Raw genomic sequence first — 54,180 nt, forward strand, 5'->3', positions numbered from 1 at the left:
GCCGTTGCCGACTCCGGCGAAAGCTCCAGCAGCGCCACCCGCAACTACGAACTCGACCGCACCATCAGCCATGTCAGCGACCCCGCGGGAAGGCTGTCCCGGCTGACCGTGGCGGTCGTGCTGGACGACAAGCTGGGCAATCCGGTGATCGACCCGGATACCGGCGTCGCCAAGCCCGCCAAGAGCGTGCCGTTCACGGCGCAGGAACTGCAGCACCTGACCGAACTGACCAAGAACGCGGTCGGCTTCGACGCTGCGCGCGGCGACAGCGTGAGTGTCGTCAACCAGGCATTTCACCGCGGTCCGGCCCCCGAGGAACTGCCCGAAACCCCGTTGTGGGAGCGGCCCGGCGCGATGGACCTGATCAAGCAGGGGCTCGGTGTGCTGATCGCGCTGCTGGTGGCCTTCGGCCTGCTGCGTCCCCTGTTGAAGGGGTTGCTGCGCGGCGAGGTCGCGGCGCGGGCACTGCCCTCGCCGATGCCGAAGATTTCCGTGCGCGTCGACGACGAGCCGGCAGCGAACGAGCCGGCTCGCCTCGGCGCCGTACCGACGCTTGCCTATGAACAACGCATCGGTCTGGCCAGGCGGATGGTCGGCGAAAACTCCAAACAGGTGGCGCAAGTCGTGAAGAACTGGGTGAGCGAAGATGGCAACTAACCGTTCCGACGCACCCGTCACTGGCGCACAGCGCGCGGCGATCCTGTTGCTGACGCTGGGCGAGCAGGATGCCGCCGAGGTGCTCAAGCACCTCAGTGCCCGCGACGTGCAGGCGGTCGGCACCGCGATGGCGGCGCTCTCCAGCGTATCGCGCGAGCACGTCGAGCACGCGCTGACCAAGCTCAACGAAGACATGGGCCGGCAAACCTCGCTCGGCGTGGGTACCGAGGAGTACATCCGCAAGATCCTGGTCAACGCGCTGGGCGAGAACAAGGCCGGCGGCCTGATCGATCGCATCCTGCTCGGGCGCAGCAGCAAGGGGCTGGAGTCGCTGAAGTGGATGGAAAGCCGCGCCATCGCCGAGATGATCAACCAGGAGCACCCGCAGATCATCGCGCTGGTATTGGCGCATCTGGAGCCGGACCAGGCGGCCGAAGTGATCGGCTACCTGCCGCCGCGCGTGCGCTCCGATGCGGTGATGCGCATCGCCACGCTCGATGGCGTGCAACCGCACGCGCTGAACGAACTGGACGAAATCATGGAGCGCCAGTTCTCCGGCACCAACAAGAAACTCAAGTCTGCCAACGTCGGTGGCCTCAAGGCCGCCGCCGACATCCTCAATGCGATGGAAACCAGCCGCGAGGCCGAGCTGATGACGGCGATACGCAGCCAGGACGATGCCCTGGGCGGGCGCATCGAGGATCTGATGTTCGTGTTCGAGGACCTGGCCGAGCTGGACGATCGCGGCATGCAGGTCCTGCTGCGCGAAGTGCCGTCCGGCACGCTGATCACGGCCTTGAAGGGCGCCGAGCCGGCGATCCGCGAAAAGATCTTCGCCAACATGTCCAAGCGCGCCGCCGACATGATGCGCGACGACCTCGAGGTGAAGGGGCCGGTACGCCTGAGCGACGTCGATGCGGCGCAGAAAGAGGTGCTTGGCATTGCCCGCAAACTTTCCGACGCGGGCCAGCTCAGCCTGGCCGCCAGCGGGGATGAGTTCGTCTGATGGCCGCCGCGATCCATCAAGCGACTTCGGATTTCCAGCGTTGGGAGCTGCCGAACGTGGGCACCCAGCCGCTCACGCCGAAGGCCGCCAACACGCCGCCGCAGCCGACCGTGCGCGAACTGGCGGCGCTGGAGGAACAGGCGCGTGCGGAGGGTTACGCCGCCGGTCGCGCCGAAGGCCTGGCAGCGGCGCAGCAGCAACTGCAGCAGCGCCTCGCGCAACTCGACGCGCTGTATGACGCGGCGGCGCGGCCGCTGCAGTCGCTCGACGAGCAGACCGGGCAGGAGCTGGCCCGATTGGCGACGATCGTGGCCAGTCGCGTGATCGCGCACGAGTTGCAGTTGTCACCCGGACTGATTGCGAACGCCGTGCGCCAGGCAGCCGGCATGTTGCCTGCCGCCACGCGCGAACTTCGCGTGCACGTGCATCCGGACGATCTGGCATTGCTGCAGGAACTCGGCGCGGCGGAAAGTCATTGGCAGTTGCTGGCCGATCCCGCGCTGGCGCGCGGCGACTGCCAACTGGAAAGCGCGCGTTCGCGGCTCGATGCGCGCGTGGAAACCCGCCTGGCAGCGGTCATCGACGCCGTGCTGGGCGACGACGGCAACGGGCCGGACGAATGAACGCCGAGGCGATACTTGCCGCGCGGCAGGCGAACTGGCAGCGCCAGTTCGCGCGTCAGGGCAGCCGCGCCGAAGCGGCACGCACGCTGATCGTGGAAGGCAGCTTGCGCCGCGTGGTCGGGCTGACGCTGGAGGCGGAAGGTTGCGAGGCGGCACTCGGCGCACGCTGCCTGGTCGACACGGCGGATGGCGCAAAACTCGAGACCGAAGTGGTCGGCTTTGCCGACGAGCGGCTGTTGTTGATGCCGGTCGGCGACATGCATGGCGTGCTGCCGAATGCGCGGGTACGCCCATGCGCGCACAGCGGCGGATTGCCGGTCGGGATGGGTCTGCTCGGCCGGGTGATCGGTGCCGATGGCGCGCCGCTGGACGGGCTCGGCCCGCTGGATGCGGACGAACACGCCGCGCTCAAGCGCGAGCCGATCAACCCGATGGCGCGCAAGCCGATCGATGCGCCGCTGGATGTCGGCGTGCGCGCGATCAATGCCCTGCTCACCGTGGGGCGCGGGCAGCGACTTGGCCTGTTCGCCGGCTCCGGCGTCGGCAAGTCGACCCTGCTCGGCATGATGACCCGCTATACCAATGCCGACGTGGTGGTGGTCGGCCTGATCGGCGAGCGCGGCCGCGAGGTGAAGGAGTTCGTCGAGCATACGCTGGGCGAGGAAGGCCGCCGCCGCGCCGTGATCGTGGCCGCGCCGGCCGACGCGCCACCGCTCAAGCGGCTGCGCGGCGCGCAGTACGCCACCGCGATCGCCGAGTGGTACCGCGACCGCGGCATGCGCGTGCTGCTGCTGATGGATTCGCTGACCCGCTACGCGCAGGCGCAGCGCGAGATTGCACTGGCCATCGGCGAGCCGCCCGCCACCAAGGGCTATCCGCCGTCGGTGTTCGCCATGATGCCGGCACTGGTCGAGCGTGCCGGCAACGACGAGGACGGGCGCGGCTCGATCACCGCGTTCTATACCGTGCTGACCGAAGGCGACGACTACCGCCACGACCCCATCGCCGATGCGGCACGCGCGATCCTCGACGGCCATATCGTGCTGTCGCGCGACCTCGCCGAAGCGGGCCATTACCCGGCCATCGACATCGAGGCATCGATCAGCCGCGTGATGCCGGCGGTGGTGACGCGCGAGCATTTGCGCGCGGCGCAGCGCTTCCGCCAGGTCTATTCCGCCTATCGACAGCAACGCGACCTGATTGCGGTGGGCGCTTACCAGAAGGGCTCCGATCCGCAGGTCGACCAGGCGATCGGGATGTGGCCACAACTGCGCGCATTCCTGCAGCAGGAGGTGGACGAGCCGATGACGATTGACGAGGCGATCGCGAAACTCGACGCGCTCGCCGAGCAGGTGACTACATGAATTCCCGCGCGAGACAACTTCTGCCTGCGGTGGAGCAGGCCAAGCAGCGCAGCGAGGAAGCGCTGGTGCAATTGGCGGCACAACAAAACGCGCTGGCCAAGGCGGAGCATCAGCTTGCCGAATTGCGGCGCTATCGCGAGGAGTACGCCGCCAGCGGCGACGGCGCGCTCAACGTGGCCACGCTGCTCAACCGCCAGCAATTCGTCGAACGCATCGATCAGGCGATCATGCAGCAGCAGGGCGAGATCGCGCGGCAGCAAAAGCTGCTGGCGCAGGTTCGCGATCATTGGCAGCGGACGCATGCGCGCGAGAGCGCGCTGGAGAGCGTCGTCGCGCAGCATCGCGAGCTGGAACGACAGGCGGAGGACCGCCACGAGCAGGCCGAGGTCGACGAACGCATGCAGTACCGGCGGCCGCGATGAGCGCCGCGTTCGCATGGCGCGGTTCGAGCTTGTCGCCGTTCCCTGCCGGCGCGCTGTCGGCAGCCGCCTGTCCATCATCTTTTTCCGGAGCGTCCATCACATGACTGCCGCCACCGTTGGTTCCACTTCCGTCACGACTGCCGCGCCTCGCGGCAGCTCCGCCGGCACGGCCCCCGGATCGGCCGCATCCTCGGCCGGATCGGATCATTTCGATCATCAACTGCATGTCGCGCGACAGCGGAATGCGTCGCGCGATCCCGATCGCTCATCCACGCAACCGCATGCTTTTGCGCCTGACACGAAACCGCATGAGGCGAGCAAGCCCGGCGCGGACGCGTCCCAGGCGAAAGATGCGCATGACGTGCCGGCAGCGCCGGCGAATGCGCCAGCCGCCGCGCCGCCGACCGCATCAACCACGCCGCCGGCATCCCCGGCACAGGAAGCCAACCTACCGGTGGCGAAGGCGCCGGCGGACACCAGCGAAGGGGATGATCGGGCAGCGTCCGCGCTGGCCGGCGCCATGCTGGCCTTGATTGCACCGTCGGTGGCCGGCGTGTTGCGGCCCGCGGCTGCCGCCGGCAAGTCGGCCGATGTGCTGGTCCAGGCCGGCAACGGCCCAGTGACCAATGCTGCGGCGGCAACCTTGTTGCAGCTCGATCCGGCCGCAGGCGCGGCCACGCCCATCACGGCAAATCCGGCGCCCGCCGCGATCGCCAGCATGCTGGGTGCAGCCGACGGCTTGTTGCCGATCGCTCCGGCGGGGAAGGACTCAGCCCCGGATGGCGCGGCGCCCGCGCTCGCGTTGTCGGTACCGCCGGCTACCGTGGCGCCGGCCCTGCCTCCCGTGCTGCAACTGCAATCGCCGGTGGGCAGTCAGGCCTTTGCGCAGGACCTCGGCCAGCAGGTGGCCTGGCTGGGCGGACAGGACATCAAGCAGGCGCGGATCCGGCTGCATCCCGAGGAGCTGGGTTCGCTCGACGTCAAGCTCAGCGTGACCCACGGGCGAGTCGACGTGGTGTTCAGCGCGCAGCACCCCGGCGCGGTATTGGCGGTGCAGCAAAGCCTGCCGCAGCTCGATCACATGCTCGCCCAGCACGGTCTTTCACTCGGCCATGCCGAGGTCGGGCAGCAGCATCGTGGCGACCGGCATGGCTCGGCCGCTGACACCGGCAGCGATGCGCTGGACGATGTCGGCGAGATCCACGGCGTCGCCCTGTCGGCAACGCCGGGTACGGTCAGCCTGCTCGACGCATTCGCCTGAGCGTCTGCAAGTCTCTTGAAGGAGTCTCGGAACCGCCTTTGTTCGCCATTCCCGCGAACGCGCGCTGCTGTCCGTAATGGTTTCGGGTGCGCACTCGGCACTCGGCACTCGGCATGAGTTGCGATGGCCTTCCCCGCTGTGGGAGCGACTTCAGTCGCGATGCTTTTGGAGTTCTGCGGCGGCTTGCGCAAAAAGCATCGCGACTGAAGTCGCTCCCACGAACGCCCACAAGCATCCGGCTCGCCCAAGCAGGCGCGCCGTCGTGAACGCGTCGCGACGACCGCCCGGCAGGCGTCAAGAAAACGCCGCCGCCCGCGACAGAAACTCCCATTTCGACTGAAAGGCGCGCGTATGCAAGCTCCGCAAACGATGGCACGCGGTTTGCTTTGATCGGATGACGCCGCCGTGCGGAGTCTTCCAATCCATTGCAGGTCGAGGTTTTCATGATCGAGGACGAACAATCCGAAGTGCTGGCAGAGGCTCCGGTGGAACGCAAGAGCCGCAAGCTGCTGGTGATCGTGGTGAGCGTGCTGTTGCTGGCGGCGCTGGGCGCGGGTGGCTATGCGTGGAAGGTGCGCTCCGGGCATGCGAAACCCGTTGCCGTGACCCTCAGCAAGACCGAGCTCTACCTGCCGCTGGAGCCTGCCTTCGTGGTGAATTTCCGCGACGACGAATCGCTGCGCTACCTGCAGGTCGGGGTGACGCTGATGTCGCACGACGCGGATGCGCTCAACACGGCCAAGAGCGCCGACCCGGTGATCCGCGATGCGCTGGTGGCGCTGTTCAGCGACCAGAAGTATTCGATCATCAGCGATGCGGCCGGTCGCGCCAACTTGCAGGCGCAGGCGCTGGCGGCGGTGCGCAAGATCGTCAAGGCGCGGATCGGCCGCCCCGGTATCGACGCGTTGTACTTCACCAGTTTCGTGATGCAGTGACCGAGACCATACGCGCATGAGCGATCTGCTTTCCCAGGACGAAATCGACGCGCTGCTGGATGGCGTGACCGGCGGCGCCGTCGCCACCGGCAACGACGAGCCGCTGCCGCCGGACGCGGTGATCTCCTACGACTTCACCCAGCAGGACCGCATCGTGCGCGGTCGCCTGCCGACGCTGGAGATGGTCAACGACCGCTTCGCGCGGTTCTTTCGCACGGCGATCTTCAGCGTGCTGCGCAAGACCTGCGAGGTCTCGGTGCTGGGCGTGAAGATGGTCAAGTTTGCCGAATACGTGCATGGCCTGGCGGTGCCGAGCAATTTGAACCTGGTGCGCATCAAGCCGCTGCGCGGCACCGCGCTGGTGTTGTTCGAGCCGCGCCTGGTGTTCACCGTGATCGACAATTTCTTCGGCGGCGATGGCCGCTACCACGCACGCATCGAGGGGCGCGATTTCACCGCCACCGAAAACCGCGTGATCCAGATCATGCTGGAGGCACTGTTCGGCGCGATGATCGAGGCATGGGCGCCGGTGCTCGATCTCCAGTTTGAATACCAGAGCTCGGAGATCAACCCGCAGTTCGCCAACATTGTCAGCCCGACCGAGACGGTGGTGGTGTCGCGCTTCCACGTCGAGCTCGACGGCGGCGGTGGCGATATCAACCTGACCCTGCCGTACGCGATGGTCGAGCCGATCCGCAACCTGCTCGACGCCGGCGTGCAGAGCGACCGCGTCGATCGCGACGACCGCTGGGCCGAGATGCTGCACGAGGAAATACTCGACGCGGAGGTGGATCTGAGCTCGCTGCTGCTGGAGGCTCAAATGAGTCTCGGCGAGTTCCTGCACCTGCGGCCGGGCGACGTGATCCCCGTGCAGTTGCCCGAGCTGGCCACTGTCTATGCCGAAGACGTGCCGGTGTTCCGCGGCCGCTACGGCCAGTCCAACGGCCGCAACGCCGTGCGTTTCCATGTCCATGCCGGGCGGCGCGAAAGGCGCACGTTCGGCGACCATTCCACAGAGAAGACCCCCGCATGAGCCAGTCCACCGATAGTGCCTTCGCCGAATCCGGCGAGCGTGTTCAATTCGATTCGTTGCAGGCTGCCGCCGGCGACGGCGGCGACGTCAACCTCGACATGATCCTGGATGTGCCGGTGACGCTGGCGATGGAAGTAGGGCGTACCCGCATCAGCATCCGCAACCTGCTGCAGTTGAACCAGGGCTCGGTGGTCGAGCTCGATCGTTCCGCCGGCGAGCCGCTGGACGTATTCGTCAACGGCACCCTGGTCGCGCATGGCGAGGTGGTGGTGATCAACGAGAAGTTCGGCATTCGCCTGACCGACGTGATCAGCCCGGCCGAACGCGTGCGCAAGCTGCGCTGATGGGCACGTTGGCGCTCATGCTTGCTGCGGCCCCGGCGGCGACGCCGGAGTTCAATGCTGCCGGCGAACTCGTTCGCGTGGTGCTGAGCCTGCTCGGCATCATCGGCCTGATCCTGGCCGCCGGCTGGCTCACTCGCCGGATGCAGCGCCGCCACGGCGCGGCCGGGCGGCGCATCCGCTGCGTCGAATCGTTTGCGGTGGGCGCGCGCGACCGGCTGCTGCTGCTGGATGCCGATGGCAAGCGTCTGCTGATCGGCATGGGTCCGAGCGGCATGCAGACCCTGCACGTCTACGACGGCACGCCCGAGCCTGTCGCGGCGGAACCGCCGGTCGCGCCGCCGATGCCGGCATTCGGCGACCTGCTGGCCCGCTGGAAGCGCGCCTCGTGAAGGCGCGCCACTGGATCATGGCCGGCGTGCTGCTGTTGCTGCCGCTGGCGTCACTGGCGGCGGTGCCGACGGTACCGGGCATTCCGCTGGTGAACGTGCAGCACACGCCCGATGGCGGGCAGAGCTGGACGATGTCGTTGCAGGTGCTTGCGTTGATGACGGCGTTGACGTTGTTGCCGGCGATCGCGCTGATGATGACCTCGTTCACCCGCATCATCATCGTGCTCGGTTTCCTGCGCCAGGCGCTGGGCACGCAATCGACGCCGCCGAACCAGGTATTGCTGGGCCTGGCCTTGTTCCTCACCCTGTTCGTCATGTCGCCGGTACTCAACCGCGCGTATGTCGATGGCGTGAAGCCGTACATGGACGGCCAGATCACTGCCGAGCAGGCGCTGCCGGCCGCCTCGGCGCCATTCAAGCGTTTCATGCTCGACCAGACGCGCGACGCCGACCTACAGTTGTTCACCCGGCTGGCCAGGGAGAAGCCGTACGCCAGCAAGGCCGACGTGCCGTTCAAGGTGGCGATGCCGGCGTTCCTCACCAGCGAATTGAAGACCGCGTTCCAGATGGGCTTCCTGCTGTTCATTCCGTTCCTGATCATCGACCTGGTGGTCGCCAGCGTGCTGATGTCGATGGGCATGATGATGGTCTCGCCGATGATCATCTCGTTGCCGTTCAAGATCATGCTGTTCGTGCTGGTCGATGGGTGGACGCTGTTGCTCGGCACACTGGCGGGGAGTTTCTACACGTGAGCGCGCATCGCCCGACGCAGGCTTCTGCGGGAGCGGTTTCAGCCGCGATTGCTGTTTGTTCTTGTTGTTTCAGAGCGAAGAGCTTTCGTGCTCCTGCGGAGCGCGAGTTACTTTCTCTTTGTGTGGCCAAAGAGAAAGTAACCAAAGAGAAAGGCCACCCCGCTTGGCGCTTGCCGCCCATCCATGGGCGGCAAGTCCGTGAGTCGGGGCCGGGCTTTTCGATCGGACTCCTGTCCGAGCGAAAAGGAGCCGACATCCTGTCGGCTCCCCCTTTGGGGCCTGTCGTCCCCGCCTCACCGCCGCACAGGGGCCCCGGTAGAGCAGCGGGCCATCCTGGCCCGCACTCGGTGCGCAGCGGCTGCGCCGCCGCCAATGCGGAAGAGCGTGTGGCTTTGTCGTTTCCCCAAACTCCCGTTCACCCTGAGCGCAGCTCGCGTCAGCGAGCGGAGTCGAAGGGCCATGCTGAGCGAACCCTTCGGCTCCGGCCTTGCGGACTACGCTCAGAGCCTGCCGCGGACTCGATCCGGGGGCGAACGATGGGAGTTGCGAGTGATTTTGTTATGCCTCGGCGTGCTCCTTGTAGGAGCCCGCTTGCGGGCGATGCCTTTGCTTTTGATCGCGCTCTTCCCGGAGTGCACGCAGGATGCGCGCCGCTCTACCGGGGCCCCTGTGCGGCGGTGAGGGACGGACGACAGGCCCGCAGGGTGATCGGCAGGGATGCCGATCATTTTTCGTCAGGGCAGGATGCCCTGTCGAAAAACCCGGCCGGCCCTCACGGACTTGCCGGGCATGGATGCCCGGCAAGCGCCAAGCGGGGTGGCCTTTCTCTTTGGTTATCTTTCTCTTTGGCCACGCAAAGAGAAAGTAACTCGCCCTCCGAAGGAGGACGAAAGCTCTTCGCCCTAAAACAGCAGGAACAAAGAGCAATCGCGACTGAAGTCGCTCCCACAAACGAGCGGTGCGCAAGCATCGCCGGAGCCGCCTCATGACCCCTGAATCCATCATGGAAATCGGCCAGCACGCGCTGTACGTGGCGATGCTGGTGGCCGCGCCGCTGCTGTTGACCGCGCTGGCGGTGGGTCTGCTGGTGGGCGTGATCCAGGCGGCCACGCAGATCAACGAAATGACGCTGAGCTTCATTCCGAAGCTGATTGCGATGGCACTGGTGGCGCTGGTCACCGGACCGTGGATGTTGCGCCTGCTGGTGCAGTACACCACGCATCTGATCGAGAGCCTGCCGGGGGCGGTCAGATGAACGGCGCGCCGCTCGCGCTGGACCTGGCGCAGTTGCCGATGTGGCTGGGCAGCCTGTTCTGGGCGATGGGGCGGGTCAGCGGCCTGTTCCTGATCGCGCCGGTGTTCAGTGCCACCGTGGTGTCGGCGCGGATCCGCATCGGCATGGTGGTGGTGCTGACGCTGGTGCTGGCGCCGCTGGCGCCGACCACGATCGACCTGCTCAGTGGCGAGGGCGTGGCGACGATGGCGGGGCAGGTGTTGATCGGCGCGGCGGTGGGTTTCGTGTTGAAGCTGGTGTTCGAGGCGGTGTCGTTCGGTGGCGAACTGGTGGCGCAGAGCATGAGCCTGGGTTTTGCCGAAGTGGTCAACCCGCAGGCCGGCGGCAGCTCTACCGTGCTCAGTCAGTTCTACCTGCTGCTGGTGACTTTGCTGTTCCTGGCGATGGACGGCCATTTGCGGCTGATCGCGCTGCTTGCCGACAGCTTCCACAGCCTGCCGCCGGGAACGAACGTGATCAATGCCAACGGCCTGCATGCGGTGGTCGCCTTTGGCGGCGAACTGTTTTCCGGCGCGGTGCGCGTCGCGCTGCCGGCGATGACCTCGTTGCTGGTGGTGAACATCGGCTTTGCCGCGATCAGCCGCGCGGCGCCGTCGATGAACCTGTTCGCGGTGGGTTTTCCGATCACGGTGTCGCTCGGCTTCATCGCGTTGTGGCTGGCGTTGCGCAGCCTGCCCGGCGCGTTCGAGGCGCTGCAGGGCGAGGCCTGGTCGTTGATGCGCAACCTCACGGGGAGCTAGGAGTCTGCCCATGTCGGACGACAGCGACCAGGAGAAAACCGAAGAACCTACCGAAAAACGCCTGCGCGAATCGCGCGAGAAAGGCGAGGTCGCGCGATCGCGTGACCTGTCCGGCGCGATCGTCGTGCTGGCCGGCGTGGCGGCGCTGATGAACGGCGGCGAGAGTGCGTTCCTGCATGCCCGCAACATCTTCAAGCTCGGCCTGGGTTACTCGCGCGAAGCGCTGTTCTCCGACGCCTTGCCGGGACGTGCCCTGCATGCGGCGATGCGCGAGGCGCTCGATCTGTTCGCTCCGGTGGCGCTGGCGACGATGCTTGCCACGCTTGCCGCACCGCTGCTGCTTGGCGGGCTGAATTTCAGTGCGCAGGCGTTGCAGCCGAAGTTCGAGCGGCTCGATCCGATCAAGGGGTTGGGCCGGATTTTCGCCATGCGTGGCCTGGTCGAGCTCGGCAAGGCGATGCTCAAGCTGATTTTCATCGGCGCGGTGCTGTTGCTGCTGCTGCGCCATTGGCAGAACGAACTTCAGGCGACCGGTCGTGGTTCGGTCACCGCCGGCATCGCGCTTTCGATCGGCCTGCTCGGCCGGGCGGCGTTGTGGTTCGGGTCGATGCTGGCCCTGATCGGCGGCATCGATGCCATCTACCAGAAGTTCGACCACGCCAAGACCCTGCGCATGACCAAGCAGGAGATCAAGGACGAGATGAAGGAGAGCGAGGGCAATCCCGAGATGAAGGGGCGCATTCGCCAAGTGCAGCAGGCGCAGTCGCGGCGCCGCATGATGGAGGAATTGCCCAAGGCCGACGTGGTGGTGGTCAATCCCACCCACTTCGCGGTGGCGCTGCGCTACGACGACGGGCGCATGGGCGCGCCGCGGGTAATCGCCAAGGGTGTCGACGTGCTGGCCCAGCAGATCCGGCTGGTGGCGGGCAGCCACCGCATCCCGATGGTCGAGTCGCCGCCGTTGGCACGGGCCTTGTATGCAACGACTGAACTGGGTCGGGAAATCCCCGCCGCGCTGTACGTGGCGGTGGCCCAGGTCCTGGCCTACGTGTACCAGCTGAAGCAAGCCGCGGCGCAGGGCGAGGCACCACCGGCAGCGCCAACCCCCGAGGTCGATCCCGACCTGATGGGGCCTTACCGCGAATAACGACGAGTCAAATCCATGACGGGCGCAGATGTACTAGGCAACTTCAAGCACTTCGCGCGACGGGGTATTGGCGCACCGGTGATGATGCTGGTGATGCTGGCGATGCTGATGTTGCCGCTGCCGCCGTTCCTGCTCGACATGCTGTTCAGCTTCAACATCGCGCTGTCCCTGGTGATCCTGCTGGCGGTGGTCTACGTGATGCGGCCGCTGGAATTCGCCGCGTTCCCCACCGTGGTGCTGATGGCGACGTTGCTGCGGCTGGCGCTGAACATCGCCTCCACCCGCGTGGTGCTGCTGCACGGGCACGACGGCCCCGGCGCGGCCGGCAAGGTGATCGAGGCGTTCGGCGAGTTCGTCATCGGCGGCAATTTCGCGGTCGGCCTGGTGGTGTTCGCGATCATCACCATCATCAACTTCGTGGTGGTCACCAAGGGCGCCACCCGCGTGTCGGAAGTGACCGCGCGCTTCACCCTCGATGCCATGCCCGGCAAGCAGATGGCGATCGACGCCGACCTCAACGCCGGCCTGCTGACCCAGGAGCAGGCGCGCGAGCGGCGCCAGGAAGTACGCGAGGAGGCGGACTTCTACGGCTCGATGGACGGCGCCTCGAAATTCGTGCGCGGCGACGCGACCGCCGGCATCCTGATCCTGATCATCAACATCGTCGGCGGCTTCTTCGTCGGCGTGATGCAGCACGGCCTGTCGGCCAGCGAGGCGGCCAAGACCTATACCCTGCTGACCATCGGCGACGGCCTGGTGGCGCAGGTGCCGGCGCTGATGTTGTCGGTGGCGGCGGCGATCATCGTTACCCGCGTGTCCAAATCGCAGGACATGGGCAAGCAGGTGATCGGCCAGGTGTTCGGCCAGCCGCGCGCATTGGGCGTGGCAGCGGCGGTGCTGATCGTGATGGGCGTGATCCCGGGCATGCCGAACGTGGCGTTCCTGCTGCTAGGCGCAGCCTGTGCGGGCGCGGCGTGGATGCTGCTGCGGCGCGAACGTGAAACCCGCGCCAAACTGGCGGAGTCGACCGCCGAGCCTGCCACCGCGGCCGCGCCGGCCGAGCGGGTGGAGTTGGGCTGGGAGGACGTCGCCAGTGTCGACCCATTGGGCCTGGAAGTGGGCTACCGGCTGATTCCGCTGGTCGACGTGCACCAGGGCGGCGAGCTGATGGGGCGGATCAAGTCGGTGCGCCGCAAGCTGTCGCAGGAGCTGGGCTTCCTGGTGCCGGCGGTGCATATCCGCGACAACCTCGATCTTGGCCCGAACACCTACCGGATCACCCTGATGGGCGTGCCGATGGGCGAGGCCGAGGTGCACAGCGAGCGCCTGATGGCGATCAATCCGGGCCAAGTGCACGGCACCTTGCAGGGCATCGCCACGCAGGACCCGGCATTCGGGCTGGAGGCGGTGTGGATCGAAAGCGGCCAGCGCGAGCTGGCGCAGAGCTACGGTTATACCGTGGTCGATCCGGCCACCGTGATCGCCACGCACCTGTCGCACATCCTGCAAGGCCACGCGCACGAATTGCTCAGTCACCAGGACGTGCAGCAACTGCTGGACCGGCTCGCCGCCAACGCGCCCAAGCTGGTCGAGGATCTGGTGCCGCGCCGGCTGTCGCTGGGCGTGGTGGTCAAGGTGCTGCAGAACCTGCTGGCCGAGCGGGTGCCGATCCGCAACATGCGCAGCATCGTCGAATCCTTGGCGGAGCACGCCGGGCAGAGTCAGGATCCCGGCGTTCTGACCGCCGCCGTGCGCGTGGCGCTGGGCCGGCAGATCGTGCAGGAGATCACCGGGCTGGGCACCGAGGTACCTGTGATCACGCTGGCGCCGGAGCTCGAACAGATCCTGCTCGGCTCGCTCGCCGGTGGCGGTGGCGTGGCCGGCGCCGCGGTGGAACCGGGCCTGGCCGACCGTCTGCAGCAGAGCGTGGCCGAGGCCGCGCGCAGGCAGGAATTGAACGGGGAACCGGCCGTGCTGCTGGTCGCGCCACCGCTGCGGCCATGGCTCGCACGCTTCACCCGGCACGTGGCACAAAACCTGCACGTACTGGCCTACAACGAGGTACCCGACAACCGTCGGGTGCGATTGGTACAGGCCTTGGGGCGATGAAAGCCGGGATGACGCGATTCGGGATTCGGGATTCGGATAGAGCGGGTGCGCTGCGAACTGGCGCAAACAGCTTTTGCGAATCCCGACTGCCGACTCCCGAATCCCGCGTACGGAGCAAACAATGAAGATCAAACGTTTCGTGGCACCGGACATGCGCCAGGCGATGCGCGAAGTGCGCGAGGAGCAGGGCCCGGAAGCGGTGATCCTGTCGACGCGTCGGCTGGACGAGGGCATCGAGCTGATCGCTGCGATCGACTACGACGAGGCGCTGGTGCGCGAAGCGGCCCGGCATGGCGCATCGCATGACGCTCCGGCGCCGATGCCGGCGGCAGCCGAACCGACCGTGGCGCCGCCGGTGCCGCCGGAGTTGCGTGCCGCGCAGCGGGATCTGGCCACGCGGCTGTCGCGCGCACCTGCGGTAGCGGCGTCGGCGAGCGAGGTGCCGGCCATCCGTCCGCTGATGGAGCGCGCCGCGCAGGACACGACGCAGATGCGCGCCGAGCTGGGCAGCCTGCGCGAGATGCTGGAGATGCAGCTGTCGAGCCTGGCCTGGAACGACATGGAGCGACGCCAGCCGCTGCGCGCACGCGTGCTGCGCGAGATGACCCGACTGGGCATCGAACCGGACGTGGCCCGCGCGCTGGTCGCGGGATTGCCCGACCAGATCAACGCCGAGCAGGCGCGCTACCTGCCGCTGGGCATGCTCAGCCGCAGCGTGGTCGTGAGCGGCCGCGGCCTGCCCAGCGACGAGCCGGGCGTCACCGCGCTGGTCGGCCCCACCGGCGTCGGCAAGACCACCACCATCGCCAAGCTCGCCGCGCGCGCGGTGATGCGCCACGGTGCCGACCAGGTCGCCCTGGTCAGCACCGATCACTACCGCATCGGTGCCGCCGCGCAACTGGAACATTACGGCCGGCTGCTCGGCGTGCGGGTCTATCCGGCCTACGACGCGGACAGCCTGCGCAAGGTGCTGGAGATGCTGCACGGCCGCCATACCGTGTTGATCGACACCGCGGGGGTGGCTGCCAGCGATCCGCGGCTTGCCCAGCAGATGGCGATACTCGCCGATGCCAGCGCACTGCGCGCCTGCCTGGTGCTGGCCGCCAACGCGCAGGCGCAGGCGCTCGACGCCGCGGTGAGCGCGTACCTGCCGCTGAAACCGCGAGCCTGCATCCTGACCAAGCTGGACGAGGCACCGAATCTGGGCGGCGCGCTGTCGGCCGTGATCCGGCACCGGCTGCCGCTGGACTACACCACCGATGGCCAGCGCGTGCCCGAGGACATCGCCACCGCGGATGCGCGCGTACTGGTGTGTCGCGCCGCGCAATCGCTGAAAGGCCAACTGCCGGACGACAGCCTGATGGCCGAACGTTTCGGCCTCGCGGCGGCCTGCGCATGAGCGGAGTACTCGCGATGGACCAGGCTTCGGGACTGAAGCGGATATTTGCCTCGATGATCCACGGCCCGGCGGCCGAAGCCGCGCCCGGTCATCAGGCCAGCGGCTTGCTGGGCGCCGCCACGACGGCACCGGCGCCCCGGCGGCATTGCCGCGCGATCGCCGTGGCCGGCGGCAAGGGCGGCGTCGGCAAGAGTACGGTGGCAGTGAACTTGGGCATGGCGCTGTCGATCGCCGGGCACGAGGTGATGCTGCTGGATGCCGACATGGGCCTGGCCAATATCGACGTGCTGCTGGGGCTCACCCCGTCACGCCACATCGGGCACCTGCTCGACGGCGAGTGCACGCTGGAGGAATTGCTGCTGCCGGCGCCGCACGGCCTGCAGATCATCCCCGCCGGTTCCGGCGCGCGCCGGCTGGCGCAGCTGGACAACGGCGAGCACGCCGCGATCATCCGCGCCTTCGACGAACTGGCGCGGCCTCCGGAATACCTGCTGGTGGACACCGCCGCCGGCCTCTCCGACAACGTGACGATGTTCGCCGCCGCGGCCGACGAGGTGATCCTGGTGGTGTGCGACGAACCGGCCTCGCTGACCGACGCCTACGGCCTGACCAAGGTGCTCAGCCGCGACTTCGGCGTGCGCCGCATCCGCATGGTCGCCAACATGGTGCGCAACGAGGGCGACGCGCGCCAGCTTCACCACAAGCTGTCCCGGGTCAGCGATCGCTTCCTCGACGTCGTGATCGATTTCAGCGGCTGGGTTCCGCATGACGAGCGCCTGCGCCAGGCGATCAAGCGGCAATCCGCGGTGGTCGACCTGTGGCCCTCCAGCCATTCGGCGCTTGCATTCAAGCAAATGGCCGGTGCGGTCGATACATGGACTGAACCCGACCGCGGGGGTCTCGACCGGATTGCCTTTTTTGGTAGCCGGACAACACCGGCGGACGGGGTACCGAGATGAGCGTGACGTCGGAATATCTGCAACATTCCCGCGAGAGTGCCGACGAACTGGTACGTCGGCACGCGCCACTGGTTCGGCGTATCGCCTATCACCTGATGGGGCGATTGCCGGCCAGTGTCGACGTGGGTGACTTGATCCAGGCGGGAATGATCGGTTTGCTGGAAGCATCGCGACACTTTGCCCTCGATCGCGGGGCCAGCTTCGAAACGTATGCGGGCATCCGCATACGTGGCGCCATGCTGGACGAATTGCGCCGCACCGACTGGACCCCGCGTTCCGTCCATCGCAAGACCCGCGAAGTGGCCGAGGTGATCCGCCAGATCGAGACCGAGACCGGCGCCGAGGCGGACGATGCCGAGGTGATGCGGCGGCTCGGCATCAGCGCCGAGGAATACCACCAGGTACTCGCCGATGCGGCCTGCGTGCGCCTGGTCAGCCTCACCGCGTCCGACGACAGCGAGGAAAGTGCGGTACTGGACGTGGTCGACGAGAGCGGCCTCGGTCCGCAGGAGAACATCGAACGCGACGGCATGCGCGAAGCGCTGGTCGAGGCCATCGGCAGCCTGCCCGAGCGCGAGCAGATGGTGATGTCGCTGTACTACGAACAGGAGTTGAACCTGAAGGAGATCGGTGCCGTGCTCGGCGTGAGCGAGTCGCGGGTCTGCCAGATTCACGGCCAGGCGGTCATCCGGCTTCGCGCAAGACTCACCGGCTGGCGCGGTTGAGCAGGCGGCATCCCCAGAAATCCCCCAAGGGCCGCGCATCGGCCTGCATCGTGTAGTGGAGAAGGCGTTTGGACAAGAACATGAAAATCCTCGTGGTGGACGATTTCTCCACCATGCGGCGAATCGTCCGCAACCTGCTGGTCGAGCTGGGTTTCAGCAACCCGCTGATCCAGGAGGCCGACGACGGCGAAAGTGCGATCGCGATGCTGCGCAGCCTGCCGTTCGACCTGGTGGTGACCGACTGGAACATGCCGAACATGACCGGCATCGACCTGCTGCGTGCGATCCGTGCCGAGGAATCGCTCAAGGGGATGCCGGTGCTGATGGTGACCGCGGAGAACAACCGCGACCAGATCATCGCCGCCGCGCAGGCCGGCGTGAACGGCTACATCGTCAAGCCGTTCACCGCGGTCACCCTCAAGGAAAAACTCACCAAGATCTTCGAACGGATCGCCGCAAGCGGAGCCAGCGCATGACCATCATCTCTCCCCTCGCGATCGACGAGACCCTGCCCAACGAATTGCGCGATCTGCTGAACAGCCCCGAAGGCCCCGCCTTCGAGCACGCGCTGGACGTGATGGTGCGCCAGCGCGAACAGCGCCTGTTCCGCGCGCTCGGCCAGCTGGCGCGCGACCTGCACGACGCCGTGCGCCGGCTCGGTGGCGACCTCGCCCAGGAGGGCCTGCCCGGCAGCGTTGCCGACGCGCGCCAGCATCTGCAGGACGCCTTGGAAATGAGCGCGCAGGCCGCCCATCGCAGCCTCGATTTTGCCGAGCGCATGCGGCCCCAGGCCGAGTCGCTGGCGCACAACGCCGGTGAAGTGCTGGCCTGGACCAGCGGCAACGATGCCGCCGCCGTCCTCGCGCGCGAAGCCACCGAATTCGCCACCAGCTGCCGCGACGGCCTCGCCGACATGGTGCTGGCGCAATCGTGGCAGGACCTGACCGGCCAGCGCATCAAGAAGGTCGCCAGCTTCATCGGCACGGTGGAATCGTCGCTGCTGGAACTGGTGCGGCTGACCGGTGCGCTGGCCGGCAGCGAGGCGCCGGTGAGTGCGGTCAAGGTGTCCAGTCAGGACGACGCCGACCGCCTGCTCAGCGAATTCGGGTTTTGAGCGCGGGGTTGCCGTGAATCCGGAACTGGACAGCGAGCTGCGCCAGGATTTCCTGGTCGAGGCCGGCGAGCTGCTGGAACGCCTGGGCGAGCAACTGGTCGGGCTGGAAACCACGCCGAACGACAGCGAGTTGTTGAACGCGGTATTCCGCGCGTTCCACACCGTCAAGGGCGGCGCCGGCTTCCTCGCGATCGACCCGATGGTGGTGCTGTGCCATCACGCCGAGGATCTGCTCAACGAGGCCCGCAACGGCACCGTCGTGCTCGACGCCGGGCACATGGACGCGTTGCTGGAGTCGCTCGACCTGCTCAACGAGATGATGGCCGCGGTCGGCGCCGAGGCGCCGTTGCGCGCGCCGTCGCCGGCCCTGCTGCAATCGCTTTTGCCGCGTGCGAAGGCGGTCGTGGCGGCGCCGGTTGCCGCAGCGCCTGCACCGCTGCCGAGCGACGCGCCGATCGACGACAGCGAGTTCGAGGCGCTGCTGGACAGCATGTACGGCAACAGTGCGCCCGGCACCGTCGAGCCGGCCGCGCTGACGGTCGTGCCGACCTCGTCGTCGGCGATCGACGACGACGAATTCGAGGCCTTGCTGGACGCCCTGCACGGTACCGGCGGCCGGCCCGTCGCCGTGCCGGTCGCCGCACCGGCCGTGGTGGCGGCTGCACCCGAGCCGGCACAAGCGACCACGCCGTCACGCTCGGCGCCGCCGGCGGAAAACACCGTGCGGGTGGATACCGCGCGCCTCGATGTGCTGGTCAATCACGCCGGCGAACTGGTGCTGGTGCGCAATCGCCTGCTCAGCCTCGCCGCGCGCGAAGGCAGCGAGGCATTGGCCGCGGCGGCCGGCGAGCTGGACCGCGTCGCCGACGAGTTGCAGAACGCCGTGATGGGCATGCGCATGCAGCCGGTGGGACGGCTGTTCCAGCGTTTCCCGCGGATCGTGCGCGATCTCGCCCGGCAGCTCGGCAAGGAAGTGGAACTGGTGCTGGAAGGCGAGGGCACCGACCTCGATCGCAGCCTGGTCGAGGCGCTGGCCGATCCGCTGATCCACCTGCTGCGCAATGCACTCGACCATGGCCTGGAAATGCCCGACGAACGCACCCGTGCCGGCAAGTCGCGCAAGGGGCGGGTGACCCTGTCGGCAAGCCAGCGCGGCGAACGCATCGTGATCGCGGTGAGCGACGACGGGCATGGCATGGATCCGGAGATCCTGCGCCGCAAGGCCGTCGAAAAGGGCGTGATCGATCAGGTCCACGCCGCGCGCCTGACCGAAGGCGAATGCTATGAATTGATCTTCCGTCCCGGCTTCAGCACCGCCGCCACGGTTTCGGACATTTCAGGCCGCGGCGTCGGCATGGACGTGGTGAAGACGCGCGTGGCCGAACTCGGCGGCACCTTGCGTGTGCACTCGCGGCTGGGCCACGGCAGCGAGCTGGAACTGACCGTGCCGCTGACGTTGGCGATCCTGCGCGTGCTGATGGTGCGCGTCGGTGCGCGCCTGTTCGCGCTGCCGCTGGCCAATGTCGAGGAGGTCTTCGAACTGACCGCCGACCAGGATCGCCTGCTCGATGGCCGGCTGGTCGCCAATCATCGAGGTCGCGCGCTGCCGCTGGCCAACCTGGCCGGCTGGGCCGGCGCTTCCGCCGCGGCGGGCCGGCATGTCGTGGTGCTGCATATCGGCCATATGCGCATGGGCTGCATGGTGCATGAAGTGCTCGGCCGCGAGGACGTGATCGTCAAGCCGCTCGGTCCCCTGTTCGATGGCGTGCCGGGCATTGCCGGCGCCACCGTCACCGGCGATGGCAGGCTCGCCCTGGTCGTGGATCTGGCCGGCCTGGCCGATGGCGCAGGGCAACTTCTCCCCTCACTGCAACTGGCTGGCTGACCATCATGGATCTGGTAAGCATCATCGGCACGATCCTGGGCATTGTGGTCATCGTCGTCGGGACGGTGCTCAAGGGTTCCACCGTGGGCGCGCTGTGGAATCCGGCGGCGTTCGTGATCGTGTTTTTCGGCACGGCCGCGGCGCTGCTGGTGCAGAACCAGGGCAAGGTGCTCAAGCACGCGCTGTCGATGATCTCGATGATCTACAAGCCGCCCCAACACCAGCCCGACGACCTGATCAGCCGTATCGTCGGCTGGAGCGAGATCACCCGCCGGCAGGGCCTGCTCGGGCTGGAGCCGCAGATCGAGACCGAGTCCGATCCGTTCATCGGCAAGGGCCTGCAATTGCTGGTCGATGGCGGTGAACCGGAGGCCATCCGCAGCGTGCTCGAAGTGGATCTGGAAACCCGCGAAGCGATCGACTTGGCCGGTGCCAAGGTGTACGAGAACGCCGGCATCTATTCGCCGACGCTCGGCATCATCGGTGCGGTGATGGGCTTGATGGCGGTGATGCAGAACCTGGCCGACCCGAGCAAGCTCGGCCATGGCATCGCGGCGGCCTTCGTGGCCACGATCTATGGCGTGGCGCTGGCCAACATGTTCATGCTGCCGATGGCGGCGCGACTGAAGGGGCTCATCGGCAAGCAGACCCGGATGCGCGAAATCCTGATCGAAGGCCTGGTGTCGATCGCCCAGGGCGACAACCCGCGGCAGATCGAGGCGCGTCTGCAGGGCTATGTCGCATGAGACGGCACAAGCATGAGGAACACACCAATCACGAGGCCTGGGCGATTCCCTACGCCGACCTGATGACCTTGCTGCTCGCGTTTTTCGTGGTGATGTACGCCGTGTCGGTGGTCAACGAAGGCAAGTTCCGGGTGATGTCCGAATCGCTGATCGAGGCATTCAACGGTTCCAGCCACGTGATCGCCCCGCTGCCGCCGACCAGGATCAGGCCGCACAACATATCGCCCTCGATCGCGGCGCCGGCAGGCCAGCCGGGGTCGTCGATCGTGCCGATCGCGGTGCCGATTCCGCCGCATCCGGTACCGGTGCATGGCGACGGCAGCAAGAGCGGCCACCGCACCAACGGGCTGCACGACCTGACGCGCATCGAGGATCAGGTGCGCAAGGCGTTGCAGCCGCTGATCGACCGCAAGCTGGTGGTGGTGCGGCACCATCCGGACTGGCTGGAGATCGAGATCCGCACCGACATCCTGTTCCCCAGCGGCGTGGCCCAGCTGTCCGATCCGGCCGACAAGGTGCTGCGCAGCCTCGCCTCGATCCTGGCGCCGTTCGCCAACCCGCTGCGGGTCGAGGGTTTTACCGACAACGTGCCGATCAGCACGATGGTGTATCCGTCGAACTGGGAATTGTCGGCGGCGCGCGCCGCCAGCGTGGCGCGGCTGTTCGCGAACAATGGCGTCGCCCCCGAGCGGCTCGGCATCATCGGCTGGGGCGAGGTGCGGCCGCTGGCGGACAATGCCACGGCGGACGGTCGCAACAAGAATCGTCGGGTGGTCGTGGTGGTGATGGGCAACCAGAAGGTTCCACAGCGCAGCTACAGCAACCCTGGCGACGTCGACGAGGCGAAGGGACTGAGTGCGTCGGTGATGGATCCGCTGCCCGCGAACGCGTTGCCCACGGTGCGCGTCACCGCCGGCGCCGCACCCGCGAGCGGCCATGCCGCTGCCGAACCGGTCGTCGCGCCATCCGGCGCGCCGGCGACGACGGCGCGCGCCGCCGGCGGACTCGCGCCAACCGCAGCCGCCGGACATACTGACGGCATGTCGCCCCGGGTGACCTCGAACAGGTGATGACGATGAAACCCTCCCGCAATCCCAGAGCAACGGCATGAGTGCCCCGGCCCACGCCGCCGACCCGGGCGGCCGACACTGGTTGTCGTTCCGGATCGGCGAACAGTTGTACGCCGCGCCGCTGGCCGAGGTCAGCGAAGTGATCCGCGATGGCGAGCTGACCCCGGTGCCGGGTGCCGCGGACGACCTGCTGGGCGTGCGTCATCTGCGTGGCCGCATCGTGCCGGTGCTCGATGGGCGCCTGCGGCTGGGCCTGTCTGTGGTGCCGCCGGCCGATCCGGCGACGGTGCGCATCGTGATGCTTTCCGTCGCCGGCCAGCTGATCGGTGTGCGCGTCGATGCAGTGGGTGAACTTCTCGATACCGACGGTACGGATATCGCGCCGCCGCCGCCGGGACGGGCCAGCCGGCGTGCCGATCCGGTCAGTGGCGTGCTGGCGTGGCAGGGTGGGTTCGTGGCCTTGCTGGATGTGCCGCGGCTGTGCCGGCTGAGCGGAGAAGCCGATCATGTGGCTTGAATTCGGGGTTGGCCTGTTGCTGCTGTTCGCGCTGGTGCAGGCGATGGTGCTGACCAGGCTGTGGCGCCAGTCACAGCAGTTGCAGCGCGACGTCGCTGCGTTGTCGCATGGCATGACCCACGTCGCCACCGATGTGCCGACATCGATGCTGGTCACCGCGCTGGGCCGGCTGGAACGACGCATCGGGCTGATCGAGCAGCCGCCGCAGGCGCGCCAGTCCTACGAGCTGGCCCAGCAGCTGGCGCGCGACGGTGCCGATGTCGAGCAACTGATCACCCGCTGCGGATTGTCGCGCGACGAGGCGCGGCTGGTCCTGCAGATGCATTCGCTCAATCCGTGAGGTCGGTGGCCGGGTTGCGCGTCTGCGTGTCGAGGCGCTTCGCCGGTCATTCCTCGGCGGCATCGTAGACGGCCGCCAGCACCGAAGCGGCCGACGCGTACAGCAGCACCGGCACATCCTCGCGCAGTCGCAGCGCCACCAGCAGGGCGGCGATCTGCGGATCGTGGTGCATCGGCAGGCCCAATTGCTGCGCGCGTGCCAGCAGGCTTTCCAGCGATTCGGCCGGCATCGGCTTGACCTCGCCGGCGCCGCTGGCCAGTCGCAGGCTGACCCGCGGTCGATCCGTGGGCGTATTCATGCGGTGGCCTGCAGCAGCACGGCGCTGTGCCGCCCCGAAGGCTGCGGCAAACCGACCTGGCAGACCAACTGGTCAAGCAGCACGCCGCAGGCGGCCAGTCGCTGGCGCAGCGGCATGAACTGGCGTTCGAGCCGCTGTGCGGTTTCCGCGCGTTCGGCCCACAGGCGCACTGACAGCCGCGGTTCGTGCAACTGCAATTCGCCCTGCAGCGGACCCAGTGCGGGCAGGTCCAGCGCAAAGCCCAGGGTCCAGCCCTGGCTGCCGTCATTGGCGTCGGTGGTGGATTCCAACTGGATCTGCAGTACATCGCGGCCGTCTTCGCCCTGCAGGGGAATCTCGATCATCCACGCCGACAACGGACTGGCGCTGGCTTCGAGCTGCGCCACTTCGACGCGAGCCAGTGCCGCCTTCACGTCGCCGTGCAGCCGATCCAGCAACGGGCCAGCCTCGCCGTCGGCGGGTACGAGTGCCAGCGGCAATCGCGCCTGCGCCTGCAGGCCACGCTGCAACAACGGTGGCGCGGTATCGCCGCGGTTGGGCGGCGGCGGCGCCTCGGCGCGCTGGTCGAGCAGGGCGGACAGGCGCAACAACGCGCCTTTCCAGTCGTCTTCGGCCAGCGCGGCCAGCGCGCTCAGGGTGGCGTGCGGCTGGGCCAGCTTCGACTCGAAAAAAAGACCGCTGCGGCTGATCGCTTCGCGCAGGCCTTCGCCGCGGGTCACGTCCGCTGGCGTGCGCACGGCTTGTTCGAGCAGCGCCAGCGCCGTTCGCACCGCCGGCGGAAGCTGGCGCAATACAGGGCGTTGGGCCAGCGCGCCCAGCGTGGACAGCAGCGGCGCGTAACCGTTCTGTTGCGGCAGGCGCTCGCGCAGGACGCGCTGGAAGGTCGGCTCGGAAGCATGCGAGAGTATTTCCAGTTGCGGTTGCGCGCCCAGGCTCAGCACGCGGACCTGGAATTGCGCCGGCAACTGGTTGCCGGGTGCTTCGGTTTCCACCGTCAAGGCGCCGATCTGCAGCACCAGCAACCCTTGCGGGCTCACGCCCAGCGGGCGCGCCGACAACACGGTGCCGATGCGCCAACTTTGCGCAGTGGTGCCGGAGGCGGCACCGGCCCAGGTAAGGGCGGCGAGGCTGATCGGTTGGATGATCAAGGCGGTTCCTGCGCGGGCGGCCCGGGCGGTGTGCAAGGGTTTGTCAGAAGATACATCGGCCGCACGCGCGCGAACTTGAGCGCCGGCCGAAGCGATCGGGCAGCGCTGGCGGAATCCCGGCGCCGGAGATCCGACGCCATGCCGGGCGAGAAGGCGCTAAAGCGATCGCGCGGCCGGCCGATAAGGCATTCATCAGCGCTGACAGCGCACGCGGAGTCACCCCATGGCCGGCAAACGAAAGACGGCGCCCGACGGCGCACACGACCATGCGGCAGCGGCGGAAGTCGACACCGGCCGGTCCGAAGATGCGCTGGTGGTATTGCCGGCAGACTGCCGCATGGCGGCCCAGGCCGCCTTGAAAGAGGAACTGCTGGGCGCGCTGAAGGCCGGAGCCATCGTGCTGGATGGCGCCCGGGTCGAGCGTACCGACACGGCCGCCCTGCAAATGCTGGTGGTGTTTCGGCGTGAACTCGACAAATGCGGTGGCACGCTGAGCTGGCGTGGCACGAGTGATGCTCTGAACGAAGCAGCCGGCGTGCTTGGGCTGGTGCAAATACTGGAACTGCCGGCCATCGAGCCGGCTTGAACGAGGTGGCAGCATGGCAAAGATTCTTGCGGTAGACGATTCGGCTTCGATGCGCGGCATGGTCGCATTCACCCTGCGCGGGGCCGGGCACGAAGTGGCCGAGGCCGAAAATGGCCAGTTGGCCCTGGACGTCGCACGCGGCAGCTCGTTCGACCTGGTGCTGGCCGACGTCAACATGCCCGTCATGGACGGCCTGGCCATGGTGCGTGAATTGCGCACGATGGACGGCTACAAGGGCGTGCCGATCCTGATGCTGACGACCGAGTCGCATACCGAAAAGAAGATGGAGGGCAAGGCGGCCGGTGCGACCGGCTGGCTGGTCAAGCCGTTCGACCCGGAGCAACTGCTGGCCACGGTCAAGCGCGTACTTGGTTGAGGAAGAAAAATGAGTGCGGTTGACCTGACCCAGTTCCACAAGACGTTCTTCGAGGAAAGCCTGGAAGGGCTCGACGCGATGGAGGCCGCGCTGCTGGCGCTGGATTCGGGTTCGACCGATACCGAACTAGTACACACGATTTTCCGCGCCGCGCACTCCATCAAGGGCGGTGCGGCGACGTTCGGCTTTACCGACGTGGCGGCGTTCACCCACGTCGCCGAGTCGCTGCTGGAAGAGGTGCGCAGCGAACGCCGGGCGGTGGAAGCGGAGCTGATCGAATTGCTGCTGCGCTCGGTCGATTGCCTGCGCGCCATGCTGGCTCGATCCAGTAGCGGTCAGCCGGTGGCCGATGCCGAGAGCGAGGCGCTGCGCGCCGAACTCGTGCGGCTGGTCAGTGGCGAGGCTGACGCGACCGCGGTGGTCGCGGCGGCCACGGTCGCGGCGGTCAGCGGCTGGGAGATTGGATTCTCCGCATTGCCGCACCTGCTGCAGACCGGCAACGATCCGCTGCGGCTGTTCCGCGAATTGCAGCAGCTCGGTCGCCTGGAGGTGGTGCGCGCATTCCTGCTCGACGGCGCACCGCAGCTGGCCGATCTGGATCCGAGCAGTTGCCATCTGGGCTGGGAGTTGCGCCTGCACGGCGACGTGGCCCGCGGCGACATCGATGCGGTGTTCGACTGGCTCGACGGCGATTGCGAACTGACGATCAAGCCGCTGCAGGCAGCGTCTTCGGGCAATGCCGTCGCCGCCACGCCGCAGCAAGCGCCGGCGGTGGTGCAGCCGGAGGCGCCCGCGGCCGGTCGGCCGGTGCGCGAAACCGCCGTTGCCTCCAGCGAAGGCGGCACGATACGCGTGGGGATCGACAAGGTCGACGCGCTGATCAACATGATGGGCGAACTGGTGATCACCCAGTCGATGCTCAGCGACATCGGCGAAAATTTCCAGTTGTCCAAGCTGGAGCATCTGCGCGACGGACTGGCCCAGCTCGAGCGCACCACGCGCGAGCTGCAGGAAAGCGTCATGCGCATCCGCATGCTGCCGATCGGCTCGGTGTTCAACCGTTTTCCGCGACTGGTCCGCGACCTGGAGCGCAAGCTCGGCAAGCAGGTCCGGCTGGAGTTGCACGGCGAGCACACCGAGCTGGACAAGACGGTGATGGAAAAGATCGGCGATCCGCTGGTGCACCTGGTGCGCAACGCGATCGACCACGGGCTGGAAATGCCGGCGCAGCGCAAGGCCGCGGGTAAGCCGGAAACCGGCATGCTCAAACTCAACGCGTATCACGAGGGCGGCAACATCGTGGTGCAGATCAGTGACGACGGCGCCGGCCTCAACCGGGACGCCATCGTCGCCAAGGCGCAACAGCGCGGGCTTATCCAGGCCGGCCAGGAGCTCAGCGATGCCGACGTGGCGGAGCTTATTTTCCAGCCGGGCTTCTCCACCGCCGCGCAGGCAACCGATCTTTCCGGTCGCGGGGTCGGCATGGACGTCGTGCGCCGCAACGTGCGCGATCTCGGCGGTACCGTCAGCGTACGCAGCATCAGCGGCAAGGGCAGCACGTTCACCATCGCGCTGCCGCTGACGCTGGCCATCATCGACGGCCTTGCCACCGCGATCGGCAGCGAGCGCTACATCGTGCCGCTGATCTCGATCGTCGAATCGCTGCGGTTGCGCCCGGAGACGGTGCGCAAGATTGCCGGCGGTGGCGAGGTATTCCACTTTCGCGACGAATACGTGCCGATCATGCGCCTGCATCGCGCTTTCGCCTGCGCCGATGCGGTCACCGACATCGAGCAGGGCATCGTGGTTGTGGTCGAGGACGACGGCCGTCGTGTCGGCCTGCTGGTCGACGACCTGCTCGGCCAGCAGCAGGCGGTGGTCAAGTCCCTCGAAGCGCATTACCAGCGCGTGCAGGGCATCTCCGGCGCCACGATCCTCAGCGACGGTTCGGTCGCGCTGATCGTGGATGTGAGCGGCGTGGTACGGCTGGGCCAGCGCCGCAAGGCGGCCTGATCGACATTTCTCGCAGCCGGTAGCGATCCGCCAATGCCGCGACGCGACGAACGATCGCCGCGCCGCGGATTCTTGCCGCGCGACCGCGCGATCGACTTCCGCTGCACCAATGACGCCGCTCAAGTTTCCAACGACAGCGCCGACACAGTCATGGCAGAAGGACGTTCGCGAGCGTCCGTCACCAGGCAGCAGGTAACCGGCTCATGTACGAAAACAATCAGGATGCGGCACCGGTGTTGCAGCAGCTCACCTTCAATCTGGCTGGCGAGGAGTACGGCGTGGACATCCTCGCCGTGCGCGAAATCCGCGGCTGGTCGCGGGTGACGCGCATCCCGCAGACGCCTGCGCACCTGCTCGGCGTGCTCAACCTGCGCGGCGCGATCGTGCCGATCATGGATCTGCGCCTGCGCTTCGGGCTGGAGCGGGAGAGCTACGGCGACAGCACGGTGGTGATCATCCTGGCCATTGCCGAGCGCCTGTTCGGCATCGTGGTGGACGCGGTATCCGATGTCGTCGACATCGATCCGGCAGCGATCAAGCCGGTGCCCGACATGGGCGTGATCGTCGACACCCGTTATCTGAAAGGCCTTGCGACTCACGTCGAGCGCATGGTGATGCTGTTGGACGTTGAGAAACTCATGCGTCCGGAAGACGTGGAAACACTGGATGCAGCCATGCCGGCCATCCATGAAGTCGAAGTTGCCGCCTGACCGGGAATCAAGATGAAGATCAAGAATTTGAAGCCTTACCTGCTGCGCCTGACCACCTTGACTGTCAAGGCGCGCCTGATCGGCGTGCTCGGGCTATTGTGCGCAATGCTGCTGGTAGGCGCCTGGATCGGCCTGGGCGGCATGGCCAGGGCGAACGAGAGCGCGCGCACCATCTACCAGGACGAGTTGATCCCGCTGACCAGCATCAACGAGGTCGCACGCGGATCGCTGAACAGCTTCATCGCGCTGAGCGAAGCGGCGTTCCACAAGGACGACAAGGCCATCGTCAAGCAGAAGCTCGACGACGTGGCCAAGACCGAGGCCGACAACGCAGCCCTGCTCAAGAAGCTGGGCACGACCCAGATGTCGCCGGCGGTCAAGAAACAGTGGAAGGCGTTCGAGAGCGCCCGCAGCGACGTGTCGTCGTCCTTGTCCGAGATCACCGATGCCCTGAACAAGGCAGACGAGGGCGCCAACGGCCTGCTGTATTCCGACGTGCTGCCGAACGTGTCGATCATGAGCTCGGAGATGACCAAGCTGATCGCCATGCAGGTCGAAGAGAGCCGCCAGCAATACGAATCGGCCCTGGCCAGCTACAACCGCATCCGCGTCATGACCTTCGGTGCGCTCGGCGCGGGCATGTTGCTGGCGGTGCTGATGGCCTTCTTCCTGATCCGCTCGATCGTCGGCACGCTCAACCGTGCGGTGCGCGTGGCCAACGCCATTTCGCAGGGCCAGTTGGGCCACAACATCGTGACCCGTCGCAAGGACGAGCTGGGCAAGTTGCTGGAGGCGTTCCGACTGATGGACGAGCGGCTCACCCTGACCGTGGGCGAAGTACGCCGGGGTTCGGATGCGGTCAGCACGGCTGCACAGCAGATTGCCCACGGCAACGACGACCTCAGCCAGCGCACCCAGGAACAGGCTTCCAGCCTGGAGGAAACCGCGTCCTCGATGGAGCAAATGACCTCGACCGTCAAGCAGAACGCGGAGAACGCCAGCCACGCCAACCAGCTTGCCCGCGGTGCCCGCGAACAGGCCGAGCGTGGTGGCGAAGTGGCAGGCAAGGCCATTATCGCGATGAGCGAGATCAACAGCTCCAGCAGCAAGATCGCGGACATCGTGGGACTGATCCAGGAGATCGCCTTCCAGACCAATCTGCTGGCGCTGAACGCGGCGGTGGAAGCGGCACGGGCCGGCGAGCAGGGCCGCGGCTTTGCCGTGGTGGCCACCGAAGTGCGCAGCCTGGCGCAACGCAGCGCCGGCGCCGCCAAGGAGATCAAGGGCCTGATCAACGACAGCGCCGAGAAGGTGCGCAGTGGCTCGGAACTGGTCAACCAGTCCGGCAAGGCGCTGGCCGAGATTGTCGACAGCGTGAAGAAGGTCACCGACATCGTGGCCGAGATCGCCGCGGCCAGCCAGGAACAATCCGCCGGCATCGACCAGGTCAACAACGCGGTCATGCAGATGGACGAAATGACCCAGCAGAACGCCGCGCTGGTCGAGGAAGCCGCTGCCGCTGCCCGCGCCATGCAGGAGCAGGCTGGCGAACTGACCCAGCAGGTCGGCTTCTTTCACCTCAACGATGCTGCGACGTCATCCGCAACACGCGCGCCGACGCGCGCGCAGACCGTCGCAGCGGAGGCCGAAGCGGTTTTCGCCGCCGTGCGCAGCGCGCCGGTGGCAACGCTGCCACCGTCGCGTCCGCAGCGGGCCGCGGTTGAGACCCAATCGGCTGGTGTCTGGAAGGAATTCTGAGCGTGAACGCGGTGGTCGGCACGCTTGATGAACATGGCACGCCCCCGGCAGGCAGCGGGCCCGTGCTGGGCCAGGCCGACTTCCAGTATCTGCGTGCCTTCGTGCTGGAGCATTGCGGCATCGCGCTGGGCGAACACAAGCACCAGTTGGTGCAGGGGCGCTTGTTCCGGCGCTTGCGCGCGCTGGGCCTGTCGAACTTCAGCAGCTATTGCGATCTGCTGCGGAACGATCCGCACAGCGAACTGGGTGAGCTGGCCAGCGCGATCAGCACCAATGTGACCTCGTTCTTCCGCGAAGCGCATCACTACGACCTGCTGGTCAACGAGCTGCTGCCGCGTTGGCTGGAGCAAAAACGCCGCGCGGGAGACCGCTTGCGGATCTGGTCGGCTGGTTGTTCCACCGGCGAAGAGCCGTATGCGCTGGCGATGGTGCTGGCCGAGGCGCTGGAGAGCCGCGACAGCACGGTGGATGCCAGGATCCTGGCCACCGACCTCTCGCCACAGGCACTGGAGACCGCCCGCAAGGGCGTCTATTCGCTGGAGCGCATCGCCGGCATCAGCGAGGAGCGTTGCCGTCGCTGGATGCTGCGTGGAAGCGGCGAGTTCGAAGGGCTCGCCTGCGTGCATCCGCGCCTGCGCGAACTGGTCACCATCGAACCGCTGAACCTGTTGCATCCCTGGCCGATGAGCGGTCCGTTCGACGCGATCTTCTGCCGCAACGTGGTGATCTATTTCGACCAGCCGACCAAGCAGCGCCTGTTCAAGCGCTACGCCGATCTGCTGCCGGTGGGCGGCCACCTGTTCCTCGGCCATTCCGAATCGCTGCACGGCATCAACGATCAATTCGAACTGATCGGGCGCACGGTGTACCGGAAGATCGCCGGATGAGCCTCCTGGCCGACAGACGTTCAGCACCGCCGATCCATGCACCGGCACTGCCGGGCTTCGAGCACCTGCGTCGCTACTGGGATCCGACGCAAGCGTGCATGACCGTGAAGGTGCTGCCCGGGGAGTTCTATGTCAGCGCCCAGCACGAGCTGGTCACCACCGTGCTCGGCTCCTGCGTCGCCGCCTGCATCCACGATGCACGCCGCGGCATCGGCGGCATGAACCACTTCATGCTGCCCGAGCCACGCGGCGAGCGCGACGGCTGGTCGTCGACGGTGGGGCGCGCGGCGCGCTACGGCAGCGACGCGATGGAGCAACTGATCAACGCGATCCTGATCGCCGGCGGCCAGCGTGCCGACCTGCAGGTCAAGATATTCGGCGGTGGCCGGGTGCTGGCGCAGCTCACCGACATCGGCCAGCGCAACATCGACTTCGTGCAGCGCTACATCGCCGCCGAAAAGCTGAACCTGTGCGCATCCGACCTGGGCGACGTGTATCCGCGTCAGGTGCAGTTCTTCCCCGACAGCGGGCGGGCCCGCGTGCGCCTGCTGCGTCGCCATGACGACGTGGCATTGGTGGCCGACGAGCCCGGTTACCTCAAGCGTTTGGCAAATGACCCGATAAAGGGTGAGGTCGAGCTTTTCTAGCGGTGCCTGGCACCGCGAAGGCCGACGAGGCTGCCGTCGAATGCGACGCGGCTTGAGCTTTTTGGCAAGTGAGACGGATGGCAATGGAAAGAGTTCGTGTTCTGGTAATCGACGACTCGGCGTTGGTGCGCAAGCTGATGACGGCGATGCTTGCCTGCGATCCGGCGATCGAAGTGGTCGGTACCGCCGCCGATCCGCTGATCGCCCGCGAGAAGATCAAGCAGCTCGATCCGGACGTGCTGACGCTGGACGTCGAGATGCCGCACATGGATGGCCTGACCTTTCTTGAAAACCTGATGCGGCTGCGGCCGATGCCGGTGGTGATGGTGTCGTCGCTGACCGTGCAGGGTGCGGACGTGACGTTGCGTGCACTGGAGCTCGGCGCGGTCGACTTCCTCGCCAAGCCCAGCAGCGACCTGGCCAACAGCTTCGGAGCCAGCGCACAGGAGATCTGCGCCAAGGTGAAGCTGGCCGCCACGGCGCGCCCGCGGGCGCGCACGGCGGTACGCAAGCTGGATGTTCCGCCGAGGCTCTCGGCCGATGCCGTGCTGCCGCGCGCGCAGACGCCCGGGTCCCGCGGCGGCAGCCCGATCATCGTGATCGGCGCCTCCACCGGCGGCACCGAAGCGGTGCGCGTGGTACTGGAGGCGATGCCGCCGGATGCGCCGCCGATCCTGGTCACCCAGCACATCCCCGCGGCCTTCAGCGGCCCGTTCGCGATGCGCATGGACCGTTGTTCGGCGATGCGCGTGTGCGAGGCGCACGACGGTCAGCCGATCCAGACCGGCCACGCCTACATCGCCCCCGGCAGCCACCATCTGCTGGTGATGTGGGATGGCGCCAAGTACGTATGCCGGCTGCACGACGGTCCGCCGGTGAACCGCCACAAGCCCAGCGTGGATGTGCTGTTCCGCTCGATGGCCGCCAGTGCCGGCGCCAGCGCGATCGCGGCATTGCTGACCGGCATGGGCGACGACGGCGCGCGCGGGCTGCTCGAACTGAAACAGGCCGGCGCCAGGACGCTGGTGCAGGACGAAGCCAGCTCGGTGGTATGGGGCATGCCCGGCGCCGCCTGGAAACTTGACGCGGCCAACGAAATGCTGCCGCTCGATCACATTGCCGCGCGCCTGCTGACTCTGGCGCGCCAACCTCATGACGGCGTTTCACGCGCCTGACCTTCGGATTACGGCCCATGCTTTCCTCATCCCGAATCACCCGGCTTTTCGCTACCCAGCCCATCTACGGCTGGCTCGCCAGCACGCTGGCCCTGTTGCTGGCGCTGCTGTGGCAACCGGCCTGGCTGGCGCCGTTGCTGATCGTGGTGCTGACGGCGGTGTGGATCGTCGAAAGCCGTCGCCACGCCCCGGCAACGCCGCCGCTGGTCGTGGCCAACAACAGCACGCCGGTGCGCGAGGCGCTCGAAGACGTGCGCGGGGCGCTGGTCGACGAGCTCGGCCACGCCACCCGCGAGCTGCACCAGGGGCTCGACCTGCTCAGCGATGCGGTGTCCGAACTGGGCGGCGGCTTCGATGGCCTGTCGCACAAGACCGGCCTGCAGCAATCGCTGCTCAAGCAGATCATCGACGCGCAGAACGGCGGAGTCTCGGTACAGGATTTCGCTGCACGCACCGGCGACCTGCTGCAGCACTTCGTCGGCATGATCGTGCAGATGTCGCGCGAGAGCCTGCGCATCGTCTATCGCATCGACGGCATGGCGAAGGAGATGGATGCCGTGTTCGGCCTGCTGAAGAACGTCAACACGATCGCCGAGGAAACCAACCTGCTGGCGCTGAACGCCGCGATCGAGGCGGCCCGCGCGGGCGAATCCGGCCGCGGCTTCGCGGTGGTGGCCGGCGAGATCCGCAACCTGGCCAGTAATTCCAACCAGTTCAACGAGCAGATCGGCAGCCATGTCGAGCGCGCCCGCACGGCGATGGAGCAGTTGCGTGGCCTGGTCGGCACGATGGCTTCGCAAGACCTGAATGTGGCGCTGTCGGCCAAGGGCGGCATCGACGCGATGATGGCGCACGTCACCGAAAGCGACGCGCGCACCAGCGCGGTGGCCGACCAGGTGGTCGAGATCAATCGCGGCCTCGGCAGCGACGTCTCCACCACGATCCGGTCACTGCAGTTCGAGGACATCCTCAGCCAGTTGCTGCGCCAGACGCGCACCCGGCTGGTCGAATTGCAGGAGGTCGTGGGCGAATGCACGCGCGACATCGAGGAGCTCGCCTGCGCGCCGGTCGACGCCGAAGCGCTGGTCGAACATGCGCAACGGGTACGCAGCCGGCTGGCCATTCAGCGCGAGAAGGCACGCCTGCGCTCACGAGGTCCGGCGTTGCAGAGTTCGATGGACGCCGGCGAAATTGAATTGTTCTGAAGGAGCGCAAGATGATCGTCCACCACGACAGCGAACACGATTGCCTGACCCTGCAACTGGGCGAGCGCTTCGATTTCAGTATCCATCGCGATTTTCACGACGCCTGCCTAGGCAGCGGGAGCACGGCGCGCAGCTATGTCATCGACCTGGGCGAAGTGACCAGCATGGACAGCTCCGCGCTGGGCATGCTGCTGCTGTTGCGCGAGCATGCGGGCGCCGATCGCTCCGAGATCCGCATCGTCAATGCCGGCAGCGAATTGCGCAACACGCTGCGCGTGGCCGGCTTCGACAAGTTGTTCGTGCTGCACTGAGCCCGCTGCGTGGCATCGCCGGGCCAACCCGGGCAGCCGTGAAACATCGGAAATACGCGCAGAAAAAAGGCTCCTTGCGGAGCCTTTTTTCTGGGGCGGTGCGGCAGGATTACCAGGTGCGCACGCTGGCCACGCTGACGCTGTAGCTCGCCATGCCGGGCTGAACGTGGAACTGCCTGCCGAGGTCGAAGTTGGCCGACGCGCCGGGGGCGATGTTGGTGGTGCCGGCGGGCCAGCCCTTCTTGGTCTGCATGATGTTGCCGTCAGCACCTTTGGCCTGGATCACGATCTGTGCGGCGGACGGGGTGGCGCAATTGTTGACAAGCTCGCCGCTCAGGCTGAGCTTGAGGGCCGAACCGGCGCCGCTGTAGGACGTCTTGAAATCCTTGATTACAAAATCGCTGGGCGAGCATTCGGCGCGTACACCCAGTGGCACGAGCAGGAGCAGGGTCGAAACAAGCAGAGTTTTCATGAGCACAATTCCATCATTGCGAAAGCCAAACGGGGAGCCGACGTGGGCCGACACCCACGGAATCGGCACCGAAGGCGAAAACTTTAGCCCGGTGCCGTGCAGGTCCCTGTGCGATCGTCTGGCGATGCGGTGCCCCGGGCTGTGCCTGCCTGCCCGCTGTTCTAGGGCGTCGCGGTGCCGTGTTCGATGAACCAGAGGCCGGCAAAGAGCTTCGGGTCGATCGAGTAGCCGGAGGCGGCGCGGGCGAACAGCCACGCGCCGGCTTCACCGCGGGGCACTTCGTGTACCACGATGTTCTCGGTCTCGTCGCCGCCACCCGGGCCGACTTTCTCCAGACCCCATGCGCGCACGAAGGTGATCATCTCGGTGCTCATGCCGGATGACGACGGGCCGCGATGGACGAACTCCACTCGCTGGCAGCGGTAACCGGTTTCCTCCTCCAGTTCGCGCCGGGCCGCGAGCAGGGCACTTTCGTCGGCCTGATCGGCCAGATCGCCGACCAGGCCGGCAGGCATCTCGATGGTGTTCTGCAGGATCGACACGCGATATTGCTCGACGAACAGCACGTTGTCGTCCGCCGTCACCGCCAGGATGATCACCGCGCCGCCGGGGTTGTTGCGCTCGGCGTATTCCCAGCGGCCGCGCTTGCGCAAGCTCAGCCAGCGGCCTTCGCAGAGGGTTTCCACCGGGGCGCTGGCGTCGTCCGGGATATGACTGGAGGAATCGTTCATCGTCGATCGGTGTCCGGGGAAAACCAAGGGACATGTTGAACTGTCCGCTTGGCAGCGACAACCGGCGACGCGGCATCGTGCTGTCGCGTGCTTTGCCTGGTCATCGACGTGGTGGCAGCGCAGGCCTCAACGCAGCAATGCGTGCAGGCGGCTGCGGGTGAACGCACCGAAGCGCAATTGTTCGCACAGGCTTTCGAGCCGGTCGGGTTGCGGACGCCGGCGCAGCAGCATCTCGACCGTGCTGGCACCGGGCGCGTCCAGCGCGATGCGGGTGAGCCGGCGATAAAGCCGCGCCTGCTCGGCGTGCTCGCGCAGTTTTGCAGCACACGTGGCGGCGCCGCGCAGGCGCAGGAAGGCGACTTCGTCGATGCGGTCGAGCAGGATGTCGAGGCTGCCGAAGTGGCTGAGCAGGGCGGCGGCGGTTTTCGCGCCGATGCCGGGGACGCCGGGAATGTTGTCGACGGCATCGCCGCACAAGGCGAGATAGTCGGCAACCTGGTGCGGGTGCACGCCCAGCTTTTCGTGCACGCCGGACGGCCCCCAGCGGACGCCGCGGGCATAATCCCATTGCTCGTCGTGCTCGCCCAGCAACTGGCCGAAGTCCTTGTCGGCCGAGACGATCACGCTGCGCCAGCCCAGCGCGCGCAGGTTCCACACGGTGCTGCCGATCAGGTCGTCGGCCTCGAAGCTGTGGTCGATCATCAGATGCACGCCGAGCGCTTCGGTGATCGCGCGGCACTGCACGAACTGACGTTCCAGATCCGGTGGCGGCAGTTCGCGGTTGGCCTTGTAGGCGGGATAGATGCCGTTGCGGAACGAGCTGGTCAGCGAGGCGTCGAATGCCACGGCGATATGCTCGGGCTGTGCGCGCTCGAGCAGCTCGCACAGGAAGCGGGTGTAGCCGTGCACCGCGTTGACCGGGTGGCCATCGGCATCGTGGAATTCGTCCGGCATCGAATGCCAGGCGCGGAACACGTACAGGCTGCCATCGACCAGATGGACGGCTGGACGTCCGTCGGTCGCGATGGTCATGGCGTCCACGTGCTCGACAGGTCGGCCAGTGCCGGGCGGTCGCGGTCGGGCACCTCGATCTGCGGCGTGCCGAGATGGACGAAGCCGACCACGTGTTCGTTGTCGGCCAGGCCGAGGATGCCGGCCACCTCGCGGTCGTAGGCGGCCCAGCCGGTCAGCCATTGCGCGCCGTAGCCCAATGCGTATGCGCCGAGCAAGATGTTGTAGGCGACGTTGCCGGCACACAGCTTCTGCTCGATCTCCGGCACCTTGCTGTCGGCGTGGAGACGGGCAACCACCACCATCACCAGCGGCGCGAAGGTGTAGCGCCCGCGCTCCTTCGCCAGCTTGGCCTCGGAAAGATCCGGGTTGTTGCGGATGGCGATCGCGGCCAACCGCTCGCCAAACACCCGTTTCGCTTCGTCGTGCAGGCGAATCAGCCGGAACGGCACCAGCTTGCCGTGATCGGGCACGCGGATCGCCGTTTCGAGCAGCGCCTGCAGCGTCGCCTCGTCCGGCGCCGGCTCGCCGAGCTGGCGCGAGGGCACGGAGTGGCGGTGCTGAAGCAGGGCAAGCGGGTTTGTCATGGGGACGTCGCGGCGAAAAATTGCCATCGTACACAACCGGTGGCTCAACCGGCAGCGCGCCTGCCGCCGGCCATGCTCACCACGAGCGCGAACAGGATATCCCCCACGCTTCGCGTCCGGCCCGATCGCCGCGGGGATAGCCGAAGGGATACGGCTCATCGCTGCCGCGCACGATCGTCCAGAACAACTGCAGGTGGTAGTCGCGCCATGCTGCCGCCAGACCGATGCGCGCGTCGGCACGGTAGTGGTTCGACTCGAAATCGCCGCTGCCGTTGCGCCGCAGCAGTCCGACATGACCGAGCAGGCGCAGGCGTTCGGAGAGCCTCCAATGGCGGTCCAGCGCCGCGTAGAGAGCGGGCGGACCCTGTCCGAAATAGTTCCGGGCGTAGTACACGCGCAGGTTGTAATGCTCCGAAGCGAGCCCGAGGTAGGCCTCGGGATAGGCATAGCCGGAGTCGCCGGCGATGGAGGCGTATTCCAGACCGGCTTCCCAGTTCAGCTTGGCGCGAAGCGGGCGGGTCATGCCCAGGTAGGTCAGCCACTGCGCCCGCACCTGTTGCGATGGCCGCACGACGGATACCAGTGCGCCCGCGTACCAGTCGCCGCGACCGTCGTAGGCGACGCCGAGCTGTGCGGCCGGCTGCTCGTCACTCAGCGAGATGCCGCGGAACCGGTAGTCCGAGACCAGCGCAACGCTGCCCGAGACCTGGGCGCTGGCCGTGGTCATGAACAGCAGGGTGCTGAGCGCGATCGCTTGACGCAGCACGGCACAGTCTCATTGGCGCGACCCTGAGGGGGCGATGCCCGATGCCGCACAGTCGCATGCGCAATGTCCGTCCACGCGCATTGCGGCTGCACACGCATCGACCGTCGCAGGCCGCTGCACCGGCGAGCCTAGCTCAGTTTCAGTGGACAACGCAGCCCGCAGCTGCGCGGGCTGCATCCGTGGCGACAGCCCGCGCAGCAGGGCGACCAGGCCGCTCACCTGCGCGGCTGCGAACGACGAACCGGAGACGAAGCCCCAACGGGCGCCGGGGAGGGTGGTCGGGATATCCCGGTCGGGCATCCTCAACACGCCAGCAGGCTGGCGGCCAGCGTCGTCGCCGGCGACAGCCAGAACCCCTTGCATGGAAGCAGGGAAGCCGCCGCCGGCGAGGGCCGGATCGACCGCGGCCACGACAGTGACCCGGCGCGCCAGCGCGACGTCCAGCAATTGCGCCAGCAGCGGATCGCGTGGGCCGCCGAGGCTCAGGTTGATTACCTGTGCGTTCGCGTCAAGCGCGAACTGGAGTGCCTTGGCCAACGTGAAACTGCTGCACACGGCGCCGCCGGATGATTCCTGCCAGCAGGCACGCAGCGCCAGCAAATGCGCGCCCGGCGCGATGCCGGCGATGCCGATGCCATTGTTCGCGCCCGCGGCGATGATGCCGGCGACCTCGGTGCCGTGCGCCTCGGCGGGGTATGCGCCGTCGTCCACGAAATTGCGGGCCACCACCCGCTGGCCGCGCAGATCAGGGTGGGCGAGCTCCACGCCGCTGTCCAGTTCGGCAAGAGTGACATGCCGGCCGGTACTGTGTTGCTGCAGTTCGGCCAGACGCCCATGTGCGGCCATCGGTTGCAGGACGTACAGCGGATCGTCGCGAGCCAGCGAGTGGAACAGATGCATCGGCTGCACCGATGCCACCCGCGGATCGGCCGCCAATTGCTGCAGCAATCCGGCGCGGCGGCCATCGTCGGGAACCTGCATGACGAAGCAATCCAGCTTGAGTGCGGCAATCGGCCAGTGGTCCAGCAGCACCAGGCGGTAGCGGCGGGCGAGCTGTTCGGCGACGTGGCGACGCGCCACGCGACCGGGGGCATTCACGTAGTCGCCGGTGTAGTCCGCATCGGGATGAAAGTGACTTGGCGGGATGCGCAGCGTGAGCAGGATTTGCTGTCGCGCATTCCCCGCGCCGGGGGGCGCCGCTGGTGAACGCGTCGCTGGCACGGCACAAGCGGCCAGAGCCAGGCAGAGCAGCGCGAGCAGCACGCGGCGGTGCATCGTCAGTCCCCGTCATCCGCGGCGAGGTTCTCGACCAGCAGCACGCCGGGCGCGGCGCGCAGGGCTTCGCGTACTGTCTTCGCATGCGCCGCCGGTACGCTGATCACCCAGGCGCCGGCGTCGGTCGGGCCGTACACGATATGTGCCTCGCTCGCTCGCATCAGCTGGCGCAGTTGCGCCTCGCTGATGCCAGGGTCGAACACCACGACCAGTTTCTCGCTGGACACCTGGGCTGCACCCAGGGTGTGATACTCGGCCACCGCCGGGCGGTTTTCATGGAGCAATGCCGCGCCGAGCATCAACAGCAGCGCCGCCTCCACCGTGATCACCCAGCCCAGCCAGGGCCGCCGGCGAATCCGGTCTGGACGAGCCTCGACCTTCGCGTTGTCCAGGCGCCGGCGCAGGCGCCGCAGCGGGTCCTCGGGATTGTCTGCCGGCAAGGCTTCCTCGATGCAGGCGGCCTGCAGCGAACGCAGCCATGCGAGTTCTTGCTGGCACGCCGTGCATTCGGCGAGGTGCTGCTGCACCAGCGCGAGCTCCTCGTTCTGCAGCGTGCCGTTCACCAGCCACGGCAACAGTCGCTCGGCTTCCGTGTGCACCGACCCCTCGAAGCGCAGCACCCTCCCGCTCATATCGCCTCCTCCCGCGTCAGCGCCAGCAGCGTCTTCAACTTGCGCCGCGCGTAGAACATCCGTGTCTTCACGGTGTCCACCGGGCAGTCCATGATCTGGGCAATCTCGCGGCAGGCGTAGCCGAGGTAGTAGGTCAGTTCGATCACCGCGCGTTGCTCTGTCGACAGCCCGGCGAGCGCCGTACCCAGGTGCCGCTGCAGTTCGCATTGCTGCAGTTCGATGTCGGGACCGGGCTCGGACGAACTGACGTGCTCGTCGTCGCCGGGCTCGAACCGGTCATCGTTGCGTCGCAGCGCGTGCACTGCCTGCCGCCAGGCGATCGCGAAGATCCAGGTGGACACCTTGGCCTGGTGGTTGCAGGTATGCGCCTTGTGCCAGACCACCATCATGGTGTCGTCGAGGATTTCCTCGACCAGCGCCGGTTGCCGCACGATGCCGGCGATGAAGCGCCGCAGGCGGGGCCGATATGCGCGGTAGAGCATTTCGAATGCCCTCATGTCTTCGGCGGCGATCCGCATCAACAGCGCGTACTCGGCCTCCTCGGCGTTGCCGTGCAGGCCCGCATGCCCATGGTTGTCGGCGATCCGCATATCTCCACCCCGGCTGGCCACAGCTTCGGTGTGAATGCCGGTCCCGGCGATTCCGGTTCAATCGCCGGGCAATGAACCAAACCCCGCGCGGAGGGAACAGACCGAACGGCAGGGCGATCAGCCAACGATACGCCCGCTGCCAATGGCACGCGTGTTTTCCGCGTGACGGGTGTCTCGTCTTCCCCAACGAAGGAGTTCGAACATGATGGTTTCCTCCCCCACTTCCCGCCTGTGCGCATCACTGGCGCTGGTATTCACCCTCGCCGCTGCGCCTGCCGCGCACGCCAGCGGCCTCACATATACGCAACACAACCTGGTATCGGATGGATTCGTGCCGGCCGATCATGTCGATGCGCACCTGGTCAACGCATGGGGCATCGCCTTCAACCCGTTCGGTGCAGCGTGGGTGGCGAACAACGGCAGCGGCACGTCCACCCTGTATGACGGCGCCGGCAACGCAATTCCGCTGGTGGTGCAGATCCCCACGCCCACCGCCTCGGGCGGCGGCAATCCCACCGGAACCGTGTACAACGGCTCCAGCGGATTCGTGGTCAGCAAGGGCAGCGCCTCCGGGCCGGCCCGCTTCATCTTTGCCACCGAGGACGGCATCATCGCGGCCTGGGCACCGAACGTGGACGCGACCCATGCATTGCGGGTGGTTCGCTGCAGCAGCGCCATCTACAAGGGCCTGGCGATGAGTGCGGGCGGCAACGGCGCGCAGCTCTACGCGACCGACTTCTTCCATGCCAAGGTCGACGTGTTCGACGCCAGCTTCAAGCGGATGGCACTGCCATACGGAGCGTTCGTCGACCGGGGCATCCCGCACGGGTTCGCGCCATTCGGCATCCACAACATCAACGGCGACATCTACGTGACCTATGCGAAGCAGGATGCCGGCAAGAAAGACGACGTGCATGGTCCGGGGCTGGGTTATGTGGATGTCTATACCCCGACGGGCCACTTGATCCGGCGCGTGGCCTCGCGCGGTGCGCTCGACGCGCCATGGGGCGTGACGCTGGCGCCAGCGGGCTTCGGGCGATTCGGCAACGCGCTGCTGATCGGCAATTTCGGCGATGGCCGCATCAATGCCTATGATCCGATCTCCAACCTTCCGTTGGGCAGCCTGCGCGATGTGCACTACAAGCCGATTCGGATCGACGGGCTGTGGGGCCTCGCGTTCGGCAACGGCTATCTGAACCAGCCCGTGGACACGCTGTATTTCACCGCCGGTCCGGACGACGAGGCCCATGGCTTGTACGGCCGCGTGGAAGCGCAATAACGGGACGATGAATGAAAGCGATGCCGACCGGGCACGGTCGACTCGCGCCGTGGTCGATCCGGATGCCGAATCGACCGCGGCGCGAGCATGGTCAGTTGGTTTGTGCCAGCCGGAATGCGCCCGGCAACAACGCGGCCACGGTGCTGCGCTGCAACCCGCCGCTCAGGCTGCCCAGCAGCACCGGCATGGCTTCGTCGCACAGCTCGGACATCACCTGGCGGCACGCGCCGCAAGGGCTGACCGGCTGTTCGGTATCGGCGATCACCGCGATGGCGGCGAAGTCGCCGGGCCGGCAGCCGGCGGCGATGGCGCTGAACAGGGCGGTACGTTCGGCGCAGTTGCACAGGCCGTAGGCGGCGTTTTCCACGTTGCAGCCGCTGAAGCGGCGGCCGTCGCGGGTCAGCAGTGCGGCACCGACCTGGAAGTTGGAGTAGGGCGCGTAGGCCAGCTCGCGCGCACTGCGTGCCAGAGCCAGAAGGTCATCGAAAGCGTCGGGAGTTGCGGGCATCGGGGTCTCCGGCGAGCCCCGGGGCAGCATGCGCCGGCGGGCCAGCTTACTCTTTCGGACTCGGCCGGATCAAAGCCTGCCAGTCCCGCTAAGATGTCCGGACCACCGTCTCCAGGGGACTGCTCATGCCGATCACCGTTGCCGCTTTGCGCGAAACCGCCGCCGGAGAGCGGCGCGTGGCGATCACGCCCGAGATGGCGAAGAAGCTGCACGGCAAGGGCCTGCGCGTACTGCTGGAGCATGATGCCGGGCGCGCCGCAGGCTTTCCCGACAGCAGCTATGCCGAAGCGGAGTTTGCCGATGCCGCCGCGGTGCTGGCGCAGGCGGATCTGCTGGCCTGCGTGTTGCCGCCGCAGGACACGGTATTCGCCGGCTTGCGCGAGGGCAGTGTGGTGGTCGGCCAGTTGCGTCCCTATGGTGCCGCCGAGCGTGTCGCCGCATTGACCGCGCGCAAGCTGACCGCGTTCTCGCTCGAACTGCTGCCGCGCACGACCCGTGCGCAGGCGATGGATGTGCTGAGTTCGCAGGCGGCGGTGGCCGGCTATCGCGCGATGCTGATCGCGGCCGAGGCGTCGCCGAAATTCTTTCCGATGCTGACTACAGCCGCCGGCACGATCCGGCCGTCGAAGGTGCTGGTGATCGGTGCCGGCGTGGCCGGCCTGCAGGCGATCGCCACCGCGCGCCGGCTCGGTGCGCAGATCGAGGGCTACGACGTGCGTCCGGAGACGCGCGAGCAGGTGGAATCGCTGGGCGCGAAATTCCTCGACCTTGGCGTCAGCGCCGCCGGCAGCGGCGGCTATGCGCGCGAGCTGTCGGCGGAGGAGCGCGCAGCGCAGCAGCAGGCGCTGGCCGATCACCTGAAGTCGTTCGACGTGGTGGTCAGCACCGCCGCGGTGCCGGGGCGGCCGGCGCCGAAGATCCTGACGGCGGCGATGGTCGAGGGCATGAAGCCGGGCGCGCTGATCGTCGACCTGGCCGCCGAGAGCGGCGGCAATTGCGAACTGACCCGGCCGGGCGAGCGGATCGAGCACGGCGGCGTGGTGATCCTGGGTCCGCTGAACCTGCCGGCCGGCGCGCCGTTGCACGCGTCGGAGATGTATGCGCGCAACGTGTTCAACTTCGTCGAGTTGCTGGTGCGCGACGGCGAACTGAAGCCGGATTTCGACGACGAGTTGGTGGCGAAGAGTTGCTTGAGCCATGCCGGCGAGACGCGCTTCCCGGCACCGCAGGGCGGCTGAGCCAGGCTCCTGCAAATTCCGGACGGCCTGCAGGAAAACGCCCCGCGCAAGGCGGGGCGTATGGTCGGTCAAGGTTGGCCCGGACTGCCAGGCGGCGGCCGGTCGTGGCCGTGCCGTTCATCCCAGTGCAGGCGTTCGGCGGGCGGCAGCGAATGCCATTCGCGGATCAGTCGCTCGCGTTGTGCCGGCGGCAATCGCTGGAAGCGCTCGAAGGTGGCGTGCAGCTGCTCGCGTTGTTGCGGTGGCAACTGGCGGAACTTGCGCCTGTTCTCGCGCGCCTGCCTGCGTTCGTCCGGTGTCATTTGCTGCCAGCGCGCGATGTGCTGGCGGACTTCCTCGCGTTTTTCCGGTGGCAGGGTTACCCAGTGTTCGGCGCGCTGGAGCATGTGCGACTGTTTGCGCGGCGACATGCTGTTCCACTCTTTCTGCAGCGGTGCGAGCACCTCGCGCTGGGCGGGGTCGAGGCTGTTCCACGCGCGCGGCGACGGCATGTCGGCATGGGGCGGTGGCGCATCCTGCGCATGCAACGGCGTCGCGGCGACGCCGCCGAGCAGGACGGCCAACAGCAGCGGCAGGATCGGGCGAAGGATGCGGGCCATGGCTCAGCGCGCTGCCGTATGGCTGCTGGTGGAAGCCAGCCAGCCGTAGAAATCGAGGTTCTGGTAGAGGTTCGGATCGGTCTTGTCGGCGTCCGGTGGCAGCTCGTTGTCCAGGTCGTCGGCGCTGCCGGCGGCGTGCATCGCGGTGGTGGGGTGCTGCGTCGGCAAGGGTTGCCACACCATCATCGCGGCCAGCGCGATCGCGGCGAAGGCGCCGGTGGGGATCAGCCAGCGTGCGGCGCGGTGCGTCGGTGCGTGTGCTGCCTCGAGCGCCTGTCGCCGCGCTGCGCGCAGGCGCCCGGCGGTGGCCGGGTCGACGTGTTGGGCTGCCTCGCGCCAGAGTTCGCGGGCGCGCTGTTCGAAATGTTCGTCGGGCGAAGTCATCGCCAGTCCTCCAGTTGGTCGCGCAGATGGTGCATCGCGCGTGACAGATGGGTTTTCACGCTGCCTTCGGAGCAGCCCATGGCGCGGGCGGTTTCCGCCACGTCGAGTCCTTCCAGCATGCGCAGCATGAACGCCTCGCGCTGACGTTGCGGGAGTTGCCCGACGGCGGTGGCCATGTCCGCGTACGACTGTACGTCGTGCAGCCGGTCGAGGGGACCCTGGCCGGGATCGGCAGGCTCCCACACGGGCAGTTCGTCGCCGCTGTCGTCGCGCCCGCCACCAAGCCAGCCCACCACGATCGAGCGTACTTTGCGGCGGCGCTGCAGGTCGACGATGCGCCGACGCAGGATGCCCCAGAACAGCGGCGCCCATTCCATGGCAGGTTTGAACCGGTAGTGCTTGACCAGCCGCAGCATGGCGTCCTGTACCGCATCCATCGCGTCCTCGCGATGACGCAGCTGCAACTCGGCCATGCGGAACGCGCGCCGCTCGACCTGCGCCAGGAACGCATCCAGCGTGGCAGGCGTTTCGCGCGCGTCGAGCGGCAGCGTGGCGTCGAATGTGCCGACTGCGCTGTTCATGGCTGCGTCGTCCGCATCGTCGGGACCGGCATCCTCGGGCTCCATCGGTGGATCTCCCGTGTTCAACGCGGCAGGCGGGTGCAGGTTGACGTGGGTACGGTCGGCGACCGGGCCGATGCGGCCTTGTTCGCCGCGAAGGCTTCGCCGGGGCGCGGACGGTCTCGAAGTCGGGCGGGGTTCCCGTATGATGCAGGCACAACGTCCTGGCGGGCGGCTCTCATAGGGGATGGGGTCATGATCGACGGTTTCCTGGCGCTGTATATCTTCATGCTGGCCGCATTCACCGGCTATGAAATCATTGCGCGGGTGCCGGTGATCCTGCACACGCCGCTGATGTCCGGGTCCAACTTCGTCCACGGCATTGTGCTGGTTGGGGCGATGATTGCGCTAGGGCACGCGAACACGCCGTTCGAGATCGCGATCGGCTTCATCGGCGTGCTGCTCGGCGCCGGCAACGCCGCCGGCGGCTACGTGGTGACCGAGCGGATGCTGGAGATGTTCAAGTCCAGCAAGCCGGACGCCGGCCGGCCTGGATCAAGCAAGGGAGCGAAGTGATGAGCTGGCTGCCCACCGTGATCAAGGCCTGTTATTTCCTCGCCGCCCTGCTGTTCATCCTGGGCCTCAAGCGCATGAGCTCGCCGCGCACCGCGCGCGGCGGCATCGTGTGGGCCGGCTACGGCATGCTGCTGGCGGTGCTGGCCACGTTCTTCCTGCCGGACATGCACAACCGCGGGCTGATCGTCGCCGCGGTGGTGATCGGCGTCAGTGCCGCGTGGTGGAGCGGCAAGCGCGTGGCGATGACCGCGATGCCGCAGATGGTGGCGCTGTACAACGGCATGGGCGGCGGCGCGGCGGCGGCGATCGGCGCGGTCGAGCTGATCGCGTTTGCGCGGTCGTCCGGACTGCTGCATGCCGTGCCCGACACTTCGCCGCTGCGGCCCGAAGCCTGGGCGGTGAACGGCCTGCCGCCTACGCTGTCGCCGGTGGAGCTGGCGCTGGGCGTGCTTGGCGCGCTGATCGGCGCGGTGAGTTTCTCCGGCTCGTTGATTGCCTTCGCCAAGCTGCAGGGCTGGCTGGACAAGCGCTTCGTGTTTGCCGGTCAACGTGTGGTGAACCTGCTGTTGCTGGCGGGGGCCGTGGTGATCGGCATCGCGCTGGCCTGCGGTCATGCGAGCGTGCCGCTGATCGCGGCGTTCTTCGTGCTGGCGCTGTTGTTCGGCCTGATGATGACGCTGCCGATCGGCGGCGCCGACATGCCGGTGGTGATCTCGCTGTACAACGCGTTCACCGGCCTGGCAGTGGCGTTCGAGGGTTTCGTGCTGGGCAACGAGGCGATGATCATCGCCGGCATGGTGGTCGGCGCGGCTGGCACCTTGCTGACCCAGTTGATGGCCAAGGCGATGAACCGCTCGATCGGCAACGTGCTGTTCGGCAGCTTCGGCGCGACCGGTGGCGAGGCGCAGGCGATCGAGGGCGCGCAGAAGCCGATCGACGCTTCCGACGCGGCGGTGATGATGGCCTACGCCGAGCGCGTGGTGATCGTGCCCGGCTACGGCATGGCGGTGGCGCAGGCGCAGCACAAGGTGTGGGAGTTCGCGCAGTTGCTGATCAAGCGCGGGGTGAAGGTGAAGTTCGCCATCCATCCGGTGGCCGGCCGCATGCCCGGGCACATGAACGTGCTGCTGGCCGAGGCCGGCGTGCCGTACGACCTGATCGCCGACATGGACGACATCAATCCCGAATTCCCGGCCACCGACGTGGCGCTGGTGATCGGTGCGAACGACGTGGTCAACCCGCTGGCCAAGACCGACCCGGCCTCGCCGATCTACGGCATGCCGATCCTCGACGTCAGCGCGGCGAAACACGTGATCGTGATCAAGCGCGGCAAGGGCACCGGTTTCGCCGGCATCGAAAACGCGCTGTTCTACGCCGACAACACGCGCATGTTGTACGGCGACGGCCAGGCTGCCGCGGGAGAACTGGTGGCGGCGGTCAAGGACATCGACGCCTGATCGACCGCGTTTTGCGCGGCGGTCGAAGTCAGCTCAGCGCTTGCGCGGCGAACGCCAGGCCAGCCATGCGGCCAGCAGTACGGCCGGTATCGTCCAGCCGATATCCGCAGGCGACAACGCCAGCCGCGTCAGTTGCCACAGCATGCCGAATCCCGCGGTCCGTAGCGCCTCGATCAGGCCCAGGCCCATGCTGCCGGCAATCAGTACGCCGGCGATCAGCAGGTTGACGTAAAGCGCCGCCAATACGGTGGCGCACGCGGCCAGCAGCGCCGCGCCGATTCCTGCAGGACGTACCCCAAGGCGAATGGTCAGGGCCAGCAGCACGCCGGCGGGCATTGCCAGCCACGGCAGCGGGCGGCCGATGTACAAGGTCGCCACCATCCATACCGCCCCGGCAGCGAGTCCCAGCATGACGGCGATGAACAGCCCGGATACCGCCACGACTGCGTTGCGCGGGCTCATCGAAGGCACGACCGGAGGGATGGGAGCACGTGGTTGTCCATCTGGCAAAGCCGCCATCATAACGTGACGCTGGAGGACCACGAGGCGGGTCGTCCTTGAGTTCAATGCTTTCGGCCTGATCTGTGACAAGCGGGGCCGCCCTGCGGACGGCATAATAGGCAACCCGGGTACGGCGCAAGGTCGTGCCCGCAAGACAGGATTGGCGAGTGGCATGAGTGGTTTCAGTCTGAGCAGCGAACCCTTCACCCTGATGCGTGATTGCAGCGCCGTCATGGTGCCGCAAGGCGATACGGTGACCCTGCCGGCCGGTCAGATCGGCTACATCACGCAGGCGCTGGGCGGCAGCTTTACCGTCTATGTGGAGGGCAACCTGTTCCGCATCGCCGGCAATGACGCCGATGCGCTGGGCAAGGAACAGCCGGCACCGATCGAGGTGCCCGACGACGCCACCAACGCCGATGTGGAGAAGCTGGCGTGGGATCAGCTGCGCACCGTGTTCGATCCGGAAATCCCGGTCAATGTGGTCGAGCTGGGACTGGTCTACGACCTCAGCCTGGAGCAGACCGAATCCGGTCAGCGCAAGGTCTATGTGAAGCTCACGCTGACCGCGCCCGGCTGTGGCATGGGCGACATCCTGGTCGATGACGCACGCACCAAGCTGGAGATGATTCCCACGGTGGCCGAGGCGGATGTGGATCTGGTGTTCGATCCGCCGTGGAGCCATTCGATGATGTCCGATGCGGCCAAGCTCGAAACCGGCATGCTCTGAGTTCGCTGCCTGCTGCGACACTCCGTCGAGCGACCTGCAATATCCTGCGCCCTCCCCATTGCCGGGGCAGCGGACTTCGATGCAACAAACCTTGTCGATTCGTCACGTGGCAATCACGGCCACGTGGCGAGAAACGACATGCCACGTTTCGCGTGCCCACGATCTTCCACGCTGTGACTGCCATCACCCGGCGTAGGAAAAAGTCAGATTGTGACAATGAATCGCAAGGAATAACGTAATCGAGTCCGTCATCGGGGAGGTTGACGGATGATCCTTTAGCGGTTTGATCACCGTTTTGCAGTTACGCGTCCACGCGCTGTCCTCGCAAGGAATGCCAGGGGGAAGACAGCCGGATCCGGACGTATTTTGGGATCGCTGGACAGCTAACGAATATGGCGCCGTGCCTCGCACGGCAAATTCCTGCATGGGGCCACGCGGCCGCATCGGTCCCGTTTGTCCCGAAATATTGTCTAGGAGCTTTTCAAATGCCCAACCATTTCCGTCTGAAACTGCTGGTTGCCGCGATCGGCATGGCTACCGCTTCGGTAGCCACGGCAGCCAACACACAGACCCTGCACGCGCAGAATCTCGGTGCGGTACCCGTCAGTTCGCTGGCTGCGCACCTGAATCTGGGCCAGAACATGTCGTTGGCGGCGCGCAGTTCAGTCGCCCTCGCCGGTGGCCACAAGGTCGTGCGTCAGCAGCAGATGTTCCACGGCGTGCCGGTTTACGGCCGCAGCATTGCGGTGGTGCAGGACGCGCAGGGCAATGCGCTGCGTGCCACCGGTGAGCTGCTGCAGGGCGCATCGCTCGATCTCGCCTCGGTCGCGCCGAAACTGAGCTCGGCCAACGCCATCGCCGCGTTGAAGGCGCACGCGCATACCATGCTGGTCGGCGGCGCCACGCTGGGCAACCAGAAGAGCGACCTGTTCGTGTACCCGCAGGACAACGGCACGGCGCGTCTGGTGTACCGCGTCTCCTATTTCGTCGGCGGTGCCAACCCGAGCCGTCCGACGGCAATCATCGATGCCAACACCGGTGCGGTGATCAAGAGCTGGAACGGCCTGACCGATGCTTCGGCGAACGGCCCGGGCGGCAACCAGAAGACCGGCCAGTACACCTACGGCACCGACTACGCCGCGCTCGACGTGACCCAGTCCGGCAGCACCTGCACGCTGGTCAACACCAACGTGAAGACCTACAACCTCAACCACGGCACCAGCGGCGGTTCGGTGGTCAGCTTCACCTGCCCGACCAGCAACACCGACGCGATCAACGGTGCCTACTCGCCGGTCAACGACGCCCATCATTTCGGCGGTGTCGTGCATGACATGTACAACGCCTACACCGGCGCACCGCCGCTGAACATGCAGCTGGTGATGAAGGTGCATTACAAGTCGAACTACGAGAATGCGTTCTGGGACGGCAGCGCGATGTACTTCGGCGACGGTGCCAGCACGTTTTATCCGCTGGTCTCGCTGGACGTGACCAGCCATGAGATCAGCCACGGCTACACCGAGCAGAACTCGGGCCTGGAGTACACCGGCCAGTCCGGCGGCATGAACGAGGCTTACTCGGACATCGCCGGCGAAGCGGCCGAGTTCTACGATCGCGGTGCGGCGGACTTCCTGGTCGGTGCGGACATCGTCAAGACCAGCGCCGGCATCGGCGACGCGTTGCGCTACATGTGCAACCCGCCGCAGGACGGCGGCTCGATCGACAACGCCGCGAACTACACCTCCAGCCTCGACGTGCATTATTCGAGCGGCGTGTACAACAAGTCGTTCTGCCTGCTGGCCAAGACAAGCGGCTGGGATGTGAAGAAGGCGTTCCAGGTCTACGCACTGGCGAACAAGTCGTACTGGACGGCCACCTCCGACTTCAATTCCGGCGCCTGCGGCGTGGAATCGGCGGCGACCGACCTCGGCTACAACGCGAGTGACGTGGTTGCGGCATTCACCGGCGTGGGGGTGACCTGCCCGGGTACTGGTGGCGGTGGTGGTGGCGGCGGCGGCGGTGGCACCACCACCGAGCTGCAGAACAACGTGGCTGTCACGGGCGTGGCCGCTGCCACGGGTGCCGACAACGACTACTTCATCACGGTGCCGACCGGCGCCAGCAACCTGGTGATGTCGATTTCCGGCGGCACTGGCGATGCCGACCTGTACACCAAGTTCGGCAGCGCGCCGACCACCAGCAGCTACGACTGCCGCCCGTACAAGACCGGCAACTCGGAAAGCTGCAGCGTGGCCGCGCCGCAGGCCGGCAAGTACTACGTCAAGGTGCACGGCTACTCGGCCTATTCGGGCGTGACCGTGAAGGCCAGCTACGCCACCGGTGGTGGCAGTGGCGGTGGCAGCACCAACTCGGTGAGCCTGCCGACGGTGACCACGGGCAACTGGTCGCCCACCTACACCGAGACGGTGCAGGCCGGCCACACGGCGACCTTCGCGATCTCCGGCGGTACCGGCGACGCGGACCTGTACGCACGCGCCGGCTCGGCGCCGACCACCAGTGCCTACAGCTGCCGCCCGTACAAGACCGGCAACAACGAGAGCTGCACCTTCACGCCATCGACGACGACCACCTATTACATCAAGGTGCGCGCGTACCAGACGTACTCCGGCGTGACGCTGACGGAAAGCATGAACTGATGTCGGCGACGGGACCGCGCCGGGCAGCCGGCGCGGTCCCGGGACGGTTCCAGTAAAAAAACCCGGCTTCGGCCGGGTTTTTTTTATCGGCCCGACGCAGGCGCCCCGGTGCCTTGCGAATGACTCAGCCGGCGGCTTCCTCGAAGCGGTTGGCGTCGCGGTTCTTGCGCACCTTGGCCGGATCCCACACGCGGCCGTTCATGGCGATGTAGACGCCGTCCGGCAGGGTCTGCACCGCGGCCACCGCGCAGCCGATGTTGAACACCGCGTCGGAGCCCTGGAAGCGCGCCGGGTTCAGCGCGCCGGTCAGCACGATCACCTTGCCCTTGATGCTGGCCAGCTCGCGCGCGGTCTCGACCATGGTGTCGGTGCCGTGGGTGACCAGCACGTGGCGGTGCGGCTGCGCCTCGATCGTCGAGCGCACCAGTGCGCGGTCCTCGGCGCCCATGTGCAGGCTGTCCTTGCGCAGGATCGGGATCACGTCGAACTGGAACGCCACGCCGAGCTGGCCGAGGATGTCGCCGATCTGCGGCGCACCGATCTTGTAGTCCGACTTGTCGTCGAAGTAGATCTTGTCGATGGTGCCGCCGGTGGTGACGATGGTCAGGTGCTGCATGTCGGTGGGCCGTGGAGAGAGTTCCGGCATTTTAGCCCGTGCCGGCACATGCGTGCCCGCAGGAGCCCGCTCGCGGGCGATGCTCTTCCGATGTGTGACAAAAGCATCGCCCGCGAGCGGGCTCCTACGCCAGGAGCCGTTTATCCCAGCAGCAGGGCGGTGTTGTCGGCGTCCGGCGCGACCAGCCGGTCGAGGCCGAGCGCGACGAAGCGGTGCCGCGCCGCGGCCGGGCGTCGGTCGCCGTGGCGGCTCGACCAGGTGGCCTGGCGCGCCAGCAGCGCGGCCGCGGCGCAGCGCGCCAGGGTGAAGGCGAGGCCGCGCGCACCGGCTTCCAGCGTGTCGCGCGCGGCCGCATGCTGGTCGAGCCAGCGCGCCGCGGCATCCAGCGTCTGCCGGATCGCGCTGGCCGCGTGCATGTCGTCGTTGCCGTCCAGCCAGCTCGCGCAGGCCGTGCGCAACGCGCCGAGGCTGTCGCCGGCCAGCGCGCGCAGGCTGTCCAGCGACAGCACGTTGGTGGTGCCTTCCCAGATCGCATACACCTGCGCGTCGCGCAGCAACTGCGGCAGGCCGGTGTCCTCGATGTAGCCGGCACCGCCGAAGCATTCCAGCGCCTCCGAGCACATCTGCACCGCCAGCTTGCCGGTCCACAGCTTGGCCAGCGGCGTGAGCAGCCGCAGCAGCGCGGCCTCATGCGGCTGCGCCGCGCCGTGCTCGACCCGGCCCAGCAGGTGCGCAATCTCGAACGCCAGCGCGAACGCGCCCTCGAACTCGGCCTGCATGTCGGCCAGCGTCTGCGCGTGCAGCGGCTGCTCGATCAATGGACGGCCAAACGCGCGCCGGCGCCCGGCGAAGTCGCGCGCCAGGGCGATCGCGCGGGCCATGCTGGCGACCGCGCAGACCGCGTTCCAGGTGCGCGTGACGTTGAGCATCGGCGCCACCTGGCGCACGCCGTTGGCAAGCTCGCCCAGCGGCCAGGCGGGCAGGCCGTCGAGGTGGATTTCCGCGGTGGGCAATTCCTGCGTGCCGAGCTTGTCCTTCAATCGGTCGATTATCAGTTCCGGCTTGCGTCGCGCGCCGTCCATCGTCTCGACGTAGAACAGCGCCAGCGCCGCGGTGCCCGCGGCCGCCGCGCCTTCGGGCCGCGCCAGCGCCAGCGCCGCCTCGCCGACCACCGCCGAGCTGAACCATTTGCGCCCGTACAGGCGCCATTGCCCGGCGGCATCCTGCCGCGCGACGGTTTCGGTGTGGCCGACATCGGAGCCGCCGGCGGTCTCGGTCATCCACTGGCCGCTGAGCCAGAACGTGGCCGGGTCGCAGCTGAGGAAACGCGGCAGCACGCGCTCGATCAGTTCGCGGTTGCCGGAGGCCTTGATCGCGGTGGCGGCGCCGTCGGTCATCGCCAGCGGGCAGGTGTAGAACTCGCTGGCGAGGTGGTACAGGTAGACGCGGGCGAATTCCTCCAGCCGCCCGTGCGCGCTGTCGCCGTGGCCGGCGGCCAGCACCGCATGTCGCGTCGTCATCGCCGCGCCTTCCTGCCACGCCGGCGTCAACTCGATGCGATCCACCCGTTGTCCCCAGGCGTCCCACTGCGTCAGCACCGGCTTGCGCCGCGTCGTGGTGCATGCGCGCTGCCACGCCATCTGCGCGTAGTCGCCCAGCGCATCGAGGTCGGCATCCAGCGCCGCGCGGCGCTCGGCCGGCAGCGCGCGATCGAGCAGGGCCAGCAGCGCGCGGTCGCTGCGATACGGGTGCGGCAGTTGCGGCGGATTCTGCAGGAAGGCCATGGCACGCTCCGTCCAGAGTCGAGGTGTCGAGTATAGGCATGCGGGCATTCGGCGCGTGGCGCTGGCATCATCGAAAGCCACTCCCCGGCGCAGGCGCCACCCATGCGATTTTCCGAAGCGATGCAGACAGTCACGCGCCACGGCGATCACTGGCAGGCCACGGTGAGCGAAGACTGGCTGCAGGGACGCAGCGCGTTCGGCGGGTTGCAGGCGGCGCTCGCCCTGCGCGCGATGCGCGAACAGGTGCCGGCGGACATGCCGCTGCGCAGCCTGCAGGTCACCTTCATCGCGCCGGTGCCGGCCGGTCGCGTGACCATCCTCTCGCAGCGCCTGCGCGAAGGCCGCAGCGCGATCCAGGTCGAGGCCAGCCTGTGCGATGGCGCGCAGACGCTGTGCCGGCTGCTCGGCGTATTCGGCAGCGCACGCCCCTCGGCACTGCATATCCAGCCCGTGCAGGCGCCCGTGGCAAGCGCGACCGTGCAGGAGGTGGCCTATGTGGAAGGCCGCTTGCCCGCCTTCACCCAGCACTTCCGCGCGCGCTGGCTGCGCGGCGACCTGCCATTCGGCGGCGGCCACCAGCGCGACAGCGTGCTGCAGCTTTCCCTGCGCGACGAAGGCCCCGTCGACGAAACCCACGTGCTCGCCTACGCCGACTTCATCCCGCCGATCGCCCTGTCGATGTTCGCCGTGCCCACCCCCGGCAGCTCGCTCACCTGGATGCTCGAACTGCTGCGCGACCGCTACAACGACCTCGGCCTGGACGACTGGCGCGTCGACGCCGAACTGATCGCTGCCCGCGACGGCTATACCAACCAGAGCGTGATGCTGTGGGGGCCGCGTGGGGAGCCGGTGGCGTTGAGCCGGCAGAGCATGGTGGTGTTTGGGTGAGGTGGGGTGTTTCGTGTAAGGCGTTCGCGCCGTGATCGTGCGTGTGGAAACGACTCAAGTTATTGATTCATCTTGATTGCCGTTGCAGTGTCCGAGTAGTGGTACGGGATAGGTTGGGGATTAGACTGCATTTTGAAATTTACATGGTGTTAGACATCTTATGGATAGTTCTGTACCGCATCCCGGCTATTCAACGTCAAAGCCTTTGATTGCACCCATTCGGTCCATGTACAAAGAGCTTGGGGCCCAGGACGCCTGCATTCAGCTCCAAGAATTGTCTGCAAACTACCTCGAGAAGAGCGCAGCGGCGATGAACGCTCAGGTCAATGACTTTCTAAAGCTCCTGTACAAGGCAAATGGCATTCCACACGGCAGTTACAATTTTGCGGAAATGCGG

60 protein-coding genes (2 of these 60 running past the window's edge) are annotated in these 54,180 nt (G+C 67.1%); 43 read left to right on the forward strand and 17 right to left on the reverse strand.

The window, feature by feature from the left end:
* From fliF to CIW53_RS03705, 25 genes are all read left to right on the forward strand, one after another.
* Nucleotides 1–657, forward strand: the final stretch of a protein-coding gene (fliF, locus tag CIW53_RS03585) for a flagellar basal-body MS-ring/collar protein FliF (protein ID WP_149363309.1). It extends 1,041 nt beyond the left edge of the window; only the last 657 of its 1,698 coding nucleotides appear in the window; the start codon falls outside the window, past its left edge; its stop codon occupies nucleotides 655–657.
* Nucleotides 647–1,663 carry a flagellar motor switch protein FliG gene (fliG, locus tag CIW53_RS03590; protein ID WP_149363310.1) on the forward strand — a complete coding sequence of 339 codons (1,017 nt, stop codon included), beginning with the start codon at nucleotides 647–649 and terminating at the stop codon, nucleotides 1,661–1,663. The genes fliF and fliG overlap by 11 nt, the downstream gene beginning before the upstream one ends.
* On the forward strand, nucleotides 1,663–2,286 hold the full coding sequence (locus CIW53_RS03595; protein WP_149363311.1) for a FliH/SctL family protein: 624 nt from the start codon (nucleotides 1,663–1,665) through the stop codon (nucleotides 2,284–2,286). Before fliG ends, CIW53_RS03595 begins: the two co-directional genes overlap by 1 nt.
* On the forward strand, nucleotides 2,283–3,650 hold the full coding sequence (gene fliI / locus CIW53_RS03600) for a flagellar protein export ATPase FliI (protein WP_149363312.1): 1,368 nt from the start codon (nucleotides 2,283–2,285) through the stop codon (nucleotides 3,648–3,650). Before CIW53_RS03595 ends, fliI begins: the two co-directional genes overlap by 4 nt.
* Nucleotides 3,647–4,072, forward strand: coding sequence for a flagellar export protein FliJ (fliJ, locus tag CIW53_RS03605; protein ID WP_149363313.1), 426 nt, complete (start codon nucleotides 3,647–3,649; stop codon nucleotides 4,070–4,072). The genes fliI and fliJ overlap by 4 nt, the downstream gene beginning before the upstream one ends.
* Before the next feature lie 361 nt (nucleotides 4,073–4,433).
* On the forward strand, nucleotides 4,434–5,333 hold the full coding sequence (locus CIW53_RS03610; RefSeq protein WP_172969570.1) for a flagellar hook-length control protein FliK: 900 nt from the start codon (nucleotides 4,434–4,436) through the stop codon (nucleotides 5,331–5,333).
* Between the two features lie 443 nt (nucleotides 5,334–5,776).
* Nucleotides 5,777–6,268: a flagellar basal body-associated FliL family protein gene (locus CIW53_RS03615; RefSeq protein ID WP_149363315.1), complete on the forward strand. Its 492-nt coding sequence runs from the start codon at nucleotides 5,777–5,779 to the stop codon at nucleotides 6,266–6,268.
* Between the two features lie 16 nt (nucleotides 6,269–6,284).
* A complete protein-coding gene (gene fliM, locus CIW53_RS03620) occupies nucleotides 6,285–7,301 on the forward strand; it encodes a flagellar motor switch protein FliM (RefSeq protein ID WP_149363316.1) in 1,017 nt (338 codons plus the stop codon).
* On the forward strand, nucleotides 7,298–7,645 hold the full coding sequence (fliN, locus tag CIW53_RS03625; RefSeq protein ID WP_149363317.1) for a flagellar motor switch protein FliN: 348 nt from the start codon (nucleotides 7,298–7,300) through the stop codon (nucleotides 7,643–7,645). The genes fliM and fliN overlap by 4 nt, the downstream gene beginning before the upstream one ends.
* 17 nt (nucleotides 7,646–7,662) lie before the next feature.
* Complete coding sequence (locus tag CIW53_RS03630; RefSeq protein WP_242451757.1) at nucleotides 7,663–8,034, forward strand: flagellar biosynthetic protein FliO; 372 nt, start codon at nucleotides 7,663–7,665, stop codon at nucleotides 8,032–8,034.
* The gene (gene fliP, locus CIW53_RS03635) at nucleotides 8,031–8,786 is read left to right on the forward strand and encodes a flagellar type III secretion system pore protein FliP (RefSeq protein WP_149363319.1); all 756 of its coding nucleotides are present in this window, start codon (nucleotides 8,031–8,033) and stop codon (nucleotides 8,784–8,786) included. The genes CIW53_RS03630 and fliP overlap by 4 nt, the downstream gene beginning before the upstream one ends.
* Before the next feature lie 985 nt (nucleotides 8,787–9,771).
* Nucleotides 9,772–10,041 (forward strand): flagellar biosynthesis protein FliQ, encoded by a 270-nt coding sequence (gene fliQ, locus CIW53_RS03640; RefSeq protein WP_149363320.1) that lies wholly within the window; start codon nucleotides 9,772–9,774, stop codon nucleotides 10,039–10,041.
* Nucleotides 10,038–10,820: a flagellar biosynthetic protein FliR gene (fliR, locus tag CIW53_RS03645; protein WP_149363321.1), complete on the forward strand. Its 783-nt coding sequence runs from the start codon at nucleotides 10,038–10,040 to the stop codon at nucleotides 10,818–10,820. Before fliQ ends, fliR begins: the two co-directional genes overlap by 4 nt.
* 10 nt (nucleotides 10,821–10,830) lie before the next feature.
* Nucleotides 10,831–11,967, forward strand: coding sequence for a flagellar biosynthesis protein FlhB (flhB, locus tag CIW53_RS03650; RefSeq protein ID WP_149363322.1), 1,137 nt, complete (start codon nucleotides 10,831–10,833; stop codon nucleotides 11,965–11,967).
* A gap of 15 nt (nucleotides 11,968–11,982) precedes the next feature.
* Nucleotides 11,983–14,076 carry a flagellar biosynthesis protein FlhA gene (flhA, locus tag CIW53_RS03655; protein ID WP_149363323.1) on the forward strand — a complete coding sequence of 698 codons (2,094 nt, stop codon included), beginning with the start codon at nucleotides 11,983–11,985 and terminating at the stop codon, nucleotides 14,074–14,076.
* Between the two features lie 121 nt (nucleotides 14,077–14,197).
* Nucleotides 14,198–15,475: a flagellar biosynthesis protein FlhF gene (gene flhF, locus CIW53_RS03660; RefSeq protein WP_149363324.1), complete on the forward strand. Its 1,278-nt coding sequence runs from the start codon at nucleotides 14,198–14,200 to the stop codon at nucleotides 15,473–15,475.
* Between the two features lie 14 nt (nucleotides 15,476–15,489).
* Nucleotides 15,490–16,434: a MinD/ParA family protein gene (locus tag CIW53_RS03665; protein ID WP_149363441.1), complete on the forward strand. Its 945-nt coding sequence runs from the start codon at nucleotides 15,490–15,492 to the stop codon at nucleotides 16,432–16,434.
* Entirely contained in the window at nucleotides 16,431–17,159 is a 729-nt protein-coding gene (locus CIW53_RS03670) for an RNA polymerase sigma factor FliA (RefSeq protein WP_149363325.1), read from the forward strand. Before CIW53_RS03665 ends, CIW53_RS03670 begins: the two co-directional genes overlap by 4 nt.
* 68 nt (nucleotides 17,160–17,227) lie before the next feature.
* A complete protein-coding gene (locus CIW53_RS03675) occupies nucleotides 17,228–17,635 on the forward strand; it encodes a chemotaxis response regulator CheY (protein ID WP_149363326.1) in 408 nt (135 codons plus the stop codon).
* Nucleotides 17,632–18,273 (forward strand): protein phosphatase CheZ, encoded by a 642-nt coding sequence (locus tag CIW53_RS03680; protein ID WP_149363327.1) that lies wholly within the window; start codon nucleotides 17,632–17,634, stop codon nucleotides 18,271–18,273. The genes CIW53_RS03675 and CIW53_RS03680 overlap by 4 nt, the downstream gene beginning before the upstream one ends.
* A gap of 13 nt (nucleotides 18,274–18,286) precedes the next feature.
* Nucleotides 18,287–20,158, forward strand: coding sequence for a chemotaxis protein CheA (locus tag CIW53_RS03685; RefSeq protein ID WP_149363328.1), 1,872 nt, complete (start codon nucleotides 18,287–18,289; stop codon nucleotides 20,156–20,158).
* Nucleotides 20,159–20,163: 5 nt separating this feature from the next.
* Nucleotides 20,164–20,904, forward strand: coding sequence for a flagellar motor protein (locus tag CIW53_RS03690; protein ID WP_149363329.1), 741 nt, complete (start codon nucleotides 20,164–20,166; stop codon nucleotides 20,902–20,904).
* Entirely contained in the window at nucleotides 20,901–21,974 is a 1,074-nt protein-coding gene (gene motD / locus CIW53_RS03695) for a flagellar motor protein MotD (RefSeq protein WP_149363330.1), read from the forward strand. The genes CIW53_RS03690 and motD overlap by 4 nt, the downstream gene beginning before the upstream one ends.
* Before the next feature lie 37 nt (nucleotides 21,975–22,011).
* Entirely contained in the window at nucleotides 22,012–22,491 is a 480-nt protein-coding gene (locus tag CIW53_RS03700) for a chemotaxis protein CheW (protein ID WP_149363331.1), read from the forward strand.
* The gene (locus CIW53_RS03705; RefSeq protein WP_149363332.1) at nucleotides 22,481–22,831 is read left to right on the forward strand and encodes a DUF2802 domain-containing protein; all 351 of its coding nucleotides are present in this window, start codon (nucleotides 22,481–22,483) and stop codon (nucleotides 22,829–22,831) included. Before CIW53_RS03700 ends, CIW53_RS03705 begins: the two co-directional genes overlap by 11 nt.
* A gap of 46 nt (nucleotides 22,832–22,877) precedes the next feature.
* Here the strand turns inward: CIW53_RS03705 and CIW53_RS03710 are convergent, their stop codons facing one another.
* Both CIW53_RS03710 and CIW53_RS03715 read right to left on the reverse strand, forming a co-directional pair.
* Nucleotides 22,878–23,129 (reverse strand): flagellar biosynthesis protein, encoded by a 252-nt coding sequence (locus tag CIW53_RS03710; RefSeq protein ID WP_149363333.1) that lies wholly within the window; start codon nucleotides 23,127–23,129, stop codon nucleotides 22,878–22,880.
* Nucleotides 23,126–24,277: a flagellar hook-length control protein FliK gene (locus tag CIW53_RS03715; RefSeq protein ID WP_149363334.1), complete on the reverse strand. Its 1,152-nt coding sequence runs from the start codon at nucleotides 24,275–24,277 to the stop codon at nucleotides 23,126–23,128. Before CIW53_RS03715 ends, CIW53_RS03710 begins: the two co-directional genes overlap by 4 nt.
* A 223-nt stretch (nucleotides 24,278–24,500) precedes the next feature.
* Here CIW53_RS03715 and CIW53_RS03720 point away from each other — a divergent pair, with 223 nt between their 5' ends.
* The 10 genes from CIW53_RS03720 (at nucleotide 24,501) to CIW53_RS03765 (ending at nucleotide 33,945) form a co-directional block, all read left to right on the forward strand.
* Nucleotides 24,501–24,863: an STAS domain-containing protein gene (locus CIW53_RS03720; protein WP_149363335.1), complete on the forward strand. Its 363-nt coding sequence runs from the start codon at nucleotides 24,501–24,503 to the stop codon at nucleotides 24,861–24,863.
* Nucleotides 24,864–24,876: 13 nt separating this feature from the next.
* Nucleotides 24,877–25,239, forward strand: coding sequence for a response regulator (locus CIW53_RS03725; protein ID WP_149363336.1), 363 nt, complete (start codon nucleotides 24,877–24,879; stop codon nucleotides 25,237–25,239).
* Between the two features lie 9 nt (nucleotides 25,240–25,248).
* Nucleotides 25,249–27,252 carry a chemotaxis protein CheA gene (locus CIW53_RS03730; protein WP_149363337.1) on the forward strand — a complete coding sequence of 668 codons (2,004 nt, stop codon included), beginning with the start codon at nucleotides 25,249–25,251 and terminating at the stop codon, nucleotides 27,250–27,252.
* Nucleotides 27,253–27,455: 203 nt separating this feature from the next.
* The gene (locus tag CIW53_RS03735; protein ID WP_149363338.1) at nucleotides 27,456–27,962 is read left to right on the forward strand and encodes a chemotaxis protein CheW; all 507 of its coding nucleotides are present in this window, start codon (nucleotides 27,456–27,458) and stop codon (nucleotides 27,960–27,962) included.
* Nucleotides 27,963–27,974: 12 nt separating this feature from the next.
* Nucleotides 27,975–29,720 carry a methyl-accepting chemotaxis protein gene (locus CIW53_RS03740; RefSeq protein ID WP_149363339.1) on the forward strand — a complete coding sequence of 582 codons (1,746 nt, stop codon included), beginning with the start codon at nucleotides 27,975–27,977 and terminating at the stop codon, nucleotides 29,718–29,720.
* An 11-nt stretch (nucleotides 29,721–29,731) separates the two neighbouring features.
* Nucleotides 29,732–30,607, forward strand: a complete 876-nt coding sequence (locus CIW53_RS03745; RefSeq protein ID WP_242451764.1) for a protein-glutamate O-methyltransferase — start codon at nucleotides 29,732–29,734, stop codon at nucleotides 30,605–30,607.
* Nucleotides 30,604–31,254: a chemoreceptor glutamine deamidase CheD gene (cheD, locus tag CIW53_RS03750; protein WP_149363340.1), complete on the forward strand. Its 651-nt coding sequence runs from the start codon at nucleotides 30,604–30,606 to the stop codon at nucleotides 31,252–31,254. Before CIW53_RS03745 ends, cheD begins: the two co-directional genes overlap by 4 nt.
* Before the next feature lie 83 nt (nucleotides 31,255–31,337).
* The gene (locus tag CIW53_RS03755; RefSeq protein ID WP_149363341.1) at nucleotides 31,338–32,429 is read left to right on the forward strand and encodes a chemotaxis response regulator protein-glutamate methylesterase; all 1,092 of its coding nucleotides are present in this window, start codon (nucleotides 31,338–31,340) and stop codon (nucleotides 32,427–32,429) included.
* Between the two features lie 17 nt (nucleotides 32,430–32,446).
* Complete coding sequence (locus tag CIW53_RS03760) at nucleotides 32,447–33,634, forward strand: methyl-accepting chemotaxis protein (RefSeq protein ID WP_149363342.1); 1,188 nt, start codon at nucleotides 32,447–32,449, stop codon at nucleotides 33,632–33,634.
* A gap of 11 nt (nucleotides 33,635–33,645) precedes the next feature.
* Nucleotides 33,646–33,945 carry an STAS domain-containing protein gene (locus tag CIW53_RS03765; protein WP_149363343.1) on the forward strand — a complete coding sequence of 100 codons (300 nt, stop codon included), beginning with the start codon at nucleotides 33,646–33,648 and terminating at the stop codon, nucleotides 33,943–33,945.
* Nucleotides 33,946–34,054: 109 nt separating this feature from the next.
* Here the strand turns inward: CIW53_RS03765 and CIW53_RS03770 are convergent, their stop codons facing one another.
* From CIW53_RS03770 to CIW53_RS03805, 8 genes are all read right to left on the reverse strand, one after another.
* Nucleotides 34,055–34,417, reverse strand: a complete 363-nt coding sequence (locus CIW53_RS03770; RefSeq protein WP_149363344.1) for a hypothetical protein — start codon at nucleotides 34,415–34,417, stop codon at nucleotides 34,055–34,057.
* Between the two features lie 161 nt (nucleotides 34,418–34,578).
* The gene (locus tag CIW53_RS03775; protein WP_149363345.1) at nucleotides 34,579–35,148 is read right to left on the reverse strand and encodes an NUDIX hydrolase; all 570 of its coding nucleotides are present in this window, start codon (nucleotides 35,146–35,148) and stop codon (nucleotides 34,579–34,581) included.
* 126 nt (nucleotides 35,149–35,274) lie between these two features.
* Nucleotides 35,275–36,180, reverse strand: coding sequence for a 5'-3' exonuclease H3TH domain-containing protein (locus CIW53_RS03780; protein WP_149363346.1), 906 nt, complete (start codon nucleotides 36,178–36,180; stop codon nucleotides 35,275–35,277).
* Nucleotides 36,177–36,746, reverse strand: coding sequence for a nitroreductase (locus tag CIW53_RS03785; RefSeq protein ID WP_149363347.1), 570 nt, complete (start codon nucleotides 36,744–36,746; stop codon nucleotides 36,177–36,179). Before CIW53_RS03785 ends, CIW53_RS03780 begins: the two co-directional genes overlap by 4 nt.
* Before the next feature lie 76 nt (nucleotides 36,747–36,822).
* Complete coding sequence (locus tag CIW53_RS03790) at nucleotides 36,823–37,512, reverse strand: TorF family putative porin (protein ID WP_149363348.1); 690 nt, start codon at nucleotides 37,510–37,512, stop codon at nucleotides 36,823–36,825.
* Nucleotides 37,513–37,521: 9 nt separating this feature from the next.
* Nucleotides 37,522–38,787 carry a S8 family serine peptidase gene (locus tag CIW53_RS03795; protein WP_149363349.1) on the reverse strand — a complete coding sequence of 422 codons (1,266 nt, stop codon included), beginning with the start codon at nucleotides 38,785–38,787 and terminating at the stop codon, nucleotides 37,522–37,524.
* Between the two features lie 2 nt (nucleotides 38,788–38,789).
* On the reverse strand, nucleotides 38,790–39,419 hold the full coding sequence (locus CIW53_RS03800) for a zf-HC2 domain-containing protein (protein ID WP_149363350.1): 630 nt from the start codon (nucleotides 39,417–39,419) through the stop codon (nucleotides 38,790–38,792).
* Complete coding sequence (locus tag CIW53_RS03805) at nucleotides 39,416–40,009, reverse strand: sigma-70 family RNA polymerase sigma factor (RefSeq protein WP_149363351.1); 594 nt, start codon at nucleotides 40,007–40,009, stop codon at nucleotides 39,416–39,418. The genes CIW53_RS03800 and CIW53_RS03805 overlap by 4 nt, the downstream gene beginning before the upstream one ends.
* 202 nt (nucleotides 40,010–40,211) lie before the next feature.
* On the opposite strand from CIW53_RS03805, the gene CIW53_RS03810 reads away from it, so the two are divergent.
* Nucleotides 40,212–41,288, forward strand: a complete 1,077-nt coding sequence (locus CIW53_RS03810) for a TIGR03118 family protein (protein ID WP_197736610.1) — start codon at nucleotides 40,212–40,214, stop codon at nucleotides 41,286–41,288.
* A gap of 91 nt (nucleotides 41,289–41,379) precedes the next feature.
* Here CIW53_RS03810 and cdd read toward each other — a convergent pair whose 3' ends face one another.
* On the reverse strand, nucleotides 41,380–41,796 hold the full coding sequence (cdd, locus tag CIW53_RS03815; protein ID WP_149363352.1) for a cytidine deaminase: 417 nt from the start codon (nucleotides 41,794–41,796) through the stop codon (nucleotides 41,380–41,382).
* A 125-nt stretch (nucleotides 41,797–41,921) separates the two neighbouring features.
* Here cdd and CIW53_RS03820 point away from each other — a divergent pair, with 125 nt between their 5' ends.
* Nucleotides 41,922–43,034 carry an NAD(P) transhydrogenase subunit alpha gene (locus tag CIW53_RS03820; RefSeq protein ID WP_149363353.1) on the forward strand — a complete coding sequence of 371 codons (1,113 nt, stop codon included), beginning with the start codon at nucleotides 41,922–41,924 and terminating at the stop codon, nucleotides 43,032–43,034.
* 68 nt (nucleotides 43,035–43,102) lie between these two features.
* Here the strand turns inward: CIW53_RS03820 and CIW53_RS03825 are convergent, their stop codons facing one another.
* The 3 genes from CIW53_RS03825 to CIW53_RS03835 are packed head-to-tail and all read right to left on the reverse strand — an operon-like array spanning nucleotide 43,103 to nucleotide 44,598.
* Complete coding sequence (locus tag CIW53_RS03825) at nucleotides 43,103–43,633, reverse strand: DUF3106 domain-containing protein (RefSeq protein WP_149363354.1); 531 nt, start codon at nucleotides 43,631–43,633, stop codon at nucleotides 43,103–43,105.
* A gap of 3 nt (nucleotides 43,634–43,636) precedes the next feature.
* Nucleotides 43,637–44,017 (reverse strand): hypothetical protein, encoded by a 381-nt coding sequence (locus CIW53_RS03830; protein ID WP_149363355.1) that lies wholly within the window; start codon nucleotides 44,015–44,017, stop codon nucleotides 43,637–43,639.
* Nucleotides 44,014–44,598, reverse strand: coding sequence for an RNA polymerase sigma factor (locus CIW53_RS03835; protein WP_149363356.1), 585 nt, complete (start codon nucleotides 44,596–44,598; stop codon nucleotides 44,014–44,016). Before CIW53_RS03835 ends, CIW53_RS03830 begins: the two co-directional genes overlap by 4 nt.
* A gap of 234 nt (nucleotides 44,599–44,832) precedes the next feature.
* Between CIW53_RS03835 and CIW53_RS03840 the strand changes: the two genes are divergently transcribed.
* Both CIW53_RS03840 and CIW53_RS03845 read left to right on the forward strand, forming a co-directional pair.
* The gene (locus tag CIW53_RS03840) at nucleotides 44,833–45,153 is read left to right on the forward strand and encodes an NAD(P) transhydrogenase subunit alpha (protein ID WP_149363357.1); all 321 of its coding nucleotides are present in this window, start codon (nucleotides 44,833–44,835) and stop codon (nucleotides 45,151–45,153) included.
* Nucleotides 45,153–46,610 (forward strand): NAD(P)(+) transhydrogenase (Re/Si-specific) subunit beta, encoded by a 1,458-nt coding sequence (locus tag CIW53_RS03845; protein WP_149363358.1) that lies wholly within the window; start codon nucleotides 45,153–45,155, stop codon nucleotides 46,608–46,610. The genes CIW53_RS03840 and CIW53_RS03845 overlap by 1 nt, the downstream gene beginning before the upstream one ends.
* Nucleotides 46,611–46,643: 33 nt before the next feature.
* Here the strand turns inward: CIW53_RS03845 and CIW53_RS03850 are convergent, their stop codons facing one another.
* On the reverse strand, nucleotides 46,644–47,072 hold the full coding sequence (locus CIW53_RS03850; RefSeq protein WP_149363359.1) for a hypothetical protein: 429 nt from the start codon (nucleotides 47,070–47,072) through the stop codon (nucleotides 46,644–46,646).
* A gap of 211 nt (nucleotides 47,073–47,283) precedes the next feature.
* On the opposite strand from CIW53_RS03850, the gene sufT reads away from it, so the two are divergent.
* Together sufT and CIW53_RS03860 are read left to right on the forward strand one after the other, a co-directional pair.
* The gene (sufT, locus tag CIW53_RS03855) at nucleotides 47,284–47,841 is read left to right on the forward strand and encodes a putative Fe-S cluster assembly protein SufT (protein ID WP_149363360.1); all 558 of its coding nucleotides are present in this window, start codon (nucleotides 47,284–47,286) and stop codon (nucleotides 47,839–47,841) included.
* A gap of 485 nt (nucleotides 47,842–48,326) precedes the next feature.
* Nucleotides 48,327–50,495, forward strand: a complete 2,169-nt coding sequence (locus CIW53_RS03860) for a M4 family metallopeptidase (protein ID WP_149363361.1) — start codon at nucleotides 48,327–48,329, stop codon at nucleotides 50,493–50,495.
* 124 nt (nucleotides 50,496–50,619) lie between these two features.
* On the opposite strand, the gene CIW53_RS03865 is transcribed toward CIW53_RS03860, so the two are convergent.
* The gene (locus CIW53_RS03865; RefSeq protein WP_149363362.1) at nucleotides 50,620–51,111 is read right to left on the reverse strand and encodes an asparaginase domain-containing protein; all 492 of its coding nucleotides are present in this window, start codon (nucleotides 51,109–51,111) and stop codon (nucleotides 50,620–50,622) included.
* Between the two features lie 140 nt (nucleotides 51,112–51,251).
* Nucleotides 51,252–52,895 (reverse strand): acyl-CoA dehydrogenase family protein, encoded by a 1,644-nt coding sequence (locus tag CIW53_RS03870; RefSeq protein WP_149363363.1) that lies wholly within the window; start codon nucleotides 52,893–52,895, stop codon nucleotides 51,252–51,254.
* Between the two features lie 102 nt (nucleotides 52,896–52,997).
* On the opposite strand from CIW53_RS03870, the gene CIW53_RS03875 reads away from it, so the two are divergent.
* Entirely contained in the window at nucleotides 52,998–53,783 is a 786-nt protein-coding gene (locus tag CIW53_RS03875; protein ID WP_149363364.1) for a thioesterase family protein, read from the forward strand.
* A gap of 226 nt (nucleotides 53,784–54,009) precedes the next feature.
* Nucleotides 54,010–54,180, forward strand: partial view of a hypothetical protein gene (locus CIW53_RS03880; RefSeq protein ID WP_149363365.1) — the 5' portion only. The gene runs 450 nt beyond the window's last position; only the first 171 of its 621 coding nucleotides appear in the window; it begins with the start codon at nucleotides 54,010–54,012; its stop codon lies off the right edge, out of view.

Origin of the sequence: Rhodanobacter sp. T12-5, assembly GCF_008329435.1 — a bacterium.
Taxonomy (GTDB): domain Bacteria; phylum Pseudomonadota; class Gammaproteobacteria; order Xanthomonadales; family Rhodanobacteraceae; genus Rhodanobacter.

Bases quoted from the DNA above. Each gene is read 5' to 3' on its own strand.
- CIW53_RS03690 (WP_149363329.1), top strand. From the start codon at position 20,164: ATGGATCTGGTAAGCATCATCGGCACGATCCTGGGCATTGTGGTCATC.
- CIW53_RS03630 (WP_242451757.1), top strand. From the start codon at position 7,663: ATGCTTGCTGCGGCCCCGGCGGCGACGCCGGAGTTCAATGCTGCCGGC.
- CIW53_RS03730 (WP_149363337.1), top strand. From the start codon at position 25,249: ATGAGTGCGGTTGACCTGACCCAGTTCCACAAGACGTTCTTCGAGGAA.
- CIW53_RS03835 (WP_149363356.1), bottom strand. From the start codon at position 44,598: ATGAACAGCGCAGTCGGCACATTCGACGCCACGCTGCCGCTCGACGCG.
- fliN (WP_149363317.1), top strand. From the start codon at position 7,298: ATGAGCCAGTCCACCGATAGTGCCTTCGCCGAATCCGGCGAGCGTGTT.
- CIW53_RS03860 (WP_149363361.1), top strand. From the start codon at position 48,327: ATGCCCAACCATTTCCGTCTGAAACTGCTGGTTGCCGCGATCGGCATG.
- CIW53_RS03670 (WP_149363325.1), top strand. From the start codon at position 16,431: ATGAGCGTGACGTCGGAATATCTGCAACATTCCCGCGAGAGTGCCGAC.
- fliJ (WP_149363313.1), top strand. From the start codon at position 3,647: ATGAATTCCCGCGCGAGACAACTTCTGCCTGCGGTGGAGCAGGCCAAG.
- CIW53_RS03845 (WP_149363358.1), top strand. From the start codon at position 45,153: ATGAGCTGGCTGCCCACCGTGATCAAGGCCTGTTATTTCCTCGCCGCC.
- CIW53_RS03595 (WP_149363311.1), top strand. From the start codon at position 1,663: ATGGCCGCCGCGATCCATCAAGCGACTTCGGATTTCCAGCGTTGGGAG.
- CIW53_RS03700 (WP_149363331.1), top strand. From the start codon at position 22,012: ATGAGTGCCCCGGCCCACGCCGCCGACCCGGGCGGCCGACACTGGTTG.
- CIW53_RS03830 (WP_149363355.1), bottom strand. From the start codon at position 44,017: ATGACTTCGCCCGACGAACATTTCGAACAGCGCGCCCGCGAACTCTGG.
- CIW53_RS03760 (WP_149363342.1), top strand. From the start codon at position 32,447: ATGCTTTCCTCATCCCGAATCACCCGGCTTTTCGCTACCCAGCCCATC.
- flhB (WP_149363322.1), top strand. From the start codon at position 10,831: ATGTCGGACGACAGCGACCAGGAGAAAACCGAAGAACCTACCGAAAAA.
- CIW53_RS03820 (WP_149363353.1), top strand. From the start codon at position 41,922: ATGCCGATCACCGTTGCCGCTTTGCGCGAAACCGCCGCCGGAGAGCGG.
- motD (WP_149363330.1), top strand. From the start codon at position 20,901: ATGAGACGGCACAAGCATGAGGAACACACCAATCACGAGGCCTGGGCG.
- CIW53_RS03775 (WP_149363345.1), bottom strand. From the start codon at position 35,148: ATGAACGATTCCTCCAGTCATATCCCGGACGACGCCAGCGCCCCGGTG.
- CIW53_RS03805 (WP_149363351.1), bottom strand. From the start codon at position 40,009: ATGCGGATCGCCGACAACCATGGGCATGCGGGCCTGCACGGCAACGCC.
- fliM (WP_149363316.1), top strand. From the start codon at position 6,285: ATGAGCGATCTGCTTTCCCAGGACGAAATCGACGCGCTGCTGGATGGC.
- CIW53_RS03840 (WP_149363357.1), top strand. From the start codon at position 44,833: ATGATCGACGGTTTCCTGGCGCTGTATATCTTCATGCTGGCCGCATTC.
- CIW53_RS03740 (WP_149363339.1), top strand. From the start codon at position 27,975: ATGAAGATCAAGAATTTGAAGCCTTACCTGCTGCGCCTGACCACCTTG.
- CIW53_RS03770 (WP_149363344.1), bottom strand. From the start codon at position 34,417: ATGAAAACTCTGCTTGTTTCGACCCTGCTCCTGCTCGTGCCACTGGGT.
- CIW53_RS03825 (WP_149363354.1), bottom strand. From the start codon at position 43,633: ATGGCCCGCATCCTTCGCCCGATCCTGCCGCTGCTGTTGGCCGTCCTG.
- CIW53_RS03810 (WP_197736610.1), top strand. From the start codon at position 40,212: ATGATGGTTTCCTCCCCCACTTCCCGCCTGTGCGCATCACTGGCGCTG.
- CIW53_RS03735 (WP_149363338.1), top strand. From the start codon at position 27,456: ATGTACGAAAACAATCAGGATGCGGCACCGGTGTTGCAGCAGCTCACC.
- cdd (WP_149363352.1), bottom strand. From the start codon at position 41,796: ATGCCCGCAACTCCCGACGCTTTCGATGACCTTCTGGCTCTGGCACGC.
- CIW53_RS03710 (WP_149363333.1), bottom strand. From the start codon at position 23,129: ATGAATACGCCCACGGATCGACCGCGGGTCAGCCTGCGACTGGCCAGC.
- fliI (WP_149363312.1), top strand. From the start codon at position 2,283: ATGAACGCCGAGGCGATACTTGCCGCGCGGCAGGCGAACTGGCAGCGC.
- CIW53_RS03795 (WP_149363349.1), bottom strand. From the start codon at position 38,787: ATGCACCGCCGCGTGCTGCTCGCGCTGCTCTGCCTGGCTCTGGCCGCT.
- CIW53_RS03665 (WP_149363441.1), top strand. From the start codon at position 15,490: ATGGACCAGGCTTCGGGACTGAAGCGGATATTTGCCTCGATGATCCAC.
- CIW53_RS03865 (WP_149363362.1), bottom strand. From the start codon at position 51,111: ATGCAGCACCTGACCATCGTCACCACCGGCGGCACCATCGACAAGATC.
- CIW53_RS03850 (WP_149363359.1), bottom strand. From the start codon at position 47,072: ATGAGCCCGCGCAACGCAGTCGTGGCGGTATCCGGGCTGTTCATCGCC.
- CIW53_RS03765 (WP_149363343.1), top strand. From the start codon at position 33,646: ATGATCGTCCACCACGACAGCGAACACGATTGCCTGACCCTGCAACTG.
- flhA (WP_149363323.1), top strand. From the start codon at position 11,983: ATGACGGGCGCAGATGTACTAGGCAACTTCAAGCACTTCGCGCGACGG.
- CIW53_RS03870 (WP_149363363.1), bottom strand. From the start codon at position 52,895: ATGGCCTTCCTGCAGAATCCGCCGCAACTGCCGCACCCGTATCGCAGC.
- CIW53_RS03755 (WP_149363341.1), top strand. From the start codon at position 31,338: ATGGAAAGAGTTCGTGTTCTGGTAATCGACGACTCGGCGTTGGTGCGC.
- CIW53_RS03800 (WP_149363350.1), bottom strand. From the start codon at position 39,419: ATGAGCGGGAGGGTGCTGCGCTTCGAGGGGTCGGTGCACACGGAAGCC.
- flhF (WP_149363324.1), top strand. From the start codon at position 14,198: ATGAAGATCAAACGTTTCGTGGCACCGGACATGCGCCAGGCGATGCGC.
- cheD (WP_149363340.1), top strand. From the start codon at position 30,604: ATGAGCCTCCTGGCCGACAGACGTTCAGCACCGCCGATCCATGCACCG.
- CIW53_RS03785 (WP_149363347.1), bottom strand. From the start codon at position 36,746: ATGACAAACCCGCTTGCCCTGCTTCAGCACCGCCACTCCGTGCCCTCG.
- CIW53_RS03680 (WP_149363327.1), top strand. From the start codon at position 17,632: ATGACCATCATCTCTCCCCTCGCGATCGACGAGACCCTGCCCAACGAA.
- CIW53_RS03720 (WP_149363335.1), top strand. From the start codon at position 24,501: ATGGCCGGCAAACGAAAGACGGCGCCCGACGGCGCACACGACCATGCG.
- CIW53_RS03615 (WP_149363315.1), top strand. From the start codon at position 5,777: ATGATCGAGGACGAACAATCCGAAGTGCTGGCAGAGGCTCCGGTGGAA.
- fliG (WP_149363310.1), top strand. From the start codon at position 647: ATGGCAACTAACCGTTCCGACGCACCCGTCACTGGCGCACAGCGCGCG.
- CIW53_RS03725 (WP_149363336.1), top strand. From the start codon at position 24,877: ATGGCAAAGATTCTTGCGGTAGACGATTCGGCTTCGATGCGCGGCATG.
- fliR (WP_149363321.1), top strand. From the start codon at position 10,038: ATGAACGGCGCGCCGCTCGCGCTGGACCTGGCGCAGTTGCCGATGTGG.
- fliQ (WP_149363320.1), top strand. From the start codon at position 9,772: ATGACCCCTGAATCCATCATGGAAATCGGCCAGCACGCGCTGTACGTG.
- CIW53_RS03780 (WP_149363346.1), bottom strand. From the start codon at position 36,180: ATGACCATCGCGACCGACGGACGTCCAGCCGTCCATCTGGTCGATGGC.
- sufT (WP_149363360.1), top strand. From the start codon at position 47,284: ATGAGTGGTTTCAGTCTGAGCAGCGAACCCTTCACCCTGATGCGTGAT.
- CIW53_RS03705 (WP_149363332.1), top strand. From the start codon at position 22,481: ATGTGGCTTGAATTCGGGGTTGGCCTGTTGCTGCTGTTCGCGCTGGTG.
- CIW53_RS03875 (WP_149363364.1), top strand. From the start codon at position 52,998: ATGCGATTTTCCGAAGCGATGCAGACAGTCACGCGCCACGGCGATCAC.